The following is a 57,671-nucleotide window of genomic DNA, read 5'->3' as shown; positions in this document are numbered from 1 at the left end:
ACGGTGTCGACGCCGCGCGGCACCATCTTCTGCACCACGGGCGCCAGCTCCTCCGGGGTGCCGAGGGCCGCGGTCAGCTCACCGTAGACGCGGCGCAGATCCTCCTCGTCGGCGATGTCCAGGCGGATGCCGCCCAGGTCGCTGCGGTGGCGCAGGTGGGGAGCGGTCGTCTTGAGGGCGACGGGGTAGCCGAGCCGGGCGGCGGCGTGGACGGCGGCGTCCGGACCGGGAGCGGGCAGCGACGGCTCGGTGGGGATGCCGTAGCGGGCGAGCAGGGCGGCGGCGTCCTCGGAGGGCAGCGGGACGGAACGGCCGGCGGGCGGGTCGAGGTGGTCGAGCAGCCGCGCGATGTCGGCACCGGCCGCGGCCTCCTGTATGTCGTCGTACGCGGGTACCCGGCCCGGCTCGGCGGCCTCCCGGCGCCAGGCGGCGTACCGTACGGCCTCGGCGAGGGCCCGGACCGCGCGCTCGGCGGCGGGGTAGGCCGGGAGCGGGACGCGGGCGGACGGGTACGTGGCGGCAGGGGCGGAATCCGCCGCCGTGGCGGGCGCCGGGGCCGCGGGGGCGTCGCCCGGGGCCGCGGCCTCGTCCGTCCCCGGAACGGCCGGCGCGGCCAGGGCCATGGCCAGCGCGTCCATGGCCAGGTGGGCGACGGCGACCGGTTTGGCGGGGCCCGCGGCGGCGGCCGAGCGCAGCGCCGTGGCCAGCTCCTCGGCCTCCCCCTGGGTGGTCGCCTCGCCCTCGGCCACCCAGGGGATCGCGGTGACGACGACCGCGTCACAGCCCTCGCGCGCCAGCTCCTCGGCGAGGGCGGTGTGGAAGTCGTGCGGGGTCGCGGCGGAGGGCAGCACCCGGGGGCGCCGCGGGCGCAGGCCCTCGGTCAGGCAGGCGTCGTAGGCGAGGAGGGAGAGCGCCTCGGAGTTGCCGAGGACGGCGACGCGGGCGCCGGTGGGGAGCGGCTGGGAGGCGAGCAGCAGCCCGGCGTCGAGGAGTTCGGTGACGGTGTCGACGCGGATGACCCCGGCCTGCCGCATCAGGGCGGCGACGGTGCTGTCCGGGATGCGGACGGTGGGGACGGTGTGGCCCAGGGGCGCGGTGCCGTGGTGGCGGGCGCCCTTGGCGACGACGACCGGCTTGACGGCGGCGGTGCGGCGGGCGAGGCGGGTGAACTTGCGGGGGTTGCCGATGGATTCGAGGTAGAGGATCGCGACGTCGGTGTCCGGATCGTCGTACCAGTACTGGAGCAGGTCGTTGCCGGAGGCGTCGGCACGGTTGCCGGCGGAGACGAAGGTGGAGATCCCGGCGGGCGAGCCGTCCCCGGGGCCGCGTTCGTGCAACCCGCTGAGCAGGGCGATGCCGATCGCGCCGGACTGGGTGAAGAGCCCGATGCGGCCGGTGGCGGGCATCACCGGGGCGAAGGAGGCGTTCAGCCGGACGCCGGGGGCGGCGTTGATCAGGCCGAAGGCGTTCGGACCGATCAGCCGCATGCCGTACGAGCGGGTGCGGCGCAGCAGGGCACGCTGGCGTTCACGCCCCTCGGTGCCGGCCTCGGCGTATCCGGAGGAGAGCACCAGGACGCCCTGGACACCGTGTTCCCCGCAGTCGTCGATCACCTCGGGGACGTGGTCGGCGGGGACGGCGATGACCGCGAGGTCGACCGGGCCGTCGACCTCCCGCAGGGAGCAGACTGCGGGCACGCCCTCGGGGTCGAGGCGGTCCATCCCCTCGGGGAAGGCGTGGTTGACGGCGTGGACGCGGCCGGTGAAGCCGGAGTCGAGGAGATGGCGCAGCGCGGTGCGGCCGACGCCGCCGGGGGCGCGACCGGTGCCGATGACGGCGACCGAGCCGGGGGCGAGGAGGCGCTGCATGGAGCGGGCCTCGGCGCGCTGCTCGCGGCCGCGCATCACGGCCATGGACTGCTCGGTCGGTTCGAGATCGAATTCCAGCCGGACGACGCCGTCCTCGAAGGTGCGCTGCTGGGTGTACCCGGCGTCCGTGAACACCTTGATCATCTTGGTGTTGGCGGGCAGCACCTCGGCGGCGAACCGGCGGATGCCGCGCTCGCGGGCGACGGCGGCGATGTGCTCCAGCAGCGCGGAGGCGACGCCGCGGCCCTGGTGGGCGTCCTGCACCAGGAAGGCGACCTCCGCCTGATCGTCCCCCGGGTCCTTGGCCGGCAGGCCACGGTGGTCGATCCGGTCGTAGCGGACGGTGGCGATGAACTCGCCGCCCACGGTGGCGGCGAGGCCGACCCGGTCGACGTAGTCGTGGTGGGTGAAGCGGTGCACGTCGCGGTCGGAGAGACGGGGGTAGGGAGCGAAGAAGCGGTAGTACTTCGACTCGTCCGAGACCTGTTCGTAGAAGGAGACCAGGCGCTCGGCGTCGTCCGGGGTGATCGGGCGGATCCGGGCGGTGCCGCCGTCGCGCAGCACCACATCGGCTTCCCAGTGACTCGGGTACGCGTGATCCGGCGGCTGCTGCATGCGGACAGCGTACGACCGGGCACCGACAACCGGCCCGGTGCGCGCGCGGCCGGGCGCGAGGCGGGCCGCGGGTGGGCGAACGGTGGTGGCCGGGCAGCGTCAACCGGGCCGGACGTGGTGCGGAACACCGGAGGTGGGACTTCCGGGGCACCGGGGACCTCATGAGAGACTGGTCTAGACAACTGTGACGACTTGAAGGGCAACACCATGGCTGAGCGCCGCGTCAATGTCGGTTGGGCCGAGGGGCTGCACGCCCGTCCCGCCTCGATCTTCGTCCGTGCGGCCACCGCCGCCGGCGTTCCCGTGACGATCGCCAAGGCCGACGGCAACCCCGTCAACGCGGCCTCGATGCTCGCGGTGCTGGGCCTGGGCGCCCAGGGCGGCGAAGAGATCGTGCTCGCCTCGGACGCCGAGGGCGCCGAGGCCGCGCTGGAGCGTCTGGCGAAGCTGGTCGCCGAGGGGCTCGACGAGCTGCCGGAGACCGTCTGAACCGGGACGCCCCCGCCTCCCCGCAGCCGGGGAAAGGCCCCGCCGCCACGACCGGAACCGGTCACCGCGGCGGGGCCTTTCGCCTTCCCGGCGACGGAACGCCGCGCACCGCGCACCACGGCGGCCCGCTCCCCCGCCCGTAATTCCCCGCCCCTTCGGCACCGCACGCCCGAACAGTGGAATGCGCCGCCCCACAGGTGCGGCAATTCCCGGATGGCGTGTTTTATCGGAACCCGATTCCACAATTTTCCGTACGAGGCCGAAAGGATCCCGCCATGCGTCGGGCATCCCGTATACCGCGCCCCTAGGAAGAACGCACGCGCCCCCTGCCGACGGGGCGTGCCACGGGGCGCGCCGCGGCCTGCCGGTGCCGCGGGCGGTAGGCCGGCAGCGACCGCGCCACGTGCGAGGCCATCGTGGCCCGTGCCGCCTCCGCGTCGCCACGGGCCACCGCGTCCAGCACCGCGCCGTGGTCGTCCCAGGTCTCCGCGTACCGCGCCGGACGCTCGACGACATACATCCACTCGATCTTCCGCCGCACCTGGGTCAGCAGCGCGGTCAGCCCCGGATTGCCCGCCGCCAGCGCCAGCGTCTCGTGGAACCAGCCGTCCAGCCGGGGCAGGTCACCCGGGCATTCACGGCGGGCGCGCTCCCTGCCGAGCCGCACCACGCCCCGCAGGACCTTCAGCTGCGCGTCGGTGCGGCGGGCCGCCGCGCGGGCGGCGCCCATCGGCTCCAGGAGGGCCCGCAGGTCCAGGAGATCGGCGGCCTCCTGGGCGGTGGGCGCGGCGACGCAGGCGCCCGCGTGGCGACGCGCGGTGACGAACCCTTCCGACTGGAGGGTCCGTAACGCCTCACGGACCGGCACCCGGGAGACGCCGTACCGGGTGGCCAGAATGTCCTCGACGAGGCGGCTGCCGGGAATCAGCGCACCGGAAACGATGTCGTCGCGAATCGCCGTGGAGATACGCTGCACGGAAATCTCGCCTTGCGTCATCGCGGGCACCTCCACCGTCCTCCCCGGAAAACGCCGGTGCACGGCGCCTTTTCCGCGACTCTATTCGACGGTGACGGCCCCTTTACCGCCTTCACACATTCATGGAAATCTTTTGGGGAGTGCGTTCCCCGGCCGCGGGAAATCCGGCCATCCGCCGGACGGCACCGGACACGGCGGAGCCCCGGACACCCTGTGAGGGCGGTCCGGGGCTCCGGGGGGTGCGGGGTCAGACGTTGACGCCGTGCGCCCGCAGGTAGGCGATCGGGTCGATGTCCGAGCCGTAGTCCGGGCCGGTGCGGGCCTCGAAGTGCAGGTGCGGGCCGGTGACGTTGCCGGTCGCGCCGGACAGCGCGATCTGCTGACCGGGCATCACCTGCTGGCCGACCGAGACACCGATCTGCGACAGGTGGCCGTACTGGGTGTACGTGCCGTCGTTCATCTTGATGACGACGTTGTTGCCGTAGGCACCGCCCCAGCCGGCCTCGACGACGGTGCCCGCACCGACGGCGTGCACGGTGGTGCCGGTGGCGGCATGGAAGTCGATACCGGTGTGGGTGCCGGAGGACCACAGTCCGCTGGACGCCTTGTAGGCGGTGGAGACGTACGAGCCGGCGATCGGGGCGACGAAGGCGTTGAGGCGCTTGCGCTCCTCCTCGCGGGCGGCGCGGACCTCGTCCTCGTGCCGCTTGTCGGCCGCAGCCTTGGCGGCCTGGGCCTGCTTCACCGCGTCGGCCTCGGCCTTCGCCTTGGCCTCGGCCGTCTCGGCGACGGCCTGCTGCGCATCGGCCTGGGCCTGGACGCGCTCGGCGAGTTCGTCACCGAGGACGACGGCCCGCTGCAGCCCCGTGTCGTGCGCGGCGCCGGAGGTGGCGGCCATCGCAGGGGAGGAGACGGAGGCGACGACGCCGGTGGCGGCGAGACCGGCGATGCCGGCGATGTTGCGGGTCGTCCGGGCGCTGCGGCTCGGACGGCGGTGCTTCCCGGTGGCACGGGTGAACGCCATGTGCTGGCTGGTCCTTTCCTTCCTTCTCGCCTACCGGGTTAGCTGACGGGTTCGGAGCAGGAAGGTCTCCTACGGGTTCCTCCGGAGAGGCACCCGATTCACCCCAGGGGACATGTGGGTCCCCGGCTCCCCTGGCTCGCGCCGTACGGGGACTCGGCGATGGCTGTCCGGTGCCGCGGTTGCGGCGTGCTGCTGACGGACAGCGCGCATGACGCTAATCGCGGCAACTTTCAATCGGCAAACAGAAACGCCATATTGTGCGTTACGCCACACCGGATCCACGGAACCGGAATCCGACGTTCCTCAGCACAAAGGGGATCCCGAGGGCGTTTCTTCCCCCTCGGGATCCCCTTTCGTCCGGCTCTGCCGGGCTGTCGGAACGGCCCGGCCGGGGCCGCCGCCCCACGGTTCGTCAGCCGCTGACGACCGTCACCTCACCGATGCCCAGTGCCCGGACCGGCTCGGCGATCTGCGCCGCGTCACCGACCAGCACCGTCACCAGCCGGTCGGCCGGGAACGCGCTGACCACGGCGGCGGTCGCCTCGACCGTGCCGGTCTCGGCCAGCCGCGCGTACAGCTGCGCCTGGTAGTCGTCCGGAAGATGCTGCTCCACCTGGTCGGCGAGGGTGCCCGCGACCGCTGCCGCCGTCTCGTACTTCAGCGGCGCGACGCCGACGAGGTTCTGCACCGCGACGTCCCGCTCGGCGTCGGTCAGCCCCTCCGCCGCGAGGGTGCGCAGCACCTTCCACAGGTCGTCGAGGGCCGGGCCGGTGGACTCGGTGTCGACCGAGCCGCTGATCGCCAGCATCGAGGCGCCGGTGGGCCCGCCGGGCGCGTCCGGCGCCGACGACCGCAGCACCTGGCCGAAGGCCCGCACCCCGTAGGTGTAGCCCTTCTCCTCACGCAGCACCCGGTCCAGACGCGACGTCAGGGTGCCGCCCAGGCAGTACGTGCCGAGGACCTGCGCGGGCCACTGGCGGTCGTGGCGGTCGGCGCCGATCCGCCCGATGAGCAGCTGCGTCTGCACCGCGCCGGGGCGGTCGACGATCACGACACGGCCGGTGTCGTCCGCGGTGATCGGTGAGACGGCGACCGGCTCGGCGGGCGACCCCTGCCAGGCACCCAGCGTGTCGGCGAGCGCCGCGTCCACGTCGATGCCGGTGAAGTCACCGACGATCACGACGGTGGCCGCCGCGGGCCGCACATGCGCGGCGTAGAACGCCCGGACGGCCGCCGCGTCGATGCGACCGACGGTCTCCTCGGTGCCCTGCCGGGGCCGCGACATCCGCGACGACGCGGGGAACAGCTCCTTGGACAGCGCCATCGCGGCGCGGCGCCCCGGGTTGGCCAGCTCGTGCGGGATCTCGTCGAGGCGGTTGCGCACCAGGCGCTCCACCTCGCTCTCGGGGAAGGCGGGGGCGCGCAGCGCGTCGGCGAGCAACCCCAGCGCGCGCGACAGCCGGGAGGCCGGGACCTCCAGGGAGACGCGGACACCGGGGTGGTCGGCGTGCGCGTCCAACGTGGCGCCGCAGCGCTCCAGCTCGGCGGCGAACTCCTCGGCGTCGTGCCGGTCGGTGCCCTCCGACAACGCCCGCGCCATGATCGTGGCGACGCCGTCCAGGCCCTCCGGCTCGGTCTCCAGCGGCGCGACGATGTCGACCTCGACGGCGACGACCTGCTGGCCGGGGCGGTGGCTGCGCAGCACCGTCAGGCCGTTGGGCAGCGCGCCGCGCTCGGGCGCCGGGAAGGCCCACGGCCTGGGTGCCCCGCCCCGGGGCTGCGGGTGGAAGGTCATCTCGCTCATGGCCAGGTCCTCGCGGGTGGTGGCGTCGCTCACCGGTCCGCCTCCTCGTCGTTGTCGGCGGTGTCGTCGGCGGCGGTCGGCTCGTACACGAGCACCGCGCGGTTGTCGGGGCGCAGCCGGGCCTGCGCGACGGCCTGCACCTCCTCGGGCGTGATGTCCAGAACACGCCCCACGGCGGTCAGCGCCAGCTGCGGGTCACCGAACAGGACGGCGTAGCGGCACAGTTCGTCGGCGCGGCCGCTGACCGTCGCGAGGCGGTCCAGCCACTCGCGCTCCAGCTGGGCCTGCGCCCGCTCCATCTCCTCCGGGGTCGGCCCCTCGGCGGCGAACCGGGCCAGCTCCTCGTCGACGGCGCTCTCGATGGCCGCGACCTCCACGCCACCGGACGTCTTGACGTCCAGCCAGCCAAGGGACGGCGCGCCGGCCAGCCGCAGCAGACCGAACCCGGCGGCGACGGCGGAGCGGTCGCGGCGCACCAGACGGTTGTAGAGGCGCGAGGACTCGCCGCCGCCCAGGACGGTCAGCGCGAGATCGGCGGCGTCGGCCTCCCGGGTGCCGTCGTGCGGCAGACGGTAGGCCGCCATCAGGGCGCGCGAGGGCACCTCCTCCTCGACGACCTCCCGCAGCTCGCCGCCGACGGTCTCCGGCAGCTCACCGCTGCGCGGCGGCTGCTTGCCGTCGTGCGACGGGATCGAACCGAAGTACTTCTCGATCCAGGCGAGCGTCTGCTCGGGGTCGATGTCGCCGACCACCGACAGGACGGCGTTGTTCGGCGCGTAATAGGTACGGAAGAACGCCCGCGCGTCCTCCAGGGACGCCGCATCCAGATCGGCCATCGACCCGATGGGCGTGTGGTGGTACGGGTGGCCCTCCGGGTACGCCATGGCCGTCAGCTTCTCGAAGGCCGTGCCGTAGGGGACGTTGTCGTACCGCTGGCGGCGTTCGTTCTTGACGACGTCGCGCTGGTTCTCCAGCGACTCCTCGTCGAGCGCGGTCAGGAGGGAGCCCATGCGGTCCGCCTCCAGCCAGAGCGCCAGCTCCAGCTCATGGGCGGGCATGGTCTCGAAATAGTTGGTGCGCTCGAAGCTCGTGGTGCCGTTCAGCGACCCGCCGGCGCCCTGCACCAGCTCGAAGTGACCGTTCCCCTTGACCTGCGCGGACCCCTGGAACATCAGGTGCTCGAAGAGGTGAGCCAGACCCGTACGGCCCTTGACCTCGTGACGGGATCCGACGTCGTACCAGAGGCAGACCGCTGCCACCGGTGTCAGAGGGTCTACCGAGAGCACCACGCGCAGGCCGTTGGCCAGCCGGTGCTCGGTCGCTGTCAGGCCGCCGGAGCCGGCTTTTTCTGTGGCCGTGTGACCCATGGGCATGTACGTCCCTTCGATCCGCTTGCGAAGAAGTCCTGTCACTGTATGCAACCGCGCCGACATCTGGCGAAGTTCCCGCCCGACCGCCCCCGTACGAGCGTCGGGAGGCGCGCCACGGGCCCCTGGAGGGGAGTCGCGTCCGGCGTTGTCGGTGGGGCGGTCCACAATGGTCCGCGTCGGAGTCAGCAGACTCACCGGTCGATCCCCCGCCGGTCGGACCGGCAGCTGTTCACCAACGGCTGGTCGACCCACACATCGGCAGTAGACGCAGCAGAAGGAGCCGCAGCCGCGATGGCCCGCCGCAGCACGAAGACCCCGCCGCCGGACGACTTCGAGGAGAGGATCCTCGACATCGACGTCGTCGACGAGATGCAGGGTTCCTTCCTCGAGTACGCGTATTCGGTCATCTACTCCCGCGCCCTGCCGGACGCCCGGGACGGCATGAAGCCCGTGCAGCGCCGCATCCTCTACCAGATGAACGAGATGGGCCTGCGCCCCGACCGCGGCTACGTCAAGTGCGCCCGCGTCGTCGGCGAGGTCATGGGCAAGCTCCACCCGCACGGCGACGCCTCCATCTACGACGCCCTGGTGCGCATGGCGCAGCCGTTCTCGATGCGGCTGCCCCTGGTGGACGGCCACGGCAACTTCGGCTCGCTCGGCAACGACGACCCGCCCGCCGCGATGCGGTACACCGAGTGCCGGATGGCGTCCCCGTCGTCCCTGATGACGGAGTCGATCGACGAGGACACCGTCGACTTCGCGCCGAACTACGACGGCCAGGAGCAGGAGCCGGTCACCCTCCCCGCCGCGTACCCGAACCTCCTGGTCAACGGCGCGTCCGGGATCGCCGTCGGTATGGCGACGAACATGCCGCCGCACAACCTCGGCGAGGTCATCGCCGCCGCGCGCCACCTCATCAAGCACCCCGACGCCGACCTCGAAACGCTGATGCGGTTCGTGCCGGGTCCCGATCTGCCCACCGGTGGCCGGATCGTGGGGCTGGGCGGTGTGCGCGACGCGTACGAGAAGGGCCGCGGCACCTTCAAGATCCGCGCCACGGTGGCGATCGAGAACGTCACCGCGCGCCGCAAGGGCCTGGTCGTCACCGAACTGCCCTTCAGCGTCGGTCCCGAGAAGGTCATCTCGAAGATCAAGGACCTGGTCGGCTCGAAGAAGCTGCAGGGCATCGCCGACGTCAAGGACCTCACCGACCGCGAACACGGTCTGCGCCTGGTCATCGAGATCAAGAACGGCTTCAACCCGGAAGCCGTCCTGGAGCAGCTCTACAAGCTGACGCCGATGGAGGAGTCCTTCGGCATCAACAACGTCGCCCTCGTCGACGGCCAGCCACTCACCCTGGGCCTCAAGGAGCTGCTGGAGGTCTACGTCGACCACCGCTTCGAGGTCGTACGGCGGCGCAGCGAGTTCCGCCGCGGCAAGCGCCGCGACCGGCTCCACCTGGTGGAGGGCCTGCTCACCGCCCTTGTCGACATCGACGAGGTCATCCGCCTGATCCGCTCCAGCGAGAACAGCGCCCAGGCCAAGGAGCGGCTGATCGAGCGCTTCTCCCTGAGCGACATCCAGACGCAGTACATCCTGGACACGCCGCTGCGCCGGCTCACCAAGTTCGACCGCATCGAGCTGGAGTCGGAACGCGACACGCTGCGCAACGAGATCGAGAAGCTGACCCGCATCCTGGATTCGGACGCCGAGCTGCGCAAGCTGGTCTCCGGCGAACTCGCCGCCGTCGCCAAGAAGTACGGCACCGAGCGCCGCACCGTGCTGCTGGAGTCCGCCGGCACCTCGGTCGCCGCGGTGCCGCTGGAGGTCTCCGACGACCCGTGCCGGGTGTTGCTGTCGTCGACGGGTCTGCTGGCCCGGACCGCCGGCGGGGACACCCCGTTCGACGCCGACGCCAAACGGGTCAAGCACGACGTGATCGTCTCCGCCGTGCCCGCAACCACCCGGGGCGAGGTCGGTGCCGTGACCTCGACGGGACGGCTGCTGCGACTGCCGGTGATCGACCTGCCGCAGCTCCCCGAGACGGCGGCCGCCCCCAGCCTCGCCGGCGGCGCGCAGCTGTCGGAGTTCCTGACGCTGCAGGACGACGAGACACTGATCTGCCTGACCACGCTCGACGAGTCCTCGCCGGGCCTCGCACTCGGTACGGAACAGGGCATCGTCAAACGCGTGGTGCCCGACTACCCGGCCAACAAGGACGAGTTGGAGGTCATCACCCTCAAGGAGGGCGACCGCATCGTCGGCGCCGCCGAACTGCGCACCGGCGAGGAGGACCTGGTCTTCATCACCGACGAGGCGCAACTGCTGCGGTATCCGGCCTCGCAGGTCCGGCCGCAGGGCCGACCGGCGGGCGGCATGGCCGGCGTCAAGCTCGGCGCAGGCTCCAAGGTGCTCTCCTTCGCCGCCGTCGACCCGGCGGCCGACGCGGTGGTCTTCACCGTCGCCGGTTCTCACGGCATGCTCGACGGCTCGGTGGCGACGGCCAAGCTCACGCCGTTCGACCAGTACCCGCGCAAGGGCCGCGCCACCGGCGGTGTCCGCTGCCAGCGCTTCCTGAAGGGCGAGGACTGTCTCACCCTCGCCTGGGCGGGCCCGGCCCCCGCCCGCGCCGCCGACGCCAAGGGCGCCCCGGTTCCCCTCCCGGAACCGGACCCGCGACGCGACGGCTCCGGCGTACCACTGACAAAGAAGGTGACGTCCTTGGCAGGGCCCGCGTAGGGGCACCGGCACGACCGACGGCCCGGCTGCTGACCGCGACATCAGGTCGGCAGCGACGCCGAGTCGACAGCCACGTCGAAGGGGCGCTCCCGCACCGTGTGGGGCGGGGGCGCCCCTTGTGCTGTACGGGGGGGTGTCTGTGCGGAGGAGGGCGGACGAGTCGTCGCCGCTGTTGTCCTGGGACTGTTGGTTCTTCGAGGGGGTTCCTCAGGTGGTTCTTCGGGGCTGTCGTTATGCCTCTTGCCCGTCCTGGTCATCGCGGTCGGCCACGTAGCGCAGGACGCCCCACATGGCGCGCTCCAACAGGTCGTCGTCGGAGGAGGGCGTGGGGTGGGGTGGTGTCGCGTCCTGGGGTGACGTTGCGTTCTGGGGTGGTTGGGTGTGCGCGGGTGAGGCGTTGGGGAGCGGCGCGGTGACAGTCACTGCTTCCGTCATCCTGCATGCACTCAACTCACCCCGCAGTGACTCCGCGTCGATACCGCTACCGATGAGAACAAGCTGCGTGCAGCGCTCCTCACCACGCTCCCAGAGCGTCGGGTAGAAGCGGAGAAAGTCACCGACTGCATGCACTCCGAACTTCTGCCTGCTCCCTGGGACGTCGAAGTGCACGAACCCCTTGATGCGGTACAGACCCGCCGGACGGCTGTCGAGGAAGTCCATCAGCCGACGCGGGTGCATGGCGACAGGCGAGGTGAACTCCACGCTCTGGTAGCCACTGTGCAGGTGCTGTCCGTGGCAGTCGCCCGAACATGCTTCACCGGCGACGTGACCATGCCCCTCATGGGGCTGCGACTGTCGCCGGCCCTCGGGCGAGGCGTCATACGCGCGCGCACTGCCATCACCTTCAACCACCAGGTCATGCGGAGGTTGAGGAAGGTGACCGTCACGAGGCGCCGCGCCCGGCTGACAGTCACCCTGCGAACTCATACACATCACCACTTCCTCGCCGCGACGCGCAGCGCGGAAGTCGGCGGTCTCGCGGAGCAAATCCTCGAACGACAGCTGCTTTACCGCGTGGTCACCGTCGCCCCCCGGCCCGCGGTCGAAGAACATCTCCGGATCGATACGTCCGTATGCCGCGCAAATCACGGGCCGCCCGGGCGCCAGCTCTCCCAAGGTGGTGGTGAGCCGTCGCCGCTGTTCGCCACCGATGCGGTCAGCCTTGTTGAGTACGACGAGATCGGCAATGCCCACATGCCGGTCGAGTTCGGGATGGCGGCTACGTGTTGCATCGAACTCGGCGGCATCGACGACCTCGACCAAGCCGCCATAGACAACCCGGGTGTTCTCGCTGGCGAGGATCATGCGGATGAGTTCCTGGGGCTCGGCCAGGCCGCTGGCCTCAATGACGATGACGTCGATGCGGGCTGCGGGCCGTGCGAGACGTTCCAGGTACTCATCCAACTCACTGGTATCGACCGCGCAGCACAAGCATCCGTTGCCGAGCGAAACCATCGAGTCCACCTGACCGGCGACTGTCATCGCGTCGAGCTCGATGCTCCCGAAATCGTTGACGATGGCGCCGATGCGCGTGCCGTCCCCTGCTGCCAGAAGGTGGTTGAGCAACGTGGTCTTGCCCGACCCCAGAAAGCCGGCGAGGACGACAACCGGGATCTGCTGCGTGGCCAAGGGGGCGCCTCCATGGTTCGGAGGCCGGACCGCGACGCGGTGACGGACCGAGCGGACCGGCGGAAATCAGGCTGCCGATCGTAACGGACCCCTGCACTGCGCTCAGGCGACGCCTCTGGGCCGCCGAAGCGAAGCCGTCACATCCGTCGCGATCAGCTGAGCCGTCGGCCGCCGGGCTCTTCCCTCATGGCCAGCAGTAACGCAATCAGGGGCGACGTGCCTAGCCCTCAGCAGAATCCAAGCCCGCTGGCCACAAGATAGGCCGCAGCACCCATGGCAGTGGCTGCTTGCGGCCTGGAGCTGCGGTGCTCCCCGCCCTGAGGAACACCGCCACGATCACTGTCGGTGGGAGAAGCGGCCCCCGCGCCTAAGAATGCTGCCGAGCCCCAGTTCGCTCTGGGCGCCGCGCAGCCCAGCGGCCGCCCGTGCCCTCCCGGCCCTATCGCCGCCCTGTCCGCCGGGACCGCCCAGTGCCCTTTCGCCCCGGTCCGCCGGCAGGCCGCGCCGCTCCGCGTGGCCCCGTCGTGGCGACAGACTTCCTGCGGCGCCTCCGGGCATCGCCCGTCACCCTGGGGGAACGGTGGCCGTTCAGGTGCCCGTCGCCCGACCCGCCGCCTTCGTTTCCTTCTCCCACATCCACTGCCCGTTCCCCTGCCAGCACGTTGTCCGGGTCGCCCTCCCCCTCAGGCAGGTTAGGCTTGCCTTCGTGAGCACCTGCACTCTTGCGTCCCGCGAAGGCGCCGAGCCTCTCGCCGGAACCGCAGCCACCGCCCGAACCTGGCTGCTCATCGAGCAGCCAGGCCCGTGGGGAGCCGAGGCGCTGACGAACAGCCACCTCGACCCGGACCTCGGACGAGCCCTGGCCGCTGCCACCGATGGGACCGGCGTCCGCGTTGCGCTGATCCGCCGCCCCGGCCCGTACAGCAGGAGAGGCGCCATGCTCAGGCGCCGGGCGTTCCTCGCCCATACCGCACCGGGCCACTCCTGGATCCGCGCTACCACGCTCGCTGATCCGAAGAGCCTGCTGCGACTGGACTTCACCGCCGTGGGCGCCGGTCATCACGATGGGCTCTGGGATGCCTACACCGGTCCCCCTCTCGTCCTGGTCTGCACGAACGGCAAACGGGACCGGTGCTGCGCCGTTCTGGGGCGCCCTCTCGCCGCTGACCTCGCGAACAGCGGCACCGAGGCCTGGGAGGTCACCCACATCGGCGGCCACCGCTTCGCCCCGACCCTTGTCGTGCTGCCCTACGGGTACGCCTACGGTCGCGCCTCGGCCGACCTGGTCAGAGGCGCCGTCGCGGCTGCCGACAACAGCCAGCTCCTGCTCGACCACTGCCGAGGACGCTCCACCTGGGACCGCCCCGCCCAGGCCGCCGACCTCGCCGTCCGGGACATGCTCGGCGAGCACCATGCGGACGCACTCGACGTCGTACGGACCGACACGGTGCGGACCGAAGCGGTGCGGACGGACCAGCCGAACTCCCGGCGAGCCAGCGCTGCGGAGCCCCTCCCTGCGTGGTCCATTACCGTCGCCCATTCCGACGGCCGTATGTGGCAGGTGCTGGTCGAACAGCGGACCGATGGTGCTCCTGCGCCCGCGAGCTGTGGCTCGTTGCTCGGCCCACCTGCGCGTATGGCCGTTACGGCCATCACTCGGCTCAGCAACGATTCGCCCGTGCGCCCGGAGAGCAGTCATCTCATCACGGCGTCCTGACCCACCTGCGGCAGCAGGACACCGGACCTGCCGATCAGCAGTTCCCCCTGCCTCGCGGGCCGGAACAACCTTCTGTTGACTTCCTTTTGCAGAAGACCCCGTCCGGAACGTCAGGGCCACCGCTACGGCGAGGCCGATTCCGAGCATGGGCCACACCAGGTACACCCCGCGCCCACCCCACGGCGTGGGCGGCGTCCCCCGCGTTGCACAGCCTTGTGGTACTGCATTCACCCTTTATCTCCCCCCGCTCGCTGCGTCGCGCGCAAATGACATCAGATGCTCACGGCCTTCTCCGTCCAGGCCAAGCTGCTCCGACTGTCGCCCGCCCTCTCTTCGCGAGGTTAGAACCGCGCAAACCACGGCCGAAAGCCCTGTGGATAACTCTGCTGGCGCAGCCCTGGCAACTCAGTACGCCCCTCCGTTACCACGCGAGCACCAGCAGTACGGAGGCCCCCGTCCACACTGCGAGGGATTACCGAAGCGGCAGCAGCCGCCCTTAATGTTCATCGAAGCGCAATGGCTGCTGGACCTGCCGTCCAAGGGCCAACCGGACGCCCACCGACGCTGGCCGGGCAGTGGTCACACTGCGGGACCGCACGGAGCTGGAGCGGCTGGGACGCGAACTGGGCGGCGCCCGCGGGCTAATCGGCGCGCTCCGCACCCAAGACAACGAACACGAAACCCAACTCCACACGCTCCTCGGCCTACTGGAGCTAGAACTTCACGAGGAGGCCAGCTCCTTCATCACACATTCGGTCGGTGCCCATCGAGCAACGGCCAAGCAAGTCACGGAGCGCATCCACGATCCGCTTGCGGCTTCTCTCCTTGTCGGTAAAACGACTGTGGCGACAGAACGTGGTGCCCCGCTCGCCCTCTCCTCCGGCACCCACCTCCCCGACCGCCTCATCGCCCCCCCACAGCTTGGTCACCATTCCCGGCAACCTGGTGGACAACGCCCTGGATGCCACAGCTGCGGTTCCCGACGCGCAACTGGAGGTGCAGCTCCACGCGGACGGGCGGACAGCGGTCACCCGCGTCAGCGACAACGGCTGACGTCCCCACGGCTCATCGCGACTCGGACTTCACCGAGGGATGGACAACGAAGGAGCCACCGCCCCACGGACAGCGGGGCATCGGCTTGGCACTGGTGCGGAGGCTGGCCGAACGCGACGGCGGCACGGCGATGGTCGATGGACGCCCCGGAGACGGTGCTGTCTTCAGCCTACGGAGCCGGAGCATACCGACAGACGTCATCATGGTGACCGCGGTGCGTGACATCGCAAGGGTTCAAGCCGCAATGCGTCACGGCGCTCTGCAGTATCTCGTCAAGCCATTAACGTTTGCCGGTCTGCGCTCCAAGTTGGAGGGATACGCCGCCTTGCGTCGTACCTTCGAGGACGGCTGCCAAGCCGAACAGTCGGAGGTGGACCGGATCTTCGGAGCGCTGGGATCAGCCGGTTCGATGCAGCAGGGCTCCCCAAAGGCCATTCCGCCGCCACCGCCGACCACGTGCGCTCGTTCTCCGTACCGCCGATGCCCCCTTGTCCGCTCAGGACGTTGCGGTACGAGCCGGGCTCAGCCGACAGACGGCGCAGCGCTATCTGAAGCTTCTGGAGCGGGCGGGACGCGTCCGGCTCACTCTCCGATACGGCGAGACCAGCCGCCCCGAGCATCGCTACGCATGGGTATGAGCGCGTAGGCCATGCCGCACCGGCGCCGATCAGTACCTGTTGGCTGGTTCCATCAAGGAAAGGTAGGCGGGGGGCGTCCGGTTCCGCCTTCCGGTCCCTTCACTCCATCAGGTGGCGTTCTCGCCGGGTGGCTGCGCCAGGCCGTGCCGATACGCGTATCGGATCGCCTGCGCCCGGTCGCGCAGCCCCGCCTTGCCGAAGAGATTGTTGATATGTGTCTTTACCGTCGCGGTGGAGACATGCAGCCTGCGCGCGATCTCCGGGTTGGATAGCCCTTCGGCGACGAGCTGCAACACCTCGACCTCGCGGGCGGTCAGCCCGTCCGGCGGTTCCACAGGCCCCTTGCGCGACGGCGGCGGGGGCGCGGCGACGCGTTCCAGCAACCGCCGCTGGATCCTGGGGGACAGCCCGGCTTCCCCGGAGAGGACTCCGTCGATGGCGCGGACGATCTCGTCGCCGTCCGCGTCCTTGGTCAGATAGCCGCGGGCACCGGCCTGGAGGGCGGGGAAGAGTGAATCGTCGTCGGCGTAGGTGGTGAGGACCACCACCTGGGTGCCCGGGTGGTCGGTCCGGATGCGCCGGGTGGCCTCGACACCGTCGCAGCGTGGCATGCGCAGGTCCATCAGGACGACGTCGGGGGCGAGTTCACCGACGAGACGGACGGCTTCCTCACCGTCCGGCGCGGAGCCGACAACCTCGATACCGGGCAGGAGGCCCAACAGCATCACGATGCCTTCGCGCACCACGGTCTGGTCGTCGGCGACGACCACCCGCCTCACGGGTCCGCCCGTCATGCCGGCACCTGCAACCGCACCACGAAACTCTGCCCTTCAGGTCCTGACTCCAGCGTGCCGCCGAGGAGTTCGGCGCGCTCGCGCATGCCCACCAGACCGTATCCGGAGCCGCTGGATGCGAGCGCTCCGGGCTCGGTGCGCCCCAGCGTGTTGCGTACTTCCAGGCCGACCGTCTCCTCCGTATAGGTGAGGCGGACGTCGGTGCGGGCGCCGGGGGCGTGTTTGCGGACGTTGGTCAGCGCCTCCTGCGCCACGCGGCGTACCGCCAGTGCGGCTTCGGGGAGGAGCCCGCGCCGTTCCCCCGTGACCTTCAGGCGCACGCCTTCGGCCGCCGTCAGCTCCCGCAGATACTCCTCGACGGGGCGCATCTCGCCGCGGAGCGCCGACAGCGCCTCGCGGGTGCCGTCGAGGCCCTCGCGCGCCATGCCGCGGCAGGCCGTCACCCGTTCGAGAAGCTGTGCGCGATCGGCTTCGAGGTCGGTGCTGCGTTGGATGAGCAGCCGGGCCGCCTCCAGGTGGACGAGTTGAGCGCTCAAGCTGTGGGCGAGAACGTCGTGGATCTCGCGGGCGATGCGGCCCCGTTCGGCCAGCGCGGCGGTCTCCGCCTCGGCGGTGCGGGCGGCGCGCTCCTGGGCGAGCAGCCGTTGCACGGTGCCGCGCGCCTCCGCGTCGAGGCGCATCACGTAGCCGGCGAGGGCCAGTCCCCCTGCGGTTGTCGCGGTCGTCAGCCAGTTGTCGTCCTTCACAAGGGCGAAAGCGCCGAGTGCGGCGGCCGAGCAGGGCAGGGCGGCGACGAGCGGCAGCCGCTCCAGGGCGACGACGGCGCAGCCGCACCAGAGCACGACGGCGGGAAGCGACGCACCGACCGCATGGAAGGCGAACGCGCCACCCTCCATGGCCAGAAACAGTCCGATGGACGGCCACAGTCGCTGCTGCAGCGTGATCCGGAAGAAGCCGTGGAAGGCCACTCCGGTGAGGAGTACCGCGGCGGCTCCGGCCACGCTCCACCAGCCGTGGAACGGTGACCGGGTGAGCGTGGCCCACAGCAGCAGCCCCAGGAGGAGGACGCGGACGGCTCTGCCGATCCACCGCCGGGTCTCGTTCACCCCCTCGTGGGCGAGCGCCTCCCGCAGGGGCCAGCGTGTCCAGACGTTCTGCGGCACTCGGTGTCCTTCCCTGCGCGGCGGCGTTTCTCAGCCACCCACGGGGACACGGTACGCGGGCTGTACGGACCGGGCCCTCCAGAAGGTGACTCCGCCGCGTGACAGCAGCATCGCGGCGACCGAGAGCATCATGGCGCCCGTCCCCTGGTGGACGCCCCAGAAGTGCCCCGCGGCGCCGAGCCCGAGGCGTATCGCCATGCCGCACAGCCAGACCGCCGCGGTCCGCAGACCGCCCTTCGTCCAGACGGTGCCGTCGGCGTCGGTCCACATCACGGTGGTCCAGGCCCATCCGACGCCGCTCACGAGCCCGAGCAGGGTCCCGGCGGCAAGCAGTACGACCGAGGCGGTCGGGTGGGTGACGTCCAGAAGGCGCGGTTCGCGCAGCGCCATCCCGCCCAGAATCGCGGGAACCAACCAGGTGCTGCGGCCATGTGACGGCAGTGGCTGCGCGCTGAACTGGCGGATGAACACGTACGCGACCACCGCGATGATCACAACGGTGTTGAGCAGGCCGCTCATGGCCCCTGGCCTCCTGCGACGACGGGAATGCTGACGTCCCCGACGCTACGGAGCGTGCACTGCCGGCGGATCGGCCCGCGGGTGGGGGCCGGGTGGAAAGCCGAGGGGGTGTTCCTCCACCCCTGGGTGGAGGAACACCCCCTCGGAGCGGACGACGGGCTCAGGTGTCGATGCGCGAACGGTCCAGCGTGGAGGCAGAGTTGGTGATGAACTCCTTGCGCGGGGCGACCTCGTTGCCCATCAGGAGGTCGAAGGCGCGCTCCGCCGCTTCGAGATCGCTGATGTTGATCCGGCGCAGGGTGCGGTGGCGCGGGTCCATGGTGGTCTCGGCGAGCTGGTCGGCGTCCATCTCACCGAGGCCCTTGTAGCGCTGGATGCTGTCCTTATAGCGGACCTTCTTCCGCTCCAGCTCGAGCAGCGTCTGGCGCAGCTCGTTGTCGGAGTAGGTGTAGAGGTACTTCTCCTGCCCCTTCTTGGGGTTGATCAGTTCGATGCGATGCAGGGGCGGTACGGCGGAGAAGACCCGGCCCTGCTCGACCATGGGCCGCATGTAGCGCTGGAAGAGCGTCAGCAGCAGGCACCGGATGTGCGCGCCGTCGACATCGGCGTCGGCGAGGAAGATGACCTTGCCGTACCGGGCGGTGTCGATGTCGAAGGTGCGGCCGGACCCTGCTCCTATGACCTGGATGATGGCCCCGCACTCGGCGTTCTTGAGCATGTCCGAGACGGACGACTTCTGTACGTTGAGGATCTTGCCCCGGATCGGCAGCAGCGCCTGGAACTCGGAGTTCCGGGCAAGCTTGGCGGTACCGAGCGCCGAGTCGCCCTCGACGATGAAGAGTTCGCTGCGCTCGACGTCGTCGCTGCGGCAGTCGGCGAGCTTGGCCGGCAGCGAGGAGGACTCCAGAGCCGTCTTCCGGCGCTGCGCCTCCTTGTGCTGACGTGCGGCGATACGGGTGCGGGCCGCGGCGACGACCTTCTCCAGGACGGCGCGGGCCTGCTGCTTCGCGTCGCGCTTGGTGGACGTCAGGAACGCCTTGAGCTCCCGGCCGACCACCTGGGCGACGATGCGGGAGGCGGCGGAGGTACCGAGCACCTCCTTGGTCTGGCCCTCGAACTGGGGCTCCGCGAGCCGCACGGTGACGACGGCGGTGAGCCCCTCCATGGCGTCGTCCTTGACGACGTCGTCCTCGGCGACGCGGAGGAGCTTGCTCGACCGCAGTACCTCGTTGACGGTCTTGGCGACCGACCGCTCGAACCCGGAGACGTGGGTGCCGCCCTTGGGCGTCGCGATGATGTTGACGAAGGACCTGACTGTCGAGTCGTATCCGGTGCCCCAGCGGAGGGCGATGTCGACGCCCAGCTCACGGGTGACCTCGGTGGGGGTCATGTGGCCGCGGTCGTCCAGGACGGGAACGGTCTCCTTGAAGGTGCCCTGTCCGCTCAGCCGCAGGACGTCGCAGACCGCCTTGTCCTGGGCGAGGTACTCACAGAACTCGCTGATACCGCCGTCGTAGTGGAAGGTCTCTTCCGTGGCGGCGGCGCCGTCGATGCCCCGTTCGTCGCGGACGACGAGGGTGAGTCCGGGGACCAGGAAGGCGGTCTGCCGGGCTCGGGCGTAGAGCGTCTCCAGGGAGAGCCGGGCGTCCTTGAGGAAGATCTGGCGGTCGGCCCAGTAGCGGACCCGGGTGCCGGTCTTCGTCTTGGCGACGCGCTTGCCCTTGACCAGGCCGTTGCCCGGGTCGAAGGGGGCGTCCGGGCCGGAGGCGGTGAAGGTCCCGGGGACGCCGCGGCGGAAGCTGATCGAGTGCGTCTTGCTGTTGCGGTCGACCTCGACGTCGAGGCGGGCGGAGAGGGCGTTGACGACGGAGGCGCCGACGCCGTGCAGACCGCCGGAGGCGGCGTAGGAGCCGCCACCGAACTTTCCGCCGGCGTGCAGCTTGGTCATGACGACCTCGACGCCGCTGAGACCGGTTTTGGGCTCGACATCGACGGGGATGCCGCGGCCGTTGTCCCGGACCTCGACGGAACCGTCGGCGTGGAGGAGCACCTCGATGCGGTCGCAGTAGCCGCCGAGCGCCTCGTCGACGGAGTTGTCGATGATCTCCCACAGGCAGTGCATCAGGCCGCGGCTGTCCGTGGAGCCGATGTACATACCGGGGCGTTTGCGGACGGCCTCAAGCCCTTCCAGGACGAGCAGGTGCCGCGCGGTGTAGTTGGAACCGTCCCGGTCAGCCCCGGTCAGCACTGCGGTGGACGGCACGGACATCTCGGCGGTCACGCGGTTCGCTCCTCGCTGAATTTCTGGCAGTCCGCATTCCGCGGACTCGGTTGTGGCGGTAACGCCGGTCAAGAGCGTACCGAGGCCAGGTAGAGCCGATGTGACGCCACCCGTCAGCACGCTCATGGTAGTAGAATTTCGATCGCCAGTTCGATCCCTCGAAGGGGTGAGGCGGACGTGACGCGAACATCACGTTCCCTTCGAGGCATGAACCATTTAGGCTCCGGGCACGTCCTCATCAACGACCGGCAAGCCAGCCGGGAGGACACACCCAGCAACCGTGAATCGAACCACCAAGCAATACGGCTCATTCGCCGCCACCCGGCAGCACCCGGCCAACCTCTCGAAGATTTTTTTCGAGGAAAAGGCTCGAGCGGGAACGTTTTCGGCCTGGTTGGATGTTGACCCTGGTACGACAGCTCGTCGAGCTAGAGAAGAGGCGACGTGACTACTGTTCTGACACCCGCGAGCCCGCTGACGGCCGCTGACCGCTGCGACCGCTGCGGCGCCCAGGCATACCTGCGCGTCGTCCTGATGTCCGGCGGAGAACTGCTCTTCTGCGCCCACCACGGTCGCAAGTTCGAGCCAGAACTCAAGAAGATCGCCGCGGAAATACAGGACGAGACGGAGCGGCTCACCGCCCCTCCGGCGTCTGCGCCCGATGAGGAACGCTGACACATCGCATCCACGACGACGAGCGAGTAGCGGCCCAGGCCGTGCGGCGGGCGGTCTCCCCGGGTACCACCGGGGAGACCGCCCGCACTCGTGTTTTCCGGCTCCTGGCCGCGCCAGGCGGCTCTCAGCCCGCGCCGTGCAGCGCGACGGCCGGCATCAGCGCGGACGCCCGCGTGTAGACCCCCGGGCTCCCGGGCTCCCCACAGCCCGCACCCCACGACACCAGCCCCACCAGGCGCCCCTCGACGACCAGCGGGCCGCCGGAGTCCCCCTGACAGGCGTCCCGCCCCCCCTTCGGTTCACCCGCGCAGAGCATCGTGGAGGCGTGGTACGCGCCGTCGGCGGTGCCCGGGTAGGCGCGGGCGCACGTGTCGTCGGACAGGATGTTCACCGCCGCGGACCGCAGACGCGACGCGTAGGCGCCCCGGCCCGTGGTGTCGCCCCAGCCGTACACCACCGCGGAAGTGCCCTCGTCGTAGGCTCCCGAGCCCTCGGGGGCGATCGGGATGGCCCGGTTGGTGACGGGCCTCGGCAGGGTGAGGACCGCCATGTCCCCGGCGTTCGTCCGGCTGTCGTAGTGCGGGTTGACCCACACCTTGGCCGGTTTCAGCGCCTGTCCACCCGTGCCGGCGAGATCTTCGCGCCCCACGAGCACGCGCAGATCGCGGACCTGCTGCCAGGGCATCCCCAGTACCTCGGCGCTCAGACAGTGCGCGGCGGTCACCACCGTTGAGCGGCCGACCAGGACGCCACCGCAGAACTGACCGGACCGTTGCCTGCCGAAGCGGTTCTGGGAGGCGATAGCCACCACCCAGGGGCTCTCCACGACCTGTACGGGCTGTCCCCCGACCACCGATGCGTCGGCCACGGCCAAGGACGGTGTCGCGAGGACCATGGCAAGGGCTCCGGGTACGGCGCGGAAGATCGGGCGCATACGGACTCCTGACTCCGAGGCAGTGATCGCCCACCCAGCGTGACCCAAACGGCTGCTTTGCGCACCCGGACGGCCGCGGGCCCGGCCCCTCGAAGGGGGCCGGGCCCGCAGAAACCGTGTTGCCGTGTCCGCTAGTCGAGGTAGTCGCGCAGCACCTGGGAGCGCGACGGGTGACGCAGCTTCGACATGGTCTTCGACTCGATCTGACGGATCCGCTCACGCGTGACGCCGTAGACCTTGCCGATCTCGTCCAGCGTCTTCGGCTGGCCGTCGGTGAGGCCGAAGCGCATCGAGACGACGCCGGCCTCGCGCTCGGAGAGGGTGTCCAGCACCGAGTGCAGCTGCTCCTGCAGGAGCGTGAAGCTGACCGCGTCGGCCGGGACGACCGCCTCGGAGTCCTCGATCAGGTCACCGAACTCGCTGTCGCCGTCCTCGCCCAGCGGGGTGTGCAGCGAGATCGGCTCACGGCCGTACTTCTGGACCTCGATGACCTTCTCGGGGGTCATGTCGAGCTCCTTGGCCAGCTCCTCCGGGGTGGGCTCGCGGCCCAGGTCCTGGAGCATCTGGCGCTGGACGCGCGCGAGCTTGTTGATGACCTCAACCATGTGGACGGGGATACGGATCGTCCGGGCCTGGTCGGCCATGGCGCGGGTGATGGCCTGGCGGATCCACCACGTCGCGTAGGTCGAGAACTTGTAGCCCTTGGTGTAGTCGAACTTCTCGACGGCACGGATCAGACCGAGGTTGCCCTCCTGGATGAGGTCCAGGAAGAGCATGCCGCGGCCGGTGTACCGCTTGGCCAGGGAGACGACCAGACGGAGGTTGGCCTCCAGGAGGTGGTTCTTGGCGCGGCGGCCGTCCTGGGCGATGATCTCCAGCTCACGCTTGAGCTTGGGAGCGATCTTCTCCTCGGTGGCCAGCTTGTCCTCGGCGAACAGGCCGGCCTCGATGCGCTTGGCGAGCTCGACCTCCTGCTCGGCGTTGAGGAGCGGGACCTTGCCGATCTGCTTGAGGTAGTCCTTGACGGGGTCGGCGGTGGCGCCGGCCGCGGCGACCTGCTGCGCGGGCGCGTCGTCCTCGTCGTCGTCGGACAGGACGAAACCGGCGGCCTCGGCGCCTTCGGCAGCCTCGGGTGCGTCGCCCTTGCCGGGCGCCGCGGTCTCCTCGGTCACCTCGTCGTCGAGCAGCTCGTCGACGTCCTTCTTGGCCGCGGTCTTCTTAGCGGTCGTCTTCTTGGCCGCGGTCTTCTTGGCGACCGTCTTCTTGGCCGTGGTCTTCTTGGCCGCGGCCTTCTTGGCAGGCGCGGGCTCCGCCTCGGCGGACGCGTCACCGAGGGAGGCGGCCGCGGTGGTCTTCTTCACCGCTGCGGTCTTGGCCGCGACGGTCTTGGTGGCGGTGCGCTTCGCCGGACTCTTCGCTGCGACGCTCTTGCGGGTGCGCTTGGGCGCCTCTGCGGCACTGACCATCAGCGTCACACCCTCCTCGTCGAGGATCTGGTTGAGGCTGCGCAGAACGTTCTTCCACTGGGTTGGCGGAATCTGGTCAGCCTCGAAGGCCCGACGCACGTCATCGCCGGCGATCTGCCCATCAGCCTTTCCCCGCTCGATGAGCGCCATCACAGACTCGGACTCGGCGATCTCCGGCGGGAGCGTACGGGATGTGCTGGCCGACACGAACAACCTCTCGGAACGATGGAAACGGCTTCCGACCCCGTCCTGTGTGGATCGGAGCCGACGACCGCCGGAGGGGATGGCCGGCGGCGCGGGGGTAACCGGGGAGTTGAACAGCGTCATCGACGCCGCCCGTATTCCCTCCTCGGCTATCACCTCTTAAGTCATCGCGCTCCCCCGACGAGCGTTACGCCCAATCCACGTGGCCCGAGTCACACCTCATAACGAGACATTCCCCGTCATATGACATGCAACCCTGCCGAAGCCCGCCGCCGGATCCGGATGACTCCCGGATCCGGCGGGCTGCGGTCGCGCTGCCGTGCGGCGCCCCGGCCTTCGGGGTACGCGCCGCCGGACCGACCGCTTCCGGGTCCGTGGCGGGTGCGCGGGAGGTGGCGCCGTCAGTGCTCGCGAGGGGCGGGCACGACGTGGTCCGCGGGCGCCCCGGGGGTCTGTCCGCCGCCCTCGCCGTGAGCGGCTAGGAGCTGACGCACGGCGCTCTCGGCGGCTGCGGCGTCCCCGGCGGCGATGGCGTCGACGATCCGCATGTGCTGGCCGACGGATGTCTCGGCCGGCCGCTCGCAGCCGCCCGACGTGCCGCCGGAGACGTGGAGGGCGGAGGAGACGATGCCGGAGAGGTGGTCGAGCATGCGGTTGCCGGCGAGCTGGAGCAGCAGGGCGTGGAATTCGGTGTCAGCGCGGGCGAAGTTCATGGTGTCACCCTGGGCCGCTGCGTGCCCCATGACGTCGACCATGTCGGCGAGCCGCTGCTGGACGTCCTCGCGCCCCTGCCCGGCGGCGAGGCGGGCGGCGAGCGGCTCGATGGTCCAGCGCAGCTCACACAGCTCACGGCGCTGGGCGTCGCGCTGCGGCCCGTAGGCCCGCCATTCGATGATGTCGGGGTCGAGGAGGTTCCAGTCGCTCACGGGGCGCACTCGGGTGCCCACGTTGGGTCGCGCGCTGACGAGGCCCTTGGCCTCCAGCACCCGCAGCGATTCGCGGACGACGGTGCGGGAGACCTCGAATCGCTGGCCGATCTCCTCGGGGACAAGTGGACGGTCGGCGCCGAGGTCGCCGGAGACGATCATCTGGCCGAGCTGTTGGACGAGTTGGCCGTGCAGGCCCCGGCCACGGCTGCTGGCGGTGCGCCGGCCGGCGCGGGCGATGTCGGCCTCGGCGCCGTCCCACGCCGGTGCGACGCGGTCCGCGGCGCTGTTGACGGCGGTGCCGTAGGGGTAGCGGTCGAGCTCGCCCGGGCCTGCGTGGCCGGCATCGGCGGGGCGAGCCGCGGTCATCATGGTGTGCGCAAGGGTACTCACGCATCCTTTGTCGGCGGCGTCCCGAACACCCTTGAGGTCTTTGGTGAAAAGCACACGAAAGGGTGATCGCCCGGTACCTCATAATTGACGCTTTATCGGAAAGAAATGCGCGCTCCAGGGCGAGTTGTGGACAGCGAGCGCCCCAGAGGCACACGCCGCACCCGTACGCGCCCGTCAGCGCACCCGGCTCCGGAGCGCCGTCAGGCCATAAGCGCAGACCAGCGCGGCGACGGACAACGCCAGTGCGCCACCTACGGGTTGAGTCACCCAGCGCACGACAACGGAGGCGCCGTGATCGATTCCGGACGGCCACCGAACGGGACCCGAAGCCCGCAGCCTCGCGGTGAGCCCCGCCAGCGAACGGCCCGCCTGCTCGGCCAGCACGTACCGCAGGGCCGGCACGACGAGCACCGGCACGGCCAGCACCGCCGCCAACCCCATCGCCGTGGAACGGAACAGCCCTGCGGCCAGCACCCCCGCCCAGGCACAGCCGACCAGCAGCCCCGCCCAACCGACCACGAACACCGGGACGTCGGGAAGGCCCCCCAACGCGTCGGCCCCGAACACCAGCCGGACGGCCGCCTCGTCGGCCAGGAGGATCACCGCGCCGAGCAGCAGCGCGCAGACTCCGGTGACCACCAGTTTCGCGACCAGCAGCCCAAGCCGACGGGGGACGGCGCCACATTCGTGAGCCAGCGCGGGAAAGCGGAACTCCTGCCCGAACGCCAGTGATCCGACCAACCCGGCACCGAGCGCGGCAGGCGGGAAGGGGAGTTGCCGCGGCCACCCGCTCAGCACACGTGAGAGAGGAGCGGCGCCGTGACGCGCCAGGAGAAGAGCCGGCACCAGCGACGCCAGGAGCGAGATGACGGCGACGAGGACGACGGTGCGATCGCTTACCGTGCGACGGACTTCGTAGCGCAAGGGCCAGGCGGGGCCGGGGCCTGGTAGGCGGGGGATGTGCGGTTGGGGGGATGGGGTGGCTCTGGGGAGGCGTGGGGGGTGGGGAGTTGGGGCGAGCGCGGGTGCGGTGATGACGGGGAGGGTGAGGGTGTCGGTGAGGTCGTCGGGGGCGGTGGTGGGGGTGGCAGGGGCTGTGTGGCGACAGTCGCTGCCGGGGAGTGTCGCCATGTCGCCAACGCGGGATGTCGGCATATCGATATCGAGGGTTGCGGCTGTGGGGGCAGGTTCCGTGACAGTGACATGCTGGGAGACGTCAGCGGCACGGGGAGGCGCAGTCGCTGCGTGCAATTGTCGACCGTCTGCCCGGTGGAGCGGTTCGATGACGCCGCTGTCGCCTACCTCATCGGCGAGTTGATGCACCAGCACCCGGTGACGGAAGGCGACTTCGCCGACTGCGGCGCAGTCACTGCCGTACACCGCGAGGCGGCTACCGCTCTCGCGGATGACTTCGATGCCGCGACCGATGGCGGGATCCGCGGCATGGTGGGCGCGTTGCGATTCGTCGATGAGCAACGCCGCAAGGCGATCGGCCTGCGGAGAACGGACGAGGACGCGGGGACGCATGCGGGTGCGGGCGAAGGTCGCCGCGTCCTGATCGGCGGCGAGATGACCGGCGTCGAGGGTGATGACGCGGTCGGCGATGCGGGTGGCTTCGCGGGAGTGGCGTGAGGTGACGAGGACGGCGCCGCCTTGCGCCGCGTAGCCGCGTAGCAGTCCGTGGAGCCAGGCGGTGTCGCGTGGCTGCAGGCCGTCGGTGGGTTCGTCGAGGACGAGGGTGTGAGGGTCCCCGAGGAGGGCGACGGCCAGGGCCAGGCGTCGGTCCATGCCGCGGGAGAGGTCACCGAGTTGTTTGTCGGCGAGGCCGGTGAGGCCGACGAGGTCCAGGACATCGTCGGCGCGGTTGGCGGGCACGCCGACCGCCGCGCTGAGGAGACGTAGGTGACCGATGGTGGTGCGGGACGGATCGCCGGGCACGTCGCCGAGGACGACGCCGATTTCGCGTGGCGGGTTGGGCACCCGGTGCAGTGCCCGTCCACGGAAGAGGGCGACGCCGCGGCCGGACTGGAGCTGGAGCATCAGCCTCAGCGCAGTGGTCTTCCCCGACGCGGCGGGACCGAGCAGGACGGTGACGTTTCCTGGCGGGGCGTCGAAGGTGAGGTCGTTGACGGCGGGCGGGCGTTCACCGCGGGGTTCGCTGGTCAGCCCGATGACCTGGATCATCGCGTCCCTCGCGGGGCGTGAGACCGGTCGGACGGAGTGGAGGGCACGAAAGGGCTCACCCCGCCAAGGTAGCCCCATATGTCTTATTTACTCGTAATTACCGAGTGGGGTGCCGTCCCGTGTCACGGTGAGGCCGCGAGCGCGCCTGCCGAGGGCAAGCCTCTGTCGGGTGGTCAGGCCTCGGGGCGCAGCATCGGCGGGTTGAGGAGGGTGGCGCCGCCCGCGCGGAACAGCTGTGCCGGGCGGCCGCCCTGACGGGTCGTCGTGCCACCGGTCGGGACGAGGAAGCCCGGGGTTCCGGTGACCTTGCGGTGGAAGTTGCGGGGGTCCAGGGCGACGCCCCAGACCGCTTCGTAGACGCGGCGCAGCTCGCCGACCGTGAACTCCTGTGGGCAGAACGCGGTGGCGAGAGAGGAGTACTCGATCTTGGAACGGGCGCGTTCCACGCCGTCTTCGAGGATCTGGGCGTGGTCGAAGGCGAGCGGGGCCGGGGCCTCCCCCTCGGGTGCGCTCGCGGACTCCTGGTCGAGGAAGGATTCGACCGGTGCCCAGCGGGCGCTGTGGGCGTCGCCGCCGGCGCGCGGGGCGGGCAGGTCAGGGGCGAGTACCAGGTGGGCGACGCTCACCACCCGCATCCGGGGGTCGCGCTTCGGGTCGCCGTAGGTGGCGAGCTGTTCGAGGTGCGCGCCGTACGGGGCGGTGGGGTCGGCCGGGTCGTGGGCGTGCAGGCCCGTCTCCTCGGCAAGCTCCCGGGCCGCGGCGCCCGCCAGGTCTTCGTCGGCGCGGACGAAGCCGCCGGGCAGCGCCCATCGCCCCTGGAACGGCGGCTCGCCACGGCGCACGGCCAGGGCGCAGAGGGAGTGGCGGCGCACGGTGAGCACGACCAGATCGACGGTGACGGCGAAGGGCGGGAAGGCCGACGGGTCGTAGGGAGGCATGTCGTGATCATAGTCGTCCGCCTGACGATAAACAGGCCGTCGCGCCAGATCAGGACTTCAGCTGCAAGCCATCGGCGGCCTCCTCCACCATGCCCATGCCGAGGCGGCTGATCCGTACGGCGAGGGGCTGTCCGGCGGCGCGGAGGCCGGTGAACTGCAGCGCACCGAGCGGGGCGCTGCCCACGGGGCGGAGCGTGAGGGTGCCGCCGGGGACGTCGGGGCGCAGACCGGCGAGGGCCAGCAGGAGGTGGACGGCGCCGGCCGCTGCGACGGAGGCGGGCCGGCAGGCCGCGGGGTGGGGTACGGGCGCGGCTCCGGTGGTGCGCTGCTCCCCCGCGTACATCTCCGGGAGTCGGTGGCCGAAGCTCTCCGAGGCGTCGAGGACGCCCTTGAGCAGCGCGTTCGCTGCGGGTTCATGGCCGGCGACGGCCAGTCCGGCGGCGACGACAGCGGTTTCGTGGGGCCGTACCGCTCCGCTGCGGTGCCCGAACGGGTTGTGCCGCTTCTCCTTGGCGCTCAGGCTCCGCAGTCCCCAGCCGGTGTCCATGGCGGGGCCGGCCAGAAGCGCGGCGAGCTGGGCCGTGCGGACGGGGTCGAGGAGCCCCTGGGCGTACCGGCCGCCGCCGAGCAGACCGGTGTCGAGGAGGTGCCCGGTGGTGGCTCCGAGATGCGCCAAGGGGCGGCCTTGAGGGGTGATCAGGGCGGCGGGACGGCCGCCGTAGCGGTCCTCGTGCCAGAAATCGGTGCGGAAGTGGGTGCAGAGGTCGGCCGCCCATCCCCGCAGGTCGGCTGCGCGGGGTTTGCCGTACGCGTCGAGGAGGTCGGCGCCGAGGAGCGCGGCGCGGTGGGCGTGTGCCTGGGTTTCACAGCGGTATGGGCCCGATGGGGCGGGGTCGGGAAGGTAGGGCGGGCGACCGGTGGCGGAGGTGCGGAGCAGCCAGTCCAGGCAGCGTTCGGCGGTGGGCAGCAGGTGCTCGGTCTCGTGATCGGGCAGGCCCCAGCGGCGGGCCTCGGCGAGGACGGTGGGGAAGAGCAGGGTGGCTTCGGTGCCGGCGCAGCTGGGTGGGGCGTGCGGTCCGGCGTCACGGAGCGGGCCGGGGAGGCGGCCGGCGTCCGGTCCCGGGCCGGTGTGCTGAGTGCGGGCGAGGAGGCGGAGCGTACCGGCGGCGAGGTGGGTGCCGAGGGGCAGGAGCATGCGGGCGGACCAGAGGGCTTCGGCCGGTGAGAGTCCCGGGCGCCAGGGGATGCCGCCTACGACGTAGAGGTCGGTGGCGAGGAGGGCGTCGGCACGGGGGTCGTCGCATTCCAGGCGGGCCGCCCAGAGGCGTTGCGGCCGTGCGGTGCGTAGCCGCGGGCCGGTGGGACGGGGTGCGGTGTACGGGCCCCGGAGCTCCGGGGCCCGGTGCGGGCCTTCCGGTGTGGTGCGGGCGTCCGGGCCGCCGGACGGGGTGAGTTCCAGGGTGAGACGGAGGTCGATGGTGCGGCTGCCGCCGGGTGGGATGTCGAGGTCCCAGCGCAGGAGGCCGGCGGAGGCGAGGGCGTCGTCGGGTGCCGGGGTCGTGGTAACCGCGGCGTGTGCCCCGGGCCCGGACCAGCGCAGGCCCGCTCCGTGGACTGCGGGGCGCAGGTCGGGTCCGGGCAGGCCGGTGGCGACGGCGCCGAGTTCGGCGAGGTCGGTGCCGAGCCGGAGGTCGACGGGGAGGCGGACGGGGCGCGAGGAGCTGCTGCGGAAGGTGAGGCGTTCGCTGCCGTCGGCGCGGCGTAGTCGTTCGAAGCGGATGTCGGGATCCGGGCTGCGGTCGCCGGTCAGGCGCACGGCGCCGAGGAATCGGGTGTGATCCGCTGCGGTCTGCTTGCTCTGGAGAATGACGGGTTCGCCCGCTCCGGCGTGCAGTTCGCAACGGGAGAGTATGCGGCGGCCGTCGTGGTAGCAGCCGTCGGCGTTCTCTCCTCTGAGCTGGCCGTCGGGCGGGGAGATGGTGAGGTGGGGCAGCGCCACGGAGATCAGTGAGGCGTGGAGAGGCTGCGGCCGTGGGACACGGGGCGGGGCAGTGCGGGGTGTTCCAGGGACGTGTGGGGTCGGTGGGGTGGAGTGCTCGATGCCTGGCACGGGTCGTGCTCCTTGGTGGTACCGGTGCGGACGGCTGTTGACGCCACCCACCTGAACGGTGCGGCCGGCGTGCAGGTCACGCCGGCCGCACCGCGTTCCTGGATCACCTGCGGCTCCGGTCACCACCACGTCGGAGGCGGCGGGCGTCGGGGCCGCTGCCGGGCGGGCCGGAGCTGCCCCGAGGCGTGGCGGGGCGGCCGGTCGGTGCGCGGCGGGATCGGGGTGTGCGTTCGGGGTCGGGGGCCGGTGCGGTGCGGGTGGCGGCCGCCGCGTCGCGGGAGCCGCTCGTCGCGCGGGCCGTCTGTGCTTCGCGCTCCTCTCGTTCGCTCCTCAGACAGCGGCGCAACGGTTCGGGGTCGAGGCCCTCGTTGATGCCACGGTGCAGGAGTTGGGCGAAGACATAGTCGGGGTCGATGCCCAAGGCGCGGCTGAGGGCGACGCGGGCGGAGGGTTGGTCGTCCGTGGACCAGGCGACCCATCCCGCGAGGGTCAGTGGGGCGACGGAGTGTTCGAGGTAGGCGCCTGTACAGCGGCGGGCGAGGGCGCGCCAGAGGCGGAGGGCGGCTGCGGCGGAGGGGCCTTCCAGCCATTCGGCGGCCCGGTCCCGGGTGAGCCGGTCCTGGAGGCCGAGGATGAGTTCGGCGGCTTCGGTGTCGGTGAGGAGGGCGTCGTCACAGGCGTCACGGGCCCGGTTGCTGCCGGTGGGGGTGTCCTCCCGGAATCGCCGGATCATGGCGGCGGCCCGGTCGAGGGTGTCCTGGCGGACGGCGCGGGCGCCGTTGGCGTGGAGCATCCGGGGCAGGACCCGGCTGACCGCGGTGTCGAGCGCCTTGACCTGTTCGGCGGCGCGGGGGCCGGTGCGTGGGGCGAGGCGGGCCTCCATCTCCTTGAGGGAGCCGCGCACCTGCATGCCCGCGTACGCGGCGGCGGCCGCCATGACCGAGGTGCCGGGCATGACCATGGGTTTTCCGTCGGCGGGACAGCAGCGGTAGGTGGGGCAGCAGTACGACCAGTAGCGGTTGTTGGAGAGGCAGAGCGCTTCGAGGACGGGGACGTCGAGAGCGCCGCATGCGGTGCGCAGCCGCTGAGCGAGGGGCCGCAGTCGACGGGTGACGTCCTGGCCGCGTTCGCCGTTCCTCGGCTCCTGGCAGAGGAAGACGAGCATGCCGGCGGGCCGGACGCCGCGGTCGCCGGCGGCGGTGATGAGGCAGGAGGCGAGTTGGTCGGCGACGTCGGGCCACTGCTCCGGGTCGGTGGGGATACCGAGCCTGCCCCGGGCGCCGAAGCGTCCGCGGGGGCCGTGGAGTCCCACCAGGACGATGCTGTCGTCGGGATAGAAGCCCATCAGGTACGGCAGGGCGTCGGCGAGGTCGGCGGCGTCGCGCAGGGTGACCTGCTGCTCGGTCTCGGAGCCGGTCTCGGTCTCACGGTCGGGATCGCGGGCGGTGGTGTGGTTTCCCCCGGACGGGGCGGCGTCGGGTGTGGTGGTGGCTGCCGGGCCGGATGCGTCCGGGTCCGGGTTCTCCGGAACGGGGCCGGCCGGGAGGAAGAGGTTCGCGGGCAGGGAGAGGTCGGTGTGGCCGGGGCGAGGCGCTCCGGGGCGCTCGGTGGGGGCGGAGCCCCGTGGCCCGGTGGCACGGGTGGTTCCGGCGTCGGGGCGGACGGGCTTCCGCGGGGATGCCGTGGGGTCCTGGGACGGGGCGGAGAGGGGCGTGCGGGGCGCGGGAATCGTCGGAGCCGGCGGCCGCGCGGGGCCCGGTGCGGCGGCCGCGGGCGGGTCTTCCGGGCGCCCGGAGGCTGCGGACGTACCTGCGCGGGGCTGCGGCCTGCCGGTGCGGTTCGGGTCGTGGGGCCGTTCGCTGTGCTGGTTCATGGCTCGAAGATCCCGCGCCGGTCCGCTGCGCCGCGACCCCTGTGGAAAACCCTCGGGTGGCGGAAATATCCACAGGCGCGGACGGGGCGGCCCTGGCGCGCGAGCCGTGGGCACACGACGGTTTCCCGGCCCAAGGCAGGGCGGATTCAGCAGGCAGCTGTGACGTCGGGCGCGCCCGGGTCCGGGTGCCGCCTTGAAGGGCGCCCTTGGCTCTCCTCACTCCGGCAGGCGCCCACGGTTCCACCGCCGCATGCGCCGGGAGCGGACGGGCCGGGAGCTACCGCCCCGCGTTCGTACGGTACGAGTACGCCGTACATGGACGACGCCGGACGGTCTCCCGCCTCAGACGGTGGCAGGCGCCCGCACGAGATCGCGCGGCGGCCCGGCCCACACCATCCGCGCACGGCGAGACACCCCGGACCCGATGAAGGCCGAAGCCAACGGCCGGCATCCACCGGCCACCGGCAGTAAGCCAAACCGCTGCTCCGGAGCGCACACACACCGCACCGCCGCGCGCCCGTCCCTCCCCCATGAGCAGCCCGCCGCGCCATCGCACCCTTCAGCCGGAGCCGGGCAGCCCCCGCCCGCTCACCCCGCCGCCGCGAGCACCAGTGGCAGCACCCGCTCCGTGCCTGCCCGTTGCAGGAGGCGGGCGGCGACGGCGAGGGTCCAGCCGGAGTCGGTGTAGTCGTCCACGAGCAGGACCGGGCCCGGGGTGCGGGCCAGACCGTCGGCCAGTTCGCCGGGGACGGTGAAGGCGGCGGACAAGGTCTGGAGGCGCTGTGCGGAGTTGCTGCGGTGGGACCGGTGGGCGGCGCTCTGTTCCGTGTGGGCGAGGGAGCCGAGGAAGGGAAGGCGTCCGATGCGGGCGATGCCCTCGGCGAGGGAGTGGACGAGCCGGGGGCGGCTGACGGACGGGACGGCGACGACGCCCACCGGACGGGCCGCGGCGTCCGGGGCCTTCGAGGCCCAGCCGCCCGGGGAGCGGGCCCAGTCGCCGAGGACTGCCACCGCGGCCTGGAGGACGTCGTCCGGAACCGGGCCGTCGGGGGCCTGCTCGGCCAGCAGCGGGCGCAGGCGGTTGCCCCAGCCGATGTCCGAGAGACGCCCCAGGGCACGCCCGGGGGCGCACTGTTCCTGGGCCGGGATGCGGCCCTTGAGGTCGATGCCCAGGGCGGCCATGCCCGTCGGCCACATGCGGCGGGGTTCGACCGCCACGCCCGGGCGGTCCAGTTCGCCCGTGGCGCCCGCCAGCGCCGCCGGGGAGACCGTGGAGTGGGCCCACTCCCCCGCGCAGTTGTCGCAGCGGCCGCAGGGGGCCGCGCCCTCGTCGTCCAGCTGGCGGCGCAGGAACTCCATCCGGCACCGGGAGGTGCTGACGTAGTCGCGCATCGCCTGCTGTTCGGCGGCCCGTTGCCGTGCCACCCAGGCGTATCGCTCGGCGTCGTACACCCAGTCGGCGCCGGTGGCTGTCCAGCCGCCCTTCACGCGCCGGACCGCGCCGTCCACGTCCAGCACCTTCAGCATCATCTCCAGCCTGTTGCGCCGCAGGTCGACCTGGGCCTCCAGGGCCGGTACGGAGAGCGGGCGTCCGGCGTCGGCGAGGGCGGCGAGGGTGTGGCGGACCTGGGACTCGGGCGGGAAGGCGACCTCGGCGAAGTAGCGCCAGATGGCCTCGTCCTCTTTGCCTGGCAGCAGCAGCACATCGGCGTGCGCGACGCCGCGGCCCGCGCGGCCCACCTGCTGGTAGTAGGAGATGGGCGAGGACGGCGAACCGAGGTGGATCACGAAACCGAGGTCGGGCTTGTCGAACCCCATGCCCAGCGCGGATGTGGCGACCAGCGCCTTGACGCGGTTGCCGATCAGGTCGGACTCGGCCTGCTGGCGGTCGGCGTTCTCGGTGCGGCCGGTGTAGGAGGCGACGCGGAAGCCGCGGCCCTGGAGGTAGTCGGTGACCTCCTCGGCGGCCGAGACGGTGAGGGTGTAGATGATGCCGGAGCCCGGCAGCTCGTCGAGGTGGTCGGCGAGCCAGGCCAGGCGGTGTGCGGCGTCCGGCAGCCGGACCACGCCGAGCCGCAGGCTCTCCCGTTCCAGGGTGCCGCGCAGCACCAGGGCCTCCCCCGCGCCCGTGCCGAGCTGGTCGGCGACGTCCGCCGTGACCCGGGCGTTGGCGGTGGCGGTGGTGGCGAGGACGGGGACGCCCGGGGAGAGTTCCGCGAGCATGGTGCGCAGCCTGCGGTAGTCCGGGCGGAAGTCGTGACCCCAGTCGGAGATGCAGTGTGCCTCGTCCACCACGAGCAGGCCGGTGGTGGCCGCGAGCTTCGGCAGCATCCGTTCGCGGAAGTCGACGGAGTTGAGGCGCTCCGGGCTGACCAGGAGGACGTCGACGTCGCCGCGCTCGACCTCCTCGTGGATGGCGTCCCACTCCTCCGGGTTGGCGGAGTTGATCGTCCGCGCCTGGATTCCGGCGCGGGCGGCGGACTCGACCTGGTTGCGCATCAGTGCCAGCAGCGGCGAGATGATCACCGTCGGGCCGGAGCCGCGGCGGCGCAGCAGTGCGGTGGCGACGAAGTACACCGCCGACTTGCCCCAGCCGGTGCGCTGCACGACCAGCGCGCGGCGGCGCTCGACCACCAGGGCGGCCACTGCCTGCCACTGGTCCTCCCGCAGCGTCGCCGGGCCTCCCGGGTCGCCGACCAGCTCGACGAGGATGGCGTCGGCTTCGGCACGCAGCTCCTGTTCGTTCATGCCCTCCATGCAACAGCACGCCACTGACAAACAGCCACTGCCCACCGCGTCGGAGGCCGTCCGCACGCTCCGCCGGCGTCCGGAATCGACGTCGCCGGACGTTCGCGCAGACACGTCCGCACTTCCCTCGCAAGGATGTTTACGCAGTTCAGAGCTTTAAAGCGCGGTTTCATCGGAACGGTCCGAGGCCGTGGCGCGGTCCTCGGTACGCAGAGGAAAATGGGGGTCCGCACCCGTAGGAGGCCCGGTTCGCGGTCCCCGCGGCGGGCGTCGCGCCGCCGAACGCGTGCCGGACCGCAGGGCGCCGGTTCGCCGCGCGCCCCGTGCGCCCGCGCGGCACGTCCCGTACGCCCGCCCCCGAAAAGGGGCCGCGCAGGCCGGACGGGGAGGGAGCGGCAGGGCGTCGGGCGGGGCGGTGGCGGGAAGGATGGAGGCAGCGCCATCGGCGAGGCGGGAGTGCGCGCATGTGGGGTACCGCGTGCCCGTACGGGACCGGTGCCGCTTCCGCGTACCGGCACGCACGCCGGAGTGCCGTGGAGTCGCGCGCCCGCTACCGCACGCCGAGGGGACGCGCGGCCGAAGGGAGGACCGTGGATTTCACCGATGCCCAGCCCCCGTCCGCACCCCGCCCCGAGGCCGCCGATCCGGCCGTGCGGCGCAGCCGCGTGCTGGAGCCGGCCGAGTGGGCCACGGCGGGGATTCCGCTGCTGCGCAACCCTCGTGAGCTGGTGAACGGGGTGCACCAGCGGCACGCCCCGGCGTTCGCCACCGCGGTGGTGGCGGTGCTCGATCCGGATCAGCGGGTGCGGGCGAGCGCGTCGTTCACGCTCGGCGCCGCCGCCCCGGACGGCTGGCGGTTCCGGCACGCCCTACTGGTGCAGCTGCGGCGGATCGTGCCGCACGATCTGCGGTTGCGGGTCCCGGTACGGACGGCGGTGCTCCTGTACTGCCGCGCGGGGGAGCTGCGGTGGACGGAGACGGACGGCGCCTGGATGTGGGGGCTACGGGACGCGTGCACGCTGCACGGGCTGCGGTGCGGGGCGTACCTCATGCTGAACGGCGAGCGCTGGCAGGTGCTGGGCGAGGAGCGTGGCGGACGGCGGCCCGGCGGCCGCCCGCGGGCGGGTGGGCGCCCCGTGGCCACGGCGGGCGGCGAGCGGCCCCGTGCGGAGGCGGCGCGACGGCCGGGCAGGGCGCGGCGGTCCGACGACGGCGTGGAGCGGCCCCGGCGACTGCCGGAGTCCGAGGCTCCGGCGGGCAGTCAGGAGCACAGGAGCGTTGCCGCGAGCGGGAGTTGAGGGGGCGGAGCGGCCCGCTACGGAAGCGGAGGCGCCGTTTTCGGGTGTGCCCGGGAAGCACGGCGACGGGCGGCCGCACGGTGCGAGTCGGCGGCGCGCGCCGTGCCTCTCCGTGCCCGTGACGGCACCGTGCGCCCCGGGGCAGGCCGACGGGCGGCCGCCTCCGGGTACGCGTGCGGGCCCGACCGGCCTGGTGGCCGGCGGGCCGCTGCGTGCGGGACCGGTCAGGCGGACGTGCCGAGCACGGCGTTGATGCGCTGCGGGTCGCCGCAGACGATCAGCAGTGCTCCGGCGCGCGCCAGGGCGGCGGGCAGGGCCCGCGCCGTGGTCTCGTCGGTGCCGCCGTTGACCGCGACGACCACGACGGGCCGTCCGGCGGGCCGGGTGGCGGCGGCGTCCGCGTAGAACACGTCCTCCGCGGCGTCGTACTGCGCCCAGTAGGACGCCTCGCCGAAGGACAGCTCGTGGGCGGCCCAGGGGTGCGGGTCACCGGTCGTGAGCACCAGGATGTCGCTCGGTGCGCGTCCGGAGTCCAGCAGCAGGTCGACGGCCTCGTCGGCGGCGTCCAGGGCGCCGTCGGCGGGGGCCGGGATCAACTGGAGCTGCGCGTCGGTGGCCGCCGCGGGGCGGGGGCCGGTGCGCTGGGCGGGCGGGGCCGTGACGGGCGCCCGCGGCGGGGCGGGCGGACCGGGCTTGCCCGGACGGACTCCGGCCGCGTGGGGTCCGCGCGCGGGCGCGGGGCGGGGGCCGGGAACGGGGCGGGGGGTCGGCGCGGTGCGGCCGGCGGCCGGAGTTGCGCGGGGACCCGGGACACTCTCGTGAATCTGAGGCTCCTCGGGGATGAGAGGCATGAAGGGATGTCTATCAAACGTGGGTGCGGGACGTGTCGGCGGGTCCGCCTCGACGCCCGCACCGCTCAGAAGTCGAAGCCGAGTTGGCCACCGGCCTTCAGAGCGGCTGCTTCGGGGGTGACGCGCACCTTCTTCAGATGCCGCCACCGGGGCAACGCGTCCATGTAGGACCACGAGACCCGGTGGTGCGGCGTGGGACCGTACTCCTCCAGGGCGGTGCGATGGGTCGGGGAGGGGTAACCGGCGTTACCGGCGAAGTCGAACGGGGCGTGGTCCACGCCCAGTTCGGCCATCATCGCGTCGCGTCGCACCTTGGCGAGCACGGATGCGGCGGCGACCGCGATACAGGACTGGTCGCCCTTGATGACCGTGCGGACCCGCCACGGCCCGCCCAGGTAGTCGTGCTTGCCGTCGAGGATCACCGCGTCCGGGCGGACCGGCAGCGCCTCCAGGGCGCGGACGGCCGCGAGCCGGAGCGCCGCGGTCATACCCAGGGCGTCGATCTCCTCCGGGGAGGAGTGCCCCAGGGCGTACGCGGTGACCCAGTCGCCGAGGACCTCGGCGAGGTCGGTGCGGCGCTTGGGGGTCAGCAGCTTGGAATCGGTGAGTCCGGCGGGCGGGCGGCGCAGGCCGGTGACGGCCGCGCAGACGCTCACGGGACCGGCCCAGGCTCCTCGCCCGACCTCGTCGACACCGGCGACGATCTTGGCGCCCGTCGTGGCGCGCAGTGATCGCTCGACGGTATGGGTGGGAGGCTCGTACGGCATGGCGCCAGCAAGCGTACGCCTATTCGGGGCGCGCGTCGCCACCGGATCCGGATGAGAGTGCGAACGCCGCCACCGGGGCCGGTCGCGGGGGTGCGCGGACCGGGTGGCACGGGGTGCGGTGCGGCGCTCCCCAGGGGCGAAGTCGCCGGGCCGGGGCGCCCGTTGGCGCGGCGGCTCCGGGCCGGGCGCCGCCAGGTGGATCAGGCGGGCACCCAGGACGGGAGCGGCTCCGTGGCGGCGAGCCAGTCGGCCGGCGGCGCGCCCGCGGGGGCGGCGGCGACGATGCCGCCGACGATGGCGCAGGTGGTGTCCACGTCACCGCCGGCCCGGGCGGTGGCCCAGAACGCCGCCGGGTAGTCGCCGAGGTGCCGGGCGGCGGCCCAGAGGGTGAAGGGGACGGTGTCGTGGGCGCTGGTGCGGCGGCCGCAGCCGAGGACGGCGGCGACGGTGCCGGGGTCACCGTAGTCGAGCATGTCCCGGGCGCGGCGGAGTCCGGCCTGGACGGCGCTGCGCGGGATCAGCGCCAGGACGTCGTCGATCAGCTGCGCCGGGCCGGTGTCGCGGTCCGGGTCGGCGACGAGGGCGGCGGCAGCGGCGACCGCCATGGCGCCCACGACGGCCTCGCGGTGCTGGTGGGTGGGGTAGGCGGAGATCTCCGCCTGGTGGGTGGCCTGCTCGGCGTCGCCGGCGTACCAGGCGCCCAGCGGGGCGATGCGCATGGCGGCGCCGTTGCCCCAGGAGCCGTGGCCGTTGAAGAGGGCGGCGGCGAGCTCGTGCCAGTCGGCGCCCTCACGGAGGCGGCGCAGCAGGCGGTCGACGGCCGGGCCGTAGTCGCGCTCGGCCTGGTGGTGGTCGGCGAAGGACCGGGCGAGGGCGTCCTGGTCGATGCGGCCGTGGGCGTTCAGGACGGCCAGGACGGAGCAGGCCATCTCGGTGTCGTCGGTCCACCGCCAGGTACCGGGCGGCAGGGCGCGGCGGCGGAGGGCGGGGAGGTGGGCGGGGGTGGCGAAGCGGGCGCCGAGGGCGTCGCCCACGGCGAGTCCGCGCAGGCTGGCGAGGGCCCGCGCGCGGCGGTCTGCGTCACGGTCGTCGGCGGTCATCGCTCGCACTCTAACCGGAGATGCCGTACGGCTCCGGTTCCCGCCAGCGCTCGAACGGCCGGTCCAGGGTGTAGCGGCCGTCGTCACCGAGGAGGAGGACGCGCCACTCGGCGTTGCCGGGGTTGGCGAGCGATTCGAACTCCGCGACCGACCAGTGGAACCAGCGCATGCAGAACAGCCGCATGGTCAGGCCGTGCGTGACGATCAGGACGTTCGGCGGGTGATCAGGAGCCTCGAAGCTGCGCCACAGGCTCTCCAGGAAGGCCCCGACCCGGTCGTAGACGTCGGCGCCCGACTCCCCCTGGGCGAAGCGGTAGAAGAAGTGCCCGTAGGCGTCGCGGTACGCCTTCTGGAGGCGTACGTCGTCGCGGTCCTGCCAGTTGCCCCAGTCCTGCTCGCGCAGCCGTGGCTCCTCGCGTACGCGGACGCGGTCCGGGTCGAGTCCGAGGGCCCGGAAGGTCTGGTGGGTACGGCGGTACGGGGAGACGTAGGCGGAGACGCTTTCGTCGCCGAAGATCTCCCGGAGCGGGCCACCGGCCTCGCGGGCCTGGTGGAGGCCCTTGTCCGTCAGGCTGAGCGCGTGGTCCGGCTCGCGTTCGTAGACGGTGTCGTCGACGTTCCCCGCCGACTCCCCGTGGCGGATGAGGACGATGCGTCGCGGCCGTGCCATGCGGCCACCCTAGAACGCCCGCCGCGCGCGTCGCGACCGGCGGACACGGGGCGGGGCCGCCCGCCCGGGGCGTGGCGGGCGGCTCCGTACGGCGCCCGTGCGGTGATCACCGGGGCGCGCGTCACCGGGGTGCCGGGGAGCATCCGGGCGCTCCCCGGGGGCGTGCGCTCAGACCGTCCACGCCGGTTCGAGCTGGACGACATCACCCGCGAGGGCCTCCACGTCGGCCGCTATCTGGGCGCGCAGGGCCAGTCGCTCCACCCGCTCCGGGCGGTACTTGCCGCGTTCGGCGGCCGACTGCCACATCGACAGCACCAGGAACTCCTCCCCCGGCGCCCGCCCCAGCATCCCGCGCACCATGCCCGGCGAGCCGGCCATCGCCGGGTTCCAGACCTTCACCTGCATCAGCGTGAAGTGCTCCACACGGTCCTCGCGCACCTGGGAGTGGGCCAGCCGCAGGACGTCGACGTCGGCGAAGACCGGCTCGAAACCCACCTTCACGTCGAATTCGTGCTCGAAGAGGCGGACTTGGCTGTCCTTGAAGGTGCCCACCTGGGCGGCGGCGAGCCGGTCGTGGGAGCGCGCCATGAAGGAGTCGTAGAACGCCCGGCTCTCCCAGAAGGCGACGAGGTGGGCGACGCCGGGGCGGCTTCTGCTCCAGCCGCCGCCCTGCCCCCGGAATCCCGGCTCCCCCAGCAGTCCCGCCCATTTCCGCTGCCCCCGCTCGAACCCTCGACGGTCCACGACGGTGAGGCGAATCCACTTGACAAGCACCGCGCCATCGTACGGCCCGGGACCGGCCAAATCACCGCTGTCGCCCGCCGAACATCCGCGGATCCGCACGCGACGGGCGGGGCGCCGCCCACCGGCCGCCCCGCCGCCCGTCGCGGACGAACCGCCCTACGGCCGGGGGTCGATGGGCACCGGGACGGCGAGCCGCCGCTCCACCTCCTCGGCGGCGTCCAGACACAGGTCCTCCCGGTAGGGGCGGCCGATGAGCTGGACGCCGCGGGGCAGTCCGCCGTCCGTCCCCGCAGGCACCGCGACGGCGGGCAGCCCCGCGAAGCTGGTGGCGGTGCACAGCCGCATGGCGCGCTGGAGCCGCAACGAGCTTTCCGGGTCGCGCAGTTCCTCCCCCGGGGCGAACGGGGGCAGGGTGAACACCGGTCCGAGGACCAGCGGGTACTCCGCCAGGAACGCCGCCCAGTCCCGGCGGATGCCCAGGCGCACCCCGGTCAGTCGCAGATACTCCGCGAGGTCCACGGGGCGGGTGCGCGCCATGCCCCACTCGATGAAGCGGTGACCGGCCTCCCCCAGGAGCGGTTTGACGCGCGGCCAGGCGGCGGCGAACTCGGTGAGCGTCATCCGCGCGTACGCCTCCAGCGTCTCCTCCAAACGCGGCAGGCCGGGAACCTCGCACACCTCGTAACCGGCGTCGCTCAGGGCGTCCGCCGCGGCGTCGACGGCCGCGCGGACCGACGGGTGCACCCCTTCACCCCCGGGGTCGGACACCTTCGCCACCTTGAGCGGGCCCGGGAGCGGCGCCCCGAAGGGCGGTACGGGGACGGCCCTGGGGTCGCACGGGGCGGCCCCGGCCAGCACCCCGTGGACCAGCCGCAGGTCCGCGACGGTGCGGGCGAGCGGCCCGTCGACCACCAACTCCTGGGCGGCCAGGGCGGGATCGTCGGCGCCGACACGGTGGTCGGCGGGGTAGCGGCCCGTGGTCGGCTTCAGCCCCGCGATGCCGCAGAAGGCGGCGGGGATGCGGACCGATCCCCCGGCGTCGTTGCCGAGACCGAGGGGCACCATGCCGCTCGCCACGGCCGCCCCGTCGCCGCCGCTGGAGCCGCCCGGGGTGACCGCGCGGGACCAGGGGTTGACGGTGTCGCCGAACAGCTCGCTGCGGGCGTGCATCCCGGCGAGGACGAAGGTGGGCATGTTGGTGTGGCCCACCGGGATGGCGCCGGCGGCGCGCAGCCGGGCGACCGGGGGCGCATCGGCGCGCGCCGTGGCGTGCCGGAGGGCGGTCGCGCCGAAGGTCGTCGGGACGCCTTCGACGGCGGTGGTCTCCTTGACCGTGAACGGCACCCCGGCCAGCGGCCCCAACTCCCCGCCTGCCGTCCGGCGGCGGTCGACGGCGTCCGCTTCGGCGCGCGCCCGGTCGGCGATCAACTGGGTCACCGCGTTGACCGCCGGGTTGACCTCGTCGATCCGCGCCAGATGCGCCTCCAGCAGCTCGGCCGCCGTCACGGCCCCCTCGCGTACGGCCGCCGCCTGAGCTCCGGCCGGCATCCGCCACAGTGCGTCCCGCATACCCGTTCCCTCCCGTCGGCCCGCCCTCGGGGGCAGGCGCGTTCCGGGGGCGGCGCTGTCGCATTCCCGCCCCCACCAGTCGTACTGATGCGTCTGCATCGAAAAAACACCGTACCCTGATTGGCGATACGTACGCATCGGATAAACGGAGTGCCATGCCGAAGCTGGTGGACCACGAGGGCCGACGCCGGCAGATCGCCGACGCGGTCTGCCGACTCGCCGAGGAACGCGGCCTGGAGGGGGTCACCCTGCGGGACGTCGCGGCCCGCGCGGACGTCTCCATGGGGGCGGTCCAGCGCTGCTTCCGCACCAAGGACGAGATGCTCACCTTCGCCCTGACCTACATCGGCGAACGCGTCACCACCCGGGTCTCCGCCCGCATCTCCGAGTCCCCCGCGCAGTCGGCGCGCACCACACTGGGGCACGCCGCGACCGAACTCTCCCTACTGCGGCAGGAACACCGGGCCGAGGCCCGTGTCTGGCTCGCCTTCCTCGCCCAGGCCACCGTCAGCCGTCCACTGGCGGAGATCCTGCGCGCCAACTACACCGCGCTCCAGGAGGCGTTCACCGCGCTCCTCGCCCAGGCGGCGCCGGAGGCCGACGCCTCCCTGGAGGCCCGCACCCTCCTCGCCCTCGTCGACGGCCTCACCACCCATGTACTGATCGACCACATCTCGCCCGCCGCCGCGCTGGACGTCCTGGACCACCACCTGTGCCGCCTGTGGGGCGAGCCGCAGCAGTGAGACCGGGTGCACACCGGGGACCGCGCCACCGCGGACCCCGCCCCAACACCCTTACGGGGCAACGGATCCGGCCACTTTCCCGACCAACGCAGTTGTCCACAGGCACAGTTCGCCACGCCGCGATGACACACCGCCGTGGCACCATGGACATCCAACGGGGTGTTACGGCGCGCTGCCCGCACGACCACGGGCGACCGCCCGGCGCTCCGCGGCTGCCCGCCACCGGCCGTACGCCTCACCACCCGGGCCGGGAAGGGCAGCCGGTCGCGCGCGGAGCCGTTCCGCGCGTGCGGTGAGACGGAAAGCGACGGAAGGACAAGCCCGGTGAGCACGCTCAACAAAGGCATCGAGAAGGTCGAGGTCACGCTCAAGTGGGACCCCAGCCCCGTCGGCGAGCCGGACAACGACCTCGACCTGATCGCCGCCACCTATGAGGCGGACACGCCCACGGACAAGCCCGTCTACCTCGTCCACTTCGACAGCCGCTCCCCCGACGGCACCATCACCCTCAACCGCGACAGCCGCACCGGCCAGGGCTTCGGCTCCGACGAGGTCATGACACTGGAGCTGGAGCGCCTGGCGGAGCGCTACACCCGGGTCGTCGTGGGCGTCGTCATCCAGCAGAGCGGCGGCCGCAAGACCTTCGGCGAGGTGCCCCACACCGAGGTCCAGATCCGCGAGGGCTACACCGATCTCGTCCGGGACGACTTCGCCTCGGTCGCCCCGTCGACGTCCGCCGTCGTCGCCGCGTTCACCCGCGACACCGACGGCGAGTGGCGCCTGCAGAAGGGACTGCGCGGCTTCGACGCCGAGCCGAACGCCTTCACCGCCCTGATGGGCGGCTGACCGCAGCGCCGCCGGGAAGCCGCACCGGAGGCCGGCGCCGGCGCGGCGGACCTGCGGCCCGGCGACCCTGAAAACCGGCGGCGAACCCGGTCGGCACCACCCCACGGGCGATCCGTACCGCGGGCATCTCGCGGCGGAAACGGCGGAGAGGGAGCCGACACGGGGTCGGCTCCCTCTCTCACCTGCGGATCAGTGGCCACGGCACCGGACGCTCACCGCGGCGTCCGATGCCGTCCGCCCGTTCTCAGCTGCAACCGCTGGTCGAGCCGCAGCCCTCGCAGAGGTAGCAGCTGCCCGCGCGCTGCATCTTCGTCCCGCAGGAGAAGCAGAGCGGGGCGTCGGCGTTGATGCCGAGCTGCATCTCGACCAGTTCGGCGTTGGTGTGCGCCTGCTTCTTCGGCGCCGGGGCCTCGGCCTCCGCGGCCGGGGCCGCCGGGGCGGGCGCCTCGGTCTGACGCGGTGCGGACTGCGCCAGGCCCTCGACGTCCACGTCCTCGGACGGCTCGTACGAACCGGTGTCCAGGTGACGCTGGCGCTCCTCGACGGAGTGGATGCCGAGCGCGGAGCGGGTCTCGAAGGGCAGGAAGTCCAGCGCCAGGCGGCGGAAGATGTAGTCGACGATCGACTGCGCCATCCGCACGTCCGGGTCGTCCGTCATACCGGCCGGCTCGAAGCGCATGTTGGTGAACTTCGAGACGTAGGTCTCCAGCGGCACGCCGTACTGCAGACCCACCGACACCGCGATGGAGAAGGCGTCCATCATGCCCGCGAGGGTCGAGCCCTGCTTGGACATCTTCAGGAAGACCTCGCCGAGACCGTCGTCCGGGTAGGAGTTCGCGGTCATGTAACCCTCGGCGCCGCCGACGGTGAAGGAGGTGGTGATGCCGGGACGGCCCTTCGGGAGGCGCTTGCGGACCGGGCGGTACTCGACGACCTTCTTCTCGGCGACCGGCTCGGCCTTCTTCTCCTCCTCCTTCTTCTTGGCGGAGAGGGGCTGGCCGACCTTGCAGTTGTCGCGGTAGATCGCGAGCGCCTTCAGGCCGAGCTTCCAGCCCTCGTAGTAGACCTCCTCGACCTCCTCGACGGTGGCCGTCTCGGGCAGGTTCACGGTCTTGGAGATCGCACCCGACAGGAAGGGCTGCGCCGCGGCCATCATCCGGACGTGGCCCATCGCCGAGATCGAGCGGGCGCCCATGGCGCAGTCGAAGACCTCGTAGTGCTCCGGCTTCAGACCGGGGGCGTCGATGACATTGCCGTGCTCGGAGATGTGGGCGACGATCGCCTCGACCTGCTCGGGCTGGTAGCCGAGCCGCTTGAGCGCCTTGGGGACCGTGTTGTTCACGATCTGCATGGAGCCGCCGCCGACCAGCTTCTTGAACTTGACCAGCGCGAGGTCCGGCTCGACGCCCGTGGTGTCGCAGTCCATCATCAGGCCGATGGTGCCGGTCGGCGCGAGGACGGACGCCTGCGCGTTGCGGAAACCGTTCTTCCCGCCGAGTCGCAGCACGTCCTGCCACGCCTCGGTCGCCGCGGCCCAGACCGGGGTGTCCAGGTCGTCCATGCGCTTGGCGGCACCGTTGGCGTCGGAGTGCTGCTGCATGACGCGCTTGTGGGCGTCGGCGTTCCGGGCGTAGCCGTCGTACGGGCCGACGACCGCGGCCAGCTCGGCGGAGCGCTTGTAGGAGGTGCCGGTCATCAGGGAGGTGATGGCACCGGCGAGCGCACGGCCGCCGTCGGAGTCGTAGGCGTGGCCGGTGGCCATCAGCAGGGCGCCGAGGTTGGCGTAGCCGATGCCCAGCTGGCGGAAGGCGCGGGTGGTCTCGCCGATCTTCTCCGTCGGGAAGTCGGCGAAGCAGATGGAGATGTCCATCGCCGTGATGACCAGCTCGACGACCTTGGCGAAGCGCTCGGCGTCGAACGACTGGTTGCCCTGGTCGTCGTCGCGCAGGAACTTCATGAGGTTGAGCGAGGCGAGGTTGCACGAGGAGTTGTCCAGGTGCATGTACTCGCTGCACGGGTTCGAGGCGGTGATCCGGCCCGACTCCGGCGAGGTGTGCCAGTGGTTGATCGTGTCGTCGTACTGGATGCCGGGGTCGGCGCAGGCCCAGGCGGCCTCGGCCATCTTGCGGAACAGGCCCTTGGCGTCGATCTCCTCGATGACCTCGCCGTTCATCCGGCCGCGCAGGCCGAACTTCGAGCCGGTCTCGACGGCCTTCATGAACTCGTCGTTGACGCGGACGGAGTTGTTGGCGTTCTGGTACTGGACGGACGTGATGTCGTCGCCGCCCAGGTCCATGTCGAAGCCGGCGTCGCGCAGCGCGCGGACCTTCTCCTCCTCCTTCACCTTGGTCTCGATGAAGGCCTCGACGTCGGGGTGGTCGACGTCGAGGACGACCATCTTGGCGGCGCGGCGGGTGGCGCCGCCCGACTTGATGGTTCCCGCGGACGCGTCGGCGCCGCGCATGAAGGAGACCGGACCGGAGGCGTTGCCGCCGGAGGAGAGCAGCTCCTTGGAGGAGCGGATGCGGGAGAGGTTCAGACCGGCGCCGGAACCGCCCTTGAAGATCATCCCCTCTTCCTTGTACCAGTCGAGGATCGACTCCATGGAGTCGTCGACGGAGAGGATGAAGCAGGCGCTGACCTGCTGCGGCTGCTGGGTGCCGACGTTGAACCAGACCGGCGAGTTGAAGCTGAAGACCTGGTGGAGCAGGGCATACGCCAGCTCGTGCTCGAAGATCTCGGCGTCCGCCGGGGAGGCGAAGTAGCCGTTGTCCTCACCGGACTTGCGGTACGTCTTGACCACGCGGTCGATCAGCTGCCGCAGGCTCGACTCTCGGGTCGGCGAGCCGACCGCACCACGGAAGTACTTGCTGGTGACGATGTTGACCGCGTTCACCGACCAGAACTCGGGGAACTCGACGCCACGCTGCTCGAAGTTGATCGAGCCGTCGCGCCAGTTGGTCATGACGACGTCACGACGCGCCCACTCCACCTCGTCGTACGGATGCACGCCGGGGGTGGTGTGGATGCGCTCGATACGCAGCCCCTTGCTCGCCTTGCTGCCCTTGGCGCGGGAGCCGCGTGCCGGGCCGCTCGTCGTCTCTGTCATTCCGCCTCCCTATACGGGCGAAAACGCCCATATGTGCACACTTCTTCCCGTGGCACAGTGTCTGTCGTTCTGGGGCCGGAGCGCCTGCACGCGCCCCGGTCAGGTGTGATCGCGCCGCGCTCAGTCGGCGGCGGTGGCGGGCTCGGGAACGGACGCGGCATCGCCGCCGTCCGCCCCGCACTCCCGCTCGGGCGGACCCTGCTCGCGCTGCTCACGCAGCTCGGCGATGGCCGCCTCGAAGTCCTCCAGCGAGTCGAAGGCCCGGTACACGGACGCGAAACGCAGGTACGCGACGAGGTCGAGTTCCCGCAGCGGTCCCAGTATGGCCAGCCCGACGTCGTGGGTGGACAGCTCGGCACTGCCGGTGGCGCGCACCGCCTCCTCGACCCGCTGGCCGAGCTTGGCGAGGGCGTCCTCGGTGACCGGCCGCCCCTGGCACGCCTTGCGCACGCCCGCGATGACCTTGGTGCGGCTGAAGGGCTCGGTGACCCCGCTCCGCTTGATCACCGTCAGGGACGCCGTCTCGATGGTGGTGAAACGGCGGGAGCAGTCGGGGCACTGGCGACGGCGGCGGATCGATGTGCCGTCGTCGGTGGTGCGACTGTCGACGACCCTGCTGTCCGAGTGCCTGCAGAAGGGGCAGTGCATGGCTCCACCCTCCTCACCTCGGAACTGCGCGGACGTACGTCACCGGAAGCCCGCGTACGGCTGATCGGCCCCACGAGGGCCCTTCCAGGCCCTCGGAGCAGTCACCAGCATAGGCGATCCGCGGGGGCCCGCCGGACCAGACACCACAACTTGTAGGTGGTCGGCGCCATACAAGCACTAGATGTGGTGTCTGGACGCACATAGCCGCCTACCGCGTGTCGCGGTGGAGGCGGGCCGTCGGGGTCACCTACGAGCGTACGGGAAGCCTGCCGCGAGGCGGCCCGCAGGGGCCGGAATGACGGAATCCGCAGGCGGCGCACGGGCGGAGGGCGCGATCCGAACGCCCCTCCCCGCCCCTTCGGCCCCCGCTACGGGCACGCCGGGGCCGAAGGGGATAATACGGAGCGAAGCGGCCTTCGGGTTCCGCGTCGCGGGCGATACCGGCAGAGGCCGCCTCACCCGCCGACGTCCCGGCGGCGCCGCACCGAGAATTTGCCGGTCTTTCCGAGTGCGACGGGGTACGCGGGAGGCACGGCGCACCGCCCGTCGGGGCCGAATCACCGTTCGGGTTTCCGCTCTATACACCAGACACGCGAGCGAGTCAGCAGATTCGTTGATTTTCACTCGAACGTGTGTTTGGCGCAACCTTTCGAAAGCAACTACCGTTGGCTAACTAGGGAGCACATTCCGAGAGGGGCCGACGTGACCACCACCGCAGACAGCGCGACCATCACCGCACAGAGCCACTCCCAGAGCCGGTTCGAACACCCTCAAGTGGCACGGAGCACACCGATGGACGACGCCGCGCCGGATGCTGCGGAGCAGAAGCCCACCCGTGCGCTGCCGGGACGGCCGCCGGGGATCCGGGCCGACAGCTCGGGGCTGACCGATCGCCAGCGCCGCGTGATCGAGGTCATCCGGGACTCCGTCCAGCGCCGGGGATATCCACCGTCGATGCGGGAGATCGGCCAGGCCGTCGGGCTCTCCAGCACCTCTTCCGTCGCCCATCAGCTCATGGCCCTGGAGCGCAAGGGCTTCCTGCGGCGCGACCCGCACCGCCCCCGGGCGTACGAGGTCCGCGGCTCCGACCAGGCCAGCAGCGCGGCCACGGAGACGGCAGGCAAGCCCGCGGCGTCCTACGTCCCGCTCGTCGGGCGGATCGCCGCCGGTGGACCGATCCTCGCCGAGGAGTCCGTCGAGGACGTCTTCCCCCTCCCCCGGCAGCTGGTCGGTGACGGCGAGCTGTTCGTCCTCAAGGTCGTCGGCGACTCCATGATCGAGGCCGCGATCTGCGACGGCGACTGGGTCACCGTCCGCCGCCAGCCGGTCGCGGAGAACGGCGACATCGTCGCCGCGATGCTGGACGGCGAGGCCACCGTCAAGCGCTTCAAGCGCGAGGACGGCCATGTGTGGCTGCTGCCGCACAACGCCGCCTACCAGCCGATCCCGGGCGACGAGGCCACCATCCTCGGCAAGGTCGTGGCGGTCCTGCGGCGGGTCTGACCTCGCCCCACGAGCGAGCCCCGGGACCACTGCGCCGGTTCCGGGGCTCCGCGCTGCCCGGCGACACCGCCGTCGGGCGGCGTCACGCGCCGCTCTCCGCCTCCCGGGCCGCCGCGTCGATGGCCGCGAGCGACCGGCGCACCTGATTGCGGTCGGTGGTGTACCAGAAGTCCGGCATCGACTTCCGCAGGAACGAGCCGTACCGGGCCCGCTCCAGCCGGGGGTCGAGAACGGCGACGACGCCGCGGTCCCCCGTCGCCCGGACCAGCCGTCCGGCGCCCTGCGCCATCAGCAGCGCGGCATGCGTCGCCGCCACCGCCATGAAGCCGCTGCCGCCGGCCTCCTCCACCGCCTTCTGGCGGGCGCTCATCAGCGGATCGTCCGGACGCGGGAACGGCACCCGGTCCATCACCACGAGCTGGCAGTTCGGGCCCGGCACATCCACGCCCTGCCACAGCGACAACGTGCCGAACAGACAGGTCCGGGCGTCCGCCGCGAACGTACGGATCAGCTCGCCCAGGGTCTCCTCGCCCTGGAGCAGCACCGGCATGTCGAGGCGGCCGCGCATCGCCTCGGCCGCCGCCTGCGCCCCGCGCATCGACGAGAACAGGCCCAGCGTCCGGCCGCCGGCCGCCTCGATCAGCTCCGCCAGCTCGTCGAGCATGTCGTCCCGGCTGCCCTCCCGGCCCGGCTGCGCGAGGTGCTTGGCGACGTAGAGGATGCCCTGCTTGCCGTAGTCGAAGGGCGAACCGACGTCCAGCCCCTTCCAGACCGGGGCGTCCTCCTCCCGCACGCCCTCCGGGGAGAGGCCCAGGGACGCGCCGACGCCGTTGAAGTCGCCGCCCAGCTTCAGGGTGGCGGACGTCAGCACCACCGAACGGTCCGCGAAGAGCTTCTCGCGCAGCAGCCCGGAGACCGACAGCGGCGCCACCCGCAACGACGCACCGAAACGGTCGTGGCGCTCGTACCAGACGACGTCGTACTCGGAGCCGTTGGCGATGCGCTCGGCGACGGCGTGGACGTTCTCCACCGAGGCGAGGGCCTGCTTGCGGACCGCGTCCTCGTCCTGGACGTTCTTGTCGCGCGTCGAGCCCAGCGCGGAGACCACCGTACGGGCGGCGTCCCGCAGCGCCATCAGGCAGTAGCCGAGATCCTCCGGGATCTCCTCCAGGCGGCCGGGCAGCGCCAGCTCCATCAGCCGCTCGAACGTCTCGGCCGCCGTCTGCAGCTGGTCGGCGGCCTTTTCGTTGACGAGCTTGGCGGCGCGGCGGACCGCGCGGTTGACCTGCCCGGGGGTCAGCTCGCCGGTGGCGACGCCGGTGACCCGGGAGACCAGCTCGTGCGCCTCGTCGATGATCAGCACGTCGTGCTCCGGCAGGACCGGCGCGCCCTCGATCGCGTCGATCGCCAGCAGGGCGTGGTTGGTGATCACCACATCGGCGGTCTTGGCGCGCTCCCGGGCCGCCTCCGCGAAGCACTCCGCGCCGTACGCGCACTTCGAAGCGCCCAGGCACTCCCGGGAGGCGACCGAGACCTGGCCCCAGGCGCGGTCGGAGACGCCGGGCGTCAGGTCGTCACGATCGCCGGTCTCCGTCTCGTCCGCCCAGTCGCGCAGCCGCAGCAGGTCCTTGCCGAGCTTGCTGGTGGGCGTCGCCGACTCGAACGGGTCGAAGAGCCCCTCCTCCTCTTCCTGCGGCACGCCCTCGTGCAGACGGTGCAGGCAGAGGTAGTTGGAGCGGCCCTTGAGCATGGCGAAGTCGGGGCGGCGGCGCAGCTGCGGATGGAGGGCGTCGACGGTGCGCGGCAGGTCACGCTCGACGAGCTGGCGCTGGAGCGCGAGGGTGGCCGTGGCGACGACCACGCGGTCGCCGTGGGCCAGCGCCGGCACCAGATAGCCGAGGGACTTTCCGGTGCCGGTGCCGGCCTGCACCAGCAGATGCGACTGGTCGTGCACGGCCTCGGCGACGGCCTCGGCCATCGCCACCTGGCCGGGCCGCTCGGTGCCGCCGACGGCGGCGACGGCGGCGTGCAGCAGATCGTTGAGGGAGGGCTTCGTCATAGCGTGGCCAGCCTACGCGGGACCACTGACAGCCCGCCCCGTCACGGCGCGTACAAGGGGTTGGGGACGGTGCCGTGGACCGTGGCGTGCGGGCGTTCGGCACTGTCGCGGTAGCCGTCGGTGTACAGGCGGTTGCGGTTCAGGCACAGCCGCTCGATCCGCGGGGTGAGCAGATCGAAGAGGGCGTGCCTCTCCTTGAGCGCGGGGAAACGTTCGTGGTGGCGGAGGATCTCCGCCCGGACGAGGGACCAGAATTCCCTTTCGGGAACGTCCAGTTGCTCCTCGCAGAGCGGTGCGAGGTAGCGGAAGACACCGATGAACAGCCCGGAGTGGATGAACTGGGTGAGAAACCCCGGAGGCTCGGTCAGCAGCACCTCACGGACCTCGTCCGGCATCGCCTCGTGCTCGGCCAGCGGCGTCGCGCTGATGTTGAGGTCGTCGACGAAGTCCTTGACGGCGAGCCGGACGGGCACCTCGCTCTCGTCGAAGACCACGATGGCGTTCTCGCCGTGCGGGGAGAAGACCGTGCCGTAGCGGTAGAGGAAGTGCAGCAGCGGCGGCAGCATCACGGCGAAGAGGCGGCGCAGCCAGACCCGGGGCGGCAGGCCCGAGCGGCGGACGAGTTCAGCGGTCAGGGCGCGGCCGTCCGGATCGGTCTGGAGCAGCGAGGCGAGGGTGCGGGCACGCTCCCCCGGGTCGAGGTAGCCGGTGAGGGGCTCACGCCAGATGCAGCCGAGCAGTTCCTTGTACTGGTAGGGGACGCCGGGCAGCCGGTCGTAGAACGGGTGCTGGACGGTGACGGAGGCGGTTTCGCCGAGGAGGATCACCCGCGTGTCGTCGCGCAGATACGGATCGTTGTCGCGCAGCTCGTGGACCCAGCCGGTGACGGCGGGGGCGGCGGCGGTGCGTTCGGTGGGCAGCCCGCGCCAGACGAGGGTGTTGAGGATCGAGAGCGGGAGCTTGACGGTGCGGCCGTGCGGGCGGCTGGCGTTGAGGAAGGTGCGGATCGACTGCTGCGGCAGGCGGAGGTCGTTGTCAGTGGGCAGCGCGATGATGGATCTGTCGGCGAGTTGCGGCGCGAAGAGCGGCGCGACGGTCTCGTCCCACTGCCAGGGGTGGACGGGAAGGTAGAGGTAGTCGGCGGGGTCGCGGCCCTCGGCGGCGACGGCGCCGGCGAAGCGGTCGCGGACGGCGGGGGGCAGCTCCTCGCCGTAGAGACGGTCGGGGGTGGCCAGTGCGGGGACGCCACGGTAGTGGGCGAGGTCGCGGTGGGCGGCGAGCCAGGGCAGGCGGCGCGGGATGCGGGATTCGGGGGCCCACTCCGCGGCGTCCCGGGCGGAGAAGCCGAGCCGGCCCTTGTTGGCGACGAGCCAGGGGTGGCCGGTCTGGTGTCCTTCCAGAGCGGCGTAGTCCAGGTCGGCGAGGGCTTCGACGCCGAGTGCGGTGGCGTCCAGACGGGCGTCGGCGGCGAGGGTGGCGGTCAGCTCCCGCAGCAGGTGCCCGGTGGTGTCGCCGGACAGCCCGAGGAGGGTGTCGTGGGCGCGGGCGAGGAAGCGCAGCGGATCGGCGTCCGGGGTGAGCGAGTCGGGATCGACGCGCCAGTGCCCGTACGCGCCGCGGCGGGCGGTGAAGCGGTAGACGAGGCCGTCGGCGACGGGCAGCCGGTAGTGGGTGGGGTGGCCGTCGGGATCGGGGGCGGGGTCGGCGGGGCGCGGCACGGCAGGCGCGGGCCCTGCGGCGGCCGGATCTGCCGCCTGCTCCGGCCGCCGCCCCGGCGCAGGTTCCGGGACGGGCTCCGGGCGGATGATCTCCTCGTAGGCGAACTCCGCCAGGGTCTTGGCGAGCAGGCGGCGTTCCGCGCGCTGCCAGCGGAGCGGGGCGGGCCGGGCGTCGTCGGCGGCACGGGATGCGGCGGGCCGGTGTTCAGCGGTCACGGCGGGACTCCTCGTTGTGGGACCGCACCGGCACGGCGGGGACACGCCGGCGGTCACCGGATGGTCGGGGGTGGGTCAGGGGCGGCGCGTTTCCTTCGGAGGGTGGTGGCGCGGGAGGGGTGGATCCGGAAAGCGGGACGGGGCCGCCGGTGGACGGCCCCGGGTCAGAGCGGGTCGAGGGGGTGGCGGTCGCGGATCATCAACGCCGCGCGTTTGTCGGGCAGTTCGAGCTCGCCGTCGTAGCGGAACCCGGCGGCGAGGAAGGCGGCGACGGAGGGGGTGTTGCGGACGTCCGGTTCGGCGACGACGCGGGTGCAGCGCGGGCGGTGGGTGAGGACGAGGTCGGCGACAGCCCGCAGCAGGGCCGTGCCGAGGCCGCGTCCCCGGTGCTCCGCGCCGAGGAGGAGGTGCAGTCCGGTGTCGTGCGGGCGGGCCGCGTAGTGGCGGGCGAGCGGGTCGAGGTCGGCGCGGTAGACCTCCCAGTAGCTCATCGGGACGCCCGCCAGGACACCGAGGCAGGGGACGCTGCGGCCGTCGCCGGTGAGCTGGGGGTGCAGATGTGCCGCGGTGACCTCGGCGGGGCCGGCCAGTTCCCAGTAGGCCGCGACCGCCGGATCGTTCATCCACGCCGCGATGCGGGCGAGGTCGGCGACGAGGTCCACGGGGACGAGGGCGAACGGCCCCTCGGCGGTCCGGGCGGGCGGCCAGTCGGCGAGCCCGTCGAGCAGCGGCCCGGCGGGGCCGGCGTCCGCCCGGCGCCGTGCGGCGGGCGGCCCCGGGGCGTCCGGCAGCTGCCGGACGGGGGTGGTGCCGGAGCCGGGTTCGGTGGGTGGCACGGCGGCGCTCTCCTCTCGTGGCCCCGGGCCGCGGATCGACGCGGCCCCGGGGCGGGCGGGCCGGGGCGGTGGCGGGTGCGCGCGCCCCGGGGTGTGCCGGTGGTCGCGGGGTCGGGCGTCACGGCCCCGCGAAGATCGGGAAGACGTCCCTAGGGGGCCAGGGGGTTGGGCAGGGCGAGGTAGACGGATTGGGTGTCGACGGGGCCGACGAGTTCGTCGAGGCCGTGCAGCCGGGTGGCGAGATTGGCCTTGCAGCGCAGGGTGCGGGTGGTCAGCAGCAGCTCCGGCAGGCGGGAGCGGTGGGCCGCGGGCGCCGTGGCGGCGTCGGCGAGGAAGTGGCGGAAGGCGGCGAGCAGGACCTCCTCACGGACCAGGTGTTCGGCGCCGAAGGCCCCGATGAGGCCGAGGACGTTGTTGATGGCGAGGTAGTAGGCGAAGCGTTCGTCGGTGACGTCGTCGGGGACGAAGGTGTCGCTGGCCTCGCCGAGACCGGGCAGTCGGGCGGTGAGGTCGTCCCGGCGCGAGGTGCGGAAGTAGTAGCCCTGGTTGTCGCGGTAGCGGCCGCCCGCGGGCCAGCCGTCGGCGTCGAGGAGGACCAGGGTGTTCTGCTGGTGGGCCTCCAGGGCGACGCCCGCGGTGCCGTCGAGCCACAGCACGGGCCGGACGACGGCTTCGAGGTAGCGCAGGAACCATTCGGTGGCGACGGCGGCGGGGGTCCGGCCGGTCCGCGCACCGAGCGCGGTGACGAGGACGGCGAGGCGGGAGCGCATCGCGGGGCGGCCGGGCCAGGGCCGGGGCGAGGTGAGCCCGGCCAGGCAGACCGCGTCGTCGCCGGGGCGGAACGGGTGGTGGCGCACGACGGCGTCCAGGCCCTGGACGGGGGCGCCGTCGGGGCCGTCGACGGCGAGGTAGGCCGGGTCGCGGATGATGTCGAAGCCGGGGTGGACGGCCTGCCAGTCGGCGGCGAGACCGGTGCGCAGCAGCCGGTGCATCTCGACGCCGCGGAGCAGTTCCTTACGGAGGTTCTCCCGGCGGGAGTTGGTGATCCGCAGCCCGAGGGAGAGCTTGAGCATCGCGTCGGAGCCGGGGCGGCAGACGGTGCGGACCGACGAGGTCGGGTACCAGGTCTCGCCCCCCGGCCCGAGGTCGGTGAGCGCACCGGAGTCGAGGAGGGCGGCGACCTCGGGGCGGGTGGCGAGATCGCGGGCCTGCCAGGGATGGAGCGGCAGCGGGACGGTGCCGTCGGGCGGGGTGGGGGCGCCGGCGGCGAGAGTGTGGGCCAGCCGGTCGGCGGGGACGGTCCGGCCGCGTACGGTCCACGCGGAGTCGGCGGCGAGGGCCGAAGGGTGGACGGCCATCCAGTGCAGGGCGAAGCCGCCCCGCAGCTCGGGCGCGTAGACGTGGTGTTCGGCGTCGGTGAGGCCCTCGCGGCTCTTGGGGGTGGGGTGCAGCGGGTGGCCGAGGAGGAGGGACTGCTCGCCGTCGAGGAAGCGGGAGTGCCCGGCGTCGGCGGGGCGGGCGCGGCGGTCGGCGAGGAAGACGGCGGTGGTGCGGACGGAGCAGGCGACCCGGCCGACGAGGTCGGCGCCGTCGCCGCAGACGGTGCCGGCACCGGGCGGGGCCGCGCCGTGGGCGGCCTCGCGGCGCAGCAGTGCGGCGAGGGTGACCGCGTCAAGCGGGGCGGCGTCGGCCGGAGCGCCCTCCAGGGCGGGGGCGCCGAACCGGTGCAGGCCGGTGGGCGACCAGTAGCGGACGGGGACGTGCAGGGCGGTGGCGCTGGCGTGCAGCGGGATGCGCAGCCGGCCGCCGGCCGGGCGGTGGCCGCCGCTCTCGCGGATCCAGCAGCGCAGCAGGTTCTCGACGGCGGCGGCGTCGGCGGCGCGGGCGGGGTCGGGGTGGTCGAGGGGGTCGGGCTCCGTGGGGAGGGGGTGCGGTACCGCGCCCGGCGACGGCGCGGCGTCGGCGCCGTGCCGCTGCTGCTGGCGCGGTACGCCCGGGCCGAAGGTGTCCGGGTGGTGGGCGGGGCGCTCGGGGGCCTGCGTCCCGTCGGTTGCGGGGCGTTCGGTCATGGGGAGGTGCCTCACTGTGTGGGGTGGGGAGGGCGTGCCGGTCCGCCCGGGGCGGGGCGGACCGCTGCGGCTAGCGGGCGTGCGGGGCGCCGCCTCGCGGACCGGGCGGGGCCTTGCGGACACACTCCAGGGCGTCGGCGAGGCGGTCGAGGATCGCTTCGGCCTGTTCGTCGGTGAGGGTCAGCGGCGGCAGCAGCCGGACGACGGACCGGTGGCGGCCGCCCAGTTCGACGATGAGGCCGCGGTCCAGGCAGGCGCGCTGGACGGCCGCCGCGAGGCCGGGGTCCGCGGGCAGATCACCGGCCGGGCCCGCCGCGCCCTCCGGGTCGACCAGTTCGACGCCGAGCATCAGGCCGCGGCCGCGGACGTCGCCGATGCAGGGGTGGGCGGCGGCGAGCGCCCGGAGCCGGGCGAGCATCCGGGCGCCGAGGGCGGCGGCGTGCCGGTCGAGTCCGGTCGCGCGGACGTGGGCGAGGGTGGCGCGTCCGGCGGCCATCGCGAGCTGGTTGCCGCGGAAGGTCCCGGCGTGTGCGCCGGGCCGCCAGGTGTCCAGCTCCGCGCGGTAGATGATCACGGCGAGCGGCAGGCTGCCGCCGATCGCCTTCGACAGGACGAGGACGTCGGGGACGATGCCGCTGTGCTCGACGGCCCAGAAGGCGCCGGTGCGGCCGACGCCGGTCTGGACCTCGTCGACGATCAGCGGGATGCCACGGGCCGCGGTGATCTCCCGCATCCGCCGCAGCCAGGCGTCCGGGGCGGGGATCACGCCGCCCTCGCCCTGGACCGGCTCGACGATCAGGCCCGCCGGGTCGGACACCCCGCTCCTGGGGTCGTCGAGAAGGGATTCCGTCCAGCGGGCGCCGAGTTCGGCGCCGCGGGCGCCGCCGGTGCCGAACGGGCAGCGGTAGTCGTAGGGGTACGGCAGACGGGTCACCGCGGTCTGCCGGGCGCCGCCGGACGCGGCGAGGGCGCCGGTCGTCATGCCGTGGTAGGCACCGGAGAAGGCCATCAGCCCGTCCCGGCCGGTGGCCGTGCGGACGAGGGTGAGAGCGGCCTCGACGGCGTCCGTCCCTGCGGGCCCGCAGAACTGGATCCGTGCGTTTTCGGCCAACTCGGCGGGCAGCGAGGCGAACAGCTCGGTGACGAAGGCGTCCTTGATCGGCGTGGCGAGGTCGAGGACGTGCAGCGGGGCGCCGGAGTCGAGGACGGTGCGGACGGCTTCGAGGACGACGGGGTGGTTGTGTCCCAGGGCGAGCGTCCCGGCGCCGGAGAGGCAGTCGAGGTAGCGGCGGCCGTCGGCCCCTTCGACGGTCAGCCCCCGGGCGCGCACCGGCACGATCGGCAGCGAGCGGGCGTAGGTGCGGGCCGCGGATTCCCGCTGGGCCTGCCGTCGCAGGATCCCCTCATGGCCCGGCGGCGGGGCCGTCGGTACGGATTCGGTCAACGCCACGTCGGTCGTGTCCTCCGGATGCTGAGCTACGGCGCGCGGGGCCGGCGGGCGGCCCGGCGTTCCCCCGTACGTACCAACGACGCTCACGGCGCGGGATCACGGTCGTGGGAAAGATCCTTACCAGCCGGAACCGGGGGCCCGGCTAACGCCGTCCCCCTCGGCACCGGCATAGTGGGGGCTTGCGTCCGGCGGCTTGGGGTTCATGACAAGAGCCGCGGGGTGTGCCACAACAGCTCAGATTCGATGTCTCAGGGGGAGTTCACCCATGCGTTCCATACGTCCGCCCGCCCGCCGCACCACGTCGCGCGCGCGCCGTTCCCCGGCCCTGGCCGCCGCGCTGACCGT

Annotated in this window: 40 protein-coding genes, 2 pseudogenes and 1 riboswitch (2 of these 43 cut by a window edge); of the genes and pseudogenes, 11 read left to right on the top strand and 31 right to left on the bottom strand. The window is 72.3% G+C overall.

Features of this window, described 5'->3' with window-relative positions:
• Positions 1 to 2,483, bottom strand: partial view of a GNAT family N-acetyltransferase gene (locus tag ACF1BH_RS05415; RefSeq protein ID WP_391641089.1) — the 5' portion only. 379 nt of this gene lie to the left of the window's left edge; the window shows 2,483 of its 2,862 coding nt (coding positions 1–2,483); it begins with the start codon at positions 2,481 to 2,483; the stop codon falls past the left edge of the window.
• Between the two features lie 207 nt (positions 2,484 to 2,690).
• Here ACF1BH_RS05415 and ACF1BH_RS05410 point away from each other — a divergent pair, with 207 nt between their 5' ends.
• Positions 2,691 to 2,972 (top strand): HPr family phosphocarrier protein, encoded by a 282-nt coding sequence (locus tag ACF1BH_RS05410; RefSeq protein WP_030285249.1) that lies wholly within the window; start codon positions 2,691 to 2,693, stop codon positions 2,970 to 2,972.
• 304 nt (positions 2,973 to 3,276) lie between these two features.
• Here ACF1BH_RS05410 and ACF1BH_RS05405 read toward each other — a convergent pair whose 3' ends face one another.
• The 4 genes from ACF1BH_RS05405 to ACF1BH_RS05390 form a co-directional block, all read right to left on the bottom strand.
• Positions 3,277 to 3,969 (bottom strand): GntR family transcriptional regulator, encoded by a 693-nt coding sequence (locus tag ACF1BH_RS05405; protein WP_391641088.1) that lies wholly within the window; start codon positions 3,967 to 3,969, stop codon positions 3,277 to 3,279.
• Positions 3,970 to 4,195: 226 nt separating this feature from the next.
• Positions 4,196 to 4,972 carry a M23 family metallopeptidase gene (locus ACF1BH_RS05400; RefSeq protein WP_391641087.1) on the bottom strand — a complete coding sequence of 259 codons (777 nt, stop codon included), beginning with the start codon at positions 4,970 to 4,972 and terminating at the stop codon, positions 4,196 to 4,198.
• A 12-nt stretch (positions 4,973 to 4,984) separates the two neighbouring features.
• A riboswitch (cyclic di-AMP (ydaO/yuaA leader) is annotated at positions 4,985 to 5,141 on the bottom strand.
• 243 nt (positions 5,142 to 5,384) lie between these two features.
• Positions 5,385 to 6,767 (bottom strand): M16 family metallopeptidase, encoded by a 1,383-nt coding sequence (locus ACF1BH_RS05395; protein WP_391641601.1) that lies wholly within the window; start codon positions 6,765 to 6,767, stop codon positions 5,385 to 5,387.
• Positions 6,768 to 6,805: 38 nt separating this feature from the next.
• Complete coding sequence (locus tag ACF1BH_RS05390) at positions 6,806 to 8,143, bottom strand: M16 family metallopeptidase (protein ID WP_391641600.1); 1,338 nt, start codon at positions 8,141 to 8,143, stop codon at positions 6,806 to 6,808.
• A 294-nt stretch (positions 8,144 to 8,437) separates the two neighbouring features.
• Between ACF1BH_RS05390 and ACF1BH_RS05385 the strand changes: the two genes are divergently transcribed.
• Positions 8,438 to 10,885 carry a DNA topoisomerase (ATP-hydrolyzing) subunit A gene (locus ACF1BH_RS05385; protein WP_391641086.1) on the top strand — a complete coding sequence of 816 codons (2,448 nt, stop codon included), beginning with the start codon at positions 8,438 to 8,440 and terminating at the stop codon, positions 10,883 to 10,885.
• Positions 10,886 to 11,116: 231 nt separating this feature from the next.
• Here ACF1BH_RS05385 and ACF1BH_RS05380 read toward each other — a convergent pair whose 3' ends face one another.
• Positions 11,117 to 12,514, bottom strand: coding sequence for a CobW family GTP-binding protein (locus ACF1BH_RS05380; protein WP_391641085.1), 1,398 nt, complete (start codon positions 12,512 to 12,514; stop codon positions 11,117 to 11,119).
• Between the two features lie 706 nt (positions 12,515 to 13,220).
• On the opposite strand from ACF1BH_RS05380, the gene ACF1BH_RS05375 reads away from it, so the two are divergent.
• The 3 genes and pseudogenes from ACF1BH_RS05375 to ACF1BH_RS05365 all read left to right on the top strand — a co-directional run.
• Positions 13,221 to 14,231, top strand: a complete 1,011-nt coding sequence (locus ACF1BH_RS05375) for a sucrase ferredoxin (protein WP_391641084.1) — start codon at positions 13,221 to 13,223, stop codon at positions 14,229 to 14,231.
• Positions 14,232 to 14,773: 542 nt separating this feature from the next.
• Positions 14,774 to 15,456, top strand: a pseudogene (locus ACF1BH_RS05370) (sensor histidine kinase); the annotation flags it as partial.
• Positions 15,445 to 15,922, top strand: a pseudogene (locus ACF1BH_RS05365) (helix-turn-helix domain-containing protein); the annotation flags it as partial. The pseudogenes ACF1BH_RS05370 and ACF1BH_RS05365, both read left to right, overlap by 12 nt.
• Positions 15,923 to 16,029: 107 nt before the next feature.
• Here ACF1BH_RS05365 and ACF1BH_RS05360 read toward each other — a convergent pair.
• The 4 genes from ACF1BH_RS05360 to ACF1BH_RS05345 form a co-directional block, all read right to left on the bottom strand.
• Positions 16,030 to 16,716 carry a response regulator gene (locus ACF1BH_RS05360; RefSeq protein ID WP_391641083.1) on the bottom strand — a complete coding sequence of 229 codons (687 nt, stop codon included), beginning with the start codon at positions 16,714 to 16,716 and terminating at the stop codon, positions 16,030 to 16,032.
• On the bottom strand, positions 16,713 to 17,879 hold the full coding sequence (locus tag ACF1BH_RS05355; protein ID WP_391641082.1) for a sensor histidine kinase: 1,167 nt from the start codon (positions 17,877 to 17,879) through the stop codon (positions 16,713 to 16,715). The genes ACF1BH_RS05360 and ACF1BH_RS05355 overlap by 4 nt, the downstream gene beginning before the upstream one ends.
• Positions 17,880 to 17,909: 30 nt before the next feature.
• On the bottom strand, positions 17,910 to 18,398 hold the full coding sequence (locus ACF1BH_RS05350; protein WP_391641081.1) for a DUF1453 domain-containing protein: 489 nt from the start codon (positions 18,396 to 18,398) through the stop codon (positions 17,910 to 17,912).
• A 160-nt stretch (positions 18,399 to 18,558) separates the two neighbouring features.
• On the bottom strand, positions 18,559 to 20,679 hold the full coding sequence (locus ACF1BH_RS05345) for a type IIA DNA topoisomerase subunit B (RefSeq protein ID WP_391641080.1): 2,121 nt from the start codon (positions 20,677 to 20,679) through the stop codon (positions 18,559 to 18,561).
• A 444-nt stretch (positions 20,680 to 21,123) separates the two neighbouring features.
• Between ACF1BH_RS05345 and ACF1BH_RS05340 the strand changes: the two genes are divergently transcribed.
• A complete protein-coding gene (locus ACF1BH_RS05340) occupies positions 21,124 to 21,354 on the top strand; it encodes a hypothetical protein (RefSeq protein ID WP_391641079.1) in 231 nt (76 codons plus the stop codon).
• A gap of 124 nt (positions 21,355 to 21,478) precedes the next feature.
• On the opposite strand, the gene ACF1BH_RS05335 is transcribed toward ACF1BH_RS05340, so the two are convergent.
• The 8 genes from ACF1BH_RS05335 to ACF1BH_RS05300 form a co-directional block, all read right to left on the bottom strand.
• Complete coding sequence (locus tag ACF1BH_RS05335) at positions 21,479 to 22,288, bottom strand: serine protease (RefSeq protein ID WP_391641078.1); 810 nt, start codon at positions 22,286 to 22,288, stop codon at positions 21,479 to 21,481.
• A 131-nt stretch (positions 22,289 to 22,419) separates the two neighbouring features.
• A complete protein-coding gene (locus tag ACF1BH_RS05330; RefSeq protein ID WP_391641077.1) occupies positions 22,420 to 23,961 on the bottom strand; it encodes an RNA polymerase sigma factor in 1,542 nt (513 codons plus the stop codon).
• A 398-nt stretch (positions 23,962 to 24,359) separates the two neighbouring features.
• Entirely contained in the window at positions 24,360 to 25,331 is a 972-nt protein-coding gene (locus tag ACF1BH_RS05325; RefSeq protein WP_391641076.1) for a FadR/GntR family transcriptional regulator, read from the bottom strand.
• 120 nt (positions 25,332 to 25,451) lie between these two features.
• Positions 25,452 to 27,461, bottom strand: a complete 2,010-nt coding sequence (locus ACF1BH_RS05320; RefSeq protein WP_391641075.1) for an ATP-binding cassette domain-containing protein — start codon at positions 27,459 to 27,461, stop codon at positions 25,452 to 25,454.
• Positions 27,462 to 27,634: 173 nt separating this feature from the next.
• Complete coding sequence (locus ACF1BH_RS05315) at positions 27,635 to 28,399, bottom strand: NUDIX domain-containing protein (protein ID WP_391641074.1); 765 nt, start codon at positions 28,397 to 28,399, stop codon at positions 27,635 to 27,637.
• 49 nt (positions 28,400 to 28,448) lie between these two features.
• The gene (locus ACF1BH_RS05310) at positions 28,449 to 30,398 is read right to left on the bottom strand and encodes a glycogen debranching N-terminal domain-containing protein (RefSeq protein ID WP_391641073.1); all 1,950 of its coding nucleotides are present in this window, start codon (positions 30,396 to 30,398) and stop codon (positions 28,449 to 28,451) included.
• A gap of 214 nt (positions 30,399 to 30,612) precedes the next feature.
• Positions 30,613 to 32,382: a DUF4192 family protein gene (locus ACF1BH_RS05305; RefSeq protein WP_391641072.1), complete on the bottom strand. Its 1,770-nt coding sequence runs from the start codon at positions 32,380 to 32,382 to the stop codon at positions 30,613 to 30,615.
• Between the two features lie 588 nt (positions 32,383 to 32,970).
• On the bottom strand, positions 32,971 to 35,130 hold the full coding sequence (locus tag ACF1BH_RS05300; RefSeq protein WP_391641071.1) for a RecQ family ATP-dependent DNA helicase: 2,160 nt from the start codon (positions 35,128 to 35,130) through the stop codon (positions 32,971 to 32,973).
• Between the two features lie 590 nt (positions 35,131 to 35,720).
• On the opposite strand from ACF1BH_RS05300, the gene ACF1BH_RS05295 reads away from it, so the two are divergent.
• Positions 35,721 to 36,428 (top strand): hypothetical protein, encoded by a 708-nt coding sequence (locus ACF1BH_RS05295; RefSeq protein ID WP_391641070.1) that lies wholly within the window; start codon positions 35,721 to 35,723, stop codon positions 36,426 to 36,428.
• A 224-nt stretch (positions 36,429 to 36,652) separates the two neighbouring features.
• Here ACF1BH_RS05295 and ACF1BH_RS05290 read toward each other — a convergent pair whose 3' ends face one another.
• The 6 genes from ACF1BH_RS05290 to ACF1BH_RS05265 all read right to left on the bottom strand — a co-directional run bounded on the left by ACF1BH_RS05290 (position 36,653) and on the right by ACF1BH_RS05265 (position 42,129).
• Complete coding sequence (locus tag ACF1BH_RS05290) at positions 36,653 to 37,279, bottom strand: hypothetical protein (protein ID WP_030288201.1); 627 nt, start codon at positions 37,277 to 37,279, stop codon at positions 36,653 to 36,655.
• A 65-nt stretch (positions 37,280 to 37,344) separates the two neighbouring features.
• Positions 37,345 to 38,046 carry a ribonuclease HII gene (locus tag ACF1BH_RS05285; protein WP_391641069.1) on the bottom strand — a complete coding sequence of 234 codons (702 nt, stop codon included), beginning with the start codon at positions 38,044 to 38,046 and terminating at the stop codon, positions 37,345 to 37,347.
• 200 nt (positions 38,047 to 38,246) lie between these two features.
• Positions 38,247 to 39,146, bottom strand: a complete 900-nt coding sequence (locus tag ACF1BH_RS05280; protein WP_391641068.1) for an ADP-ribosylglycohydrolase family protein — start codon at positions 39,144 to 39,146, stop codon at positions 38,247 to 38,249.
• A 10-nt stretch (positions 39,147 to 39,156) separates the two neighbouring features.
• The gene (locus ACF1BH_RS05275) at positions 39,157 to 39,816 is read right to left on the bottom strand and encodes a histidine phosphatase family protein (RefSeq protein ID WP_391641067.1); all 660 of its coding nucleotides are present in this window, start codon (positions 39,814 to 39,816) and stop codon (positions 39,157 to 39,159) included.
• 168 nt (positions 39,817 to 39,984) lie between these two features.
• Complete coding sequence (locus tag ACF1BH_RS05270; protein ID WP_391641066.1) at positions 39,985 to 40,590, bottom strand: YdbC family protein; 606 nt, start codon at positions 40,588 to 40,590, stop codon at positions 39,985 to 39,987.
• A gap of 126 nt (positions 40,591 to 40,716) precedes the next feature.
• Positions 40,717 to 42,129 (bottom strand): amidase, encoded by a 1,413-nt coding sequence (locus ACF1BH_RS05265; RefSeq protein WP_391641065.1) that lies wholly within the window; start codon positions 42,127 to 42,129, stop codon positions 40,717 to 40,719.
• A 155-nt stretch (positions 42,130 to 42,284) separates the two neighbouring features.
• Here ACF1BH_RS05265 and ACF1BH_RS05260 point away from each other — a divergent pair, with 155 nt between their 5' ends.
• Entirely contained in the window at positions 42,285 to 42,872 is a 588-nt protein-coding gene (locus ACF1BH_RS05260) for a TetR/AcrR family transcriptional regulator (protein WP_391641064.1), read from the top strand.
• A 135-nt stretch (positions 42,873 to 43,007) separates the two neighbouring features.
• Complete coding sequence (locus tag ACF1BH_RS05255) at positions 43,008 to 43,718, top strand: TerD family protein (protein ID WP_391641063.1); 711 nt, start codon at positions 43,008 to 43,010, stop codon at positions 43,716 to 43,718.
• Positions 43,719 to 43,962: 244 nt separating this feature from the next.
• Here the strand turns inward: ACF1BH_RS05255 and ACF1BH_RS05250 are convergent, their stop codons facing one another.
• Entirely contained in the window at positions 43,963 to 46,827 is a 2,865-nt protein-coding gene (locus tag ACF1BH_RS05250; protein WP_391641062.1) for a vitamin B12-dependent ribonucleotide reductase, read from the bottom strand.
• 120 nt (positions 46,828 to 46,947) lie between these two features.
• Positions 46,948 to 47,475, bottom strand: a complete 528-nt coding sequence (gene nrdR / locus ACF1BH_RS05245; protein WP_384601943.1) for a transcriptional regulator NrdR — start codon at positions 47,473 to 47,475, stop codon at positions 46,948 to 46,950.
• A gap of 702 nt (positions 47,476 to 48,177) precedes the next feature.
• Between nrdR and lexA the strand changes: the two genes are divergently transcribed.
• Positions 48,178 to 48,978, top strand: coding sequence for a transcriptional repressor LexA (lexA, locus tag ACF1BH_RS05240; RefSeq protein ID WP_030288183.1), 801 nt, complete (start codon positions 48,178 to 48,180; stop codon positions 48,976 to 48,978).
• Positions 48,979 to 49,060: 82 nt separating this feature from the next.
• Here the strand turns inward: lexA and ACF1BH_RS05235 are convergent, their stop codons facing one another.
• The 5 genes from ACF1BH_RS05235 to ACF1BH_RS05215 form a co-directional block, all read right to left on the bottom strand.
• Positions 49,061 to 51,037, bottom strand: a complete 1,977-nt coding sequence (locus tag ACF1BH_RS05235; protein ID WP_391641061.1) for an ATP-dependent DNA helicase — start codon at positions 51,035 to 51,037, stop codon at positions 49,061 to 49,063.
• A 41-nt stretch (positions 51,038 to 51,078) separates the two neighbouring features.
• Complete coding sequence (locus tag ACF1BH_RS05230) at positions 51,079 to 52,971, bottom strand: IucA/IucC family protein (RefSeq protein WP_391641060.1); 1,893 nt, start codon at positions 52,969 to 52,971, stop codon at positions 51,079 to 51,081.
• A gap of 164 nt (positions 52,972 to 53,135) precedes the next feature.
• The gene (locus ACF1BH_RS05225) at positions 53,136 to 53,807 is read right to left on the bottom strand and encodes a GNAT family N-acetyltransferase (protein ID WP_391641059.1); all 672 of its coding nucleotides are present in this window, start codon (positions 53,805 to 53,807) and stop codon (positions 53,136 to 53,138) included.
• Between the two features lie 149 nt (positions 53,808 to 53,956).
• The gene (locus tag ACF1BH_RS05220; protein WP_391641058.1) at positions 53,957 to 55,876 is read right to left on the bottom strand and encodes an IucA/IucC family protein; all 1,920 of its coding nucleotides are present in this window, start codon (positions 55,874 to 55,876) and stop codon (positions 53,957 to 53,959) included.
• A 70-nt stretch (positions 55,877 to 55,946) separates the two neighbouring features.
• Positions 55,947 to 57,326 carry a diaminobutyrate--2-oxoglutarate transaminase family protein gene (locus ACF1BH_RS05215; RefSeq protein ID WP_391641057.1) on the bottom strand — a complete coding sequence of 460 codons (1,380 nt, stop codon included), beginning with the start codon at positions 57,324 to 57,326 and terminating at the stop codon, positions 55,947 to 55,949.
• 265 nt (positions 57,327 to 57,591) lie between these two features.
• Here ACF1BH_RS05215 and ACF1BH_RS05210 point away from each other — a divergent pair, with 265 nt between their 5' ends.
• Positions 57,592 to 57,671, top strand: the beginning of a protein-coding gene (locus ACF1BH_RS05210) for a trypsin-like serine peptidase (RefSeq protein ID WP_391641056.1). The gene runs 1,141 nt beyond the window's last position; 80 of the gene's 1,221 nt are visible here — the first part of the coding sequence; the start codon lies at positions 57,592 to 57,594; the stop codon falls past the right edge of the window.

It is taken from the genome of Streptomyces sp. NPDC014733, assembly GCF_043083385.1.
GTDB lineage: Bacteria > Actinomycetota > Actinomycetes > Streptomycetales > Streptomycetaceae > Streptomyces.
This window is presented reverse-complemented; position numbering and strand designations above follow the sequence as displayed.

Coding starts and splice junctions, on each gene's coding strand:
- ACF1BH_RS05410 (WP_030285249.1), top strand. CDS start 2,691: ATGGCTGAGCGCCGCGTCAATGTCGGTTGGGCCGAGGGGCTGCACGCC.
- ACF1BH_RS05405 (WP_391641088.1), bottom strand. CDS start 3,969: ATGACGCAAGGCGAGATTTCCGTGCAGCGTATCTCCACGGCGATTCGC.
- ACF1BH_RS05400 (WP_391641087.1), bottom strand. CDS start 4,972: ATGGCGTTCACCCGTGCCACCGGGAAGCACCGCCGTCCGAGCCGCAGC.
- ACF1BH_RS05395 (WP_391641601.1), bottom strand. CDS start 6,767: ATGACCTTCCACCCGCAGCCCCGGGGCGGGGCACCCAGGCCGTGGGCC.
- ACF1BH_RS05390 (WP_391641600.1), bottom strand. CDS start 8,143: ATGGGTCACACGGCCACAGAAAAAGCCGGCTCCGGCGGCCTGACAGCG.
- ACF1BH_RS05385 (WP_391641086.1), top strand. CDS start 8,438: ATGGCCCGCCGCAGCACGAAGACCCCGCCGCCGGACGACTTCGAGGAG.
- ACF1BH_RS05360 (WP_391641083.1), bottom strand. CDS start 16,716: ATGACGGGCGGACCCGTGAGGCGGGTGGTCGTCGCCGACGACCAGACC.
- ACF1BH_RS05350 (WP_391641081.1), bottom strand. CDS start 18,398: ATGAGCGGCCTGCTCAACACCGTTGTGATCATCGCGGTGGTCGCGTAC.
- ACF1BH_RS05335 (WP_391641078.1), bottom strand. CDS start 22,288: ATGCGCCCGATCTTCCGCGCCGTACCCGGAGCCCTTGCCATGGTCCTC.
- ACF1BH_RS05320 (WP_391641075.1), bottom strand. CDS start 27,461: ATGATCCAGGTCATCGGGCTGACCAGCGAACCCCGCGGTGAACGCCCG.
- ACF1BH_RS05315 (WP_391641074.1), bottom strand. CDS start 28,399: ATGCCTCCCTACGACCCGTCGGCCTTCCCGCCCTTCGCCGTCACCGTC.
- ACF1BH_RS05305 (WP_391641072.1), bottom strand. CDS start 32,382: ATGAACCAGCACAGCGAACGGCCCCACGACCCGAACCGCACCGGCAGG.
- ACF1BH_RS05300 (WP_391641071.1), bottom strand. CDS start 35,130: ATGAACGAACAGGAGCTGCGTGCCGAAGCCGACGCCATCCTCGTCGAG.
- ACF1BH_RS05290 (WP_030288201.1), bottom strand. CDS start 37,279: ATGCCTCTCATCCCCGAGGAGCCTCAGATTCACGAGAGTGTCCCGGGT.
- ACF1BH_RS05285 (WP_391641069.1), bottom strand. CDS start 38,046: ATGCCGTACGAGCCTCCCACCCATACCGTCGAGCGATCACTGCGCGCC.
- ACF1BH_RS05280 (WP_391641068.1), bottom strand. CDS start 39,146: ATGACCGCCGACGACCGTGACGCAGACCGCCGCGCGCGGGCCCTCGCC.
- ACF1BH_RS05275 (WP_391641067.1), bottom strand. CDS start 39,816: ATGGCACGGCCGCGACGCATCGTCCTCATCCGCCACGGGGAGTCGGCG.
- ACF1BH_RS05265 (WP_391641065.1), bottom strand. CDS start 42,129: ATGCGGGACGCACTGTGGCGGATGCCGGCCGGAGCTCAGGCGGCGGCC.
- ACF1BH_RS05260 (WP_391641064.1), top strand. CDS start 42,285: ATGCCGAAGCTGGTGGACCACGAGGGCCGACGCCGGCAGATCGCCGAC.
- ACF1BH_RS05250 (WP_391641062.1), bottom strand. CDS start 46,827: ATGACAGAGACGACGAGCGGCCCGGCACGCGGCTCCCGCGCCAAGGGC.
- nrdR (WP_384601943.1), bottom strand. CDS start 47,475: ATGCACTGCCCCTTCTGCAGGCACTCGGACAGCAGGGTCGTCGACAGT.
- ACF1BH_RS05235 (WP_391641061.1), bottom strand. CDS start 51,037: ATGACGAAGCCCTCCCTCAACGATCTGCTGCACGCCGCCGTCGCCGCC.
- ACF1BH_RS05220 (WP_391641058.1), bottom strand. CDS start 55,876: ATGACCGAACGCCCCGCAACCGACGGGACGCAGGCCCCCGAGCGCCCC.